Source organism: Gilliamella sp. B2785, assembly GCF_026537005.1.
Taxonomy (GTDB): Bacteria; Pseudomonadota; Gammaproteobacteria; order Enterobacterales; family Orbaceae; genus Gilliamella; species Gilliamella apicola_E.
This window is the reverse complement of sequence record NZ_JAFNNC010000004.1, coordinates 171256-226952: the sequence shown is the minus strand read 5'-3', so window position 1 is coordinate 226952 and position 55697 is coordinate 171256. Positions and strand designations below refer to the sequence as shown.

Below are 55697 nucleotides of genomic sequence, written 5' to 3'. Positions count from 1 at the left end.
AAGTTTATTTTACCAACTAAGAATCGATGCGCTAAGTGGCTTTGTTCCAATCGGGTTTGCATAGCATCATGTAAGACGGTTATCGAAATATTGTCGGTAAAATTGGCATTTAAACCACTGCTGATCAGTTTTTCCCACTCTTCTTGGATCATGAGTAAAATTGATTCACGCGATGTATTGCTAACAAAAAAGTCAGTGATAAGCTCAATACAGCAACTTTGCCATTCAGATAACGGTTTGTCCTCACTTAAAATATTTAGCCATTTACGTACAGATTTTATAAATTCTGCTAATTGGCCAATTAATTCAGCATCTAATCCTGTAGCCCCATCATAAGGTAATATCTGTTGCCAGCCACCTTGTTCACTATTCATGGTATAACCAAGTAGTAAGCGCTCAATACCAAATAGCCAACTGTGAGCATTTTCGAGACCAAAACGAATGCCAGACTCAATAATCCAAGTATGTAATAAAGTTAGTTGTGGCTCACTTATGGCAAATTTTTCAGCAATTGCTGGGATTTCTAGCAGGTTAAATAACTCTTCGGCAGTAAAGCGGCTTTCAGTAAAGTTTAAAATAGCAAAAAATCCTTGCACAATGGGATCGATGTTACGCGCTTTTTGATCGGAAATAGTGAATGGTAAATGACGTTGTCCTTCAGCATTACCAAATACCGATCGAATATAAGGTACATACTTATCAATATCTGAAACCATGACAATACAATCACGTAATTCCAGTGTAGGATCAGCATCAAATGCCGATAATAGATAATCATAAAGTACTTCGACTTCCCGCTGTTCGCTATGACAAGCATGAAATGTTATTGATCTATCTTGGTTATCGATTTCATCTACTGGTGCTTCACGGTAGAGCTCTAAAATATCTTGCTGAATAGCATGTAATAGACAATTACGTTCATTGTCGACAAAGAGATCAATATCCTGCTTATTTTGAAACTCTTGCAATAAAAATAGATTATCGCGTCCCAATTTTCCCCACGATGTCAGTAGTGGGTTTTGTGTATCCGATATTTCAACAATATCTCCCCAATACCATTTACAAGGGTTGTTAAACATGAGGTGAACGTCTATATGTTGTCCAAGTGCGGATAATAGTGATAGATAAATTGGGGGCAAAGAGGTGATGCCAAAAATATAAATCCGCTTAGGTAAATTGTTTAATCGGGTGCGATCAAAGTCACTATCTAACATAATCTCTAACATTTGTTGATAAATGTTAGCACGATGATAGGGTTGGCTAATCGAGATCAGTTGACGCCATAATTCCGCTTGCCACTTCTCATCCGGATGGTTGTTTAATTCAGTGACTGTTTGATTGGCTTCCCATTTGGCTAGCCAGTCTGGGCGATAAACTAAATACTGGTCAAATAATTTTGCTATGCGAGTTGCTAATTGGTACTGTTTTCGTTCTTCTTTATCAATATCAAGATAATATTTGATTGTTTCAAATTCTGGCCGCTCAATAATTTTTGGCAATAGATAATATAAACGCCAAGTCATTGATTCGACATTATAACTATTTTCAATTGGAGCCTCAGGCAGAAGGGCTTGGTATAACTGCCAAATAAATTGACTCGGAAAGGGAAAATCAACATTAGCCACAATACCAAGATCGTTAGCCAATTCAATTTGTAACCACTGCGCCATCCCTTGGCTTTGCACAATGACCATATCAGGTGTAAACACTTGCTCTAATGGGTCTCTGCGCATTAATTCACTGACTAATGATTTGAGTAAATCGACTTGATTTGAATGATAAATAGTAAACATGGTTACATTAGTTTTAATATAATTAAATTGATTATCGCCGATTGTTATTAATAAATCCAGTTACCTATAGGCGGTGTTTTTTATATCGTAATAATTCTTATAATATCCAACTCGCTTTTGTAAAAAAAGTTGAGGAGCGGGGTTTTTGAGGTTTTAAATTTCACTTAAAAAGTTTTAAATGATCAAACTTACTAAATTTCTAATTCTAAGCCCTAAAATAAAATTTCCGATGATCTTTAATCATATTTCCAAAGATTTGTAATGATAATATATCCAATTAAAACAATAGGTAACCAATTATAACTTAGATCATTTTTAGATCCTATTTACAAAAGTTAACGTAAGTGAGCGAAAAAAAGTGTTGCATCGTGTTTTTCCAATCACTATACTTTTTACACGGTTTTGGCTCAGAGGCTAAAATTTGATAAAAAAGTATAAAATTGTAAATTAATCAAAAAATTACTTGACAGGGTAGTCTAAAATGCATTATAATTTTCAACAGGCAACAGGCAACCTGGCCAACCTATCTTTTAAATTCGTCTAAGTCCAGCACCCAGTTTAAATTTTTCACTGAAACTTATTTTTCCACGCAATCAAGTGAAATTCTGCGAATTTTCGCGCGATCGCTTGCGCGATCCTCTTCTCGATCTTTTTTCCGGTCGTTTTTCGGATCCTCTTTCAGATCCTGTTTTCGATCCTTTTCCCAATTATCCCTTCAGATTGTTTTTTTCGTGGTTCTTTTCCTTCCTTTTTCGGGTCACGCATTGACATCACAGACAACTAGGAATGCGATACAGGGTAGTGCACCTTATCTGACTTTCGACGGTGGTCGTACACGTGCGGTCGATGCTAACGGTCTGCTTGGGATTACTTTATCTAACGGAACTAGGTACACGCCTTCAACCAATACTTCATCTTCTTCAGCACCAATCTCCTTGCCGGTTGAGGGTCAGAGTTTTGCTGATATTCGTATGTTCGTTCCTACTGATACTAATTCAGTCGATTTAAGTACTCTTATCGGTCCTCCTAATAATTATTGGGGTGATGATGATGGTGATTCTGGCGTTACTGCTACAGGTTCTTTAAGTTTATCTATCGTCGATAAAAACAATCAAGTTGTATCACGTAATACTGTGTTAACGACATGTAATGATTCTGCACCTTATAGGATTAAGTTATCCAGTACTAACGGTACATTATCTACTCGTTATGGTTTTCCTAATCGTAGTACTTTCAATGCTAGTAATGTGACTTATTACGTCAGTCCAAAGACTGGTACCTCAGTTTGTGCTAAAGTTAAATTTGCCAGACCTAATTTGAATTATGGTTCAGGTCAATATGCAGGTCCAGCTTCAATGTGGGACCGTGCTAATGGTTTTATCCCTCAGTCAACTGGCCCATCCTCTTACGGTAGAAACTTTCCTACTACTGGTGCTAACAACCTGTACTTTGATTTACTCATTACCGGTAGTAGTCAGCCATTGTATTGGTCTCCAGTTTCTCATGGTGGTATCACAGCTACTATGTCTAATTCTACTGCTACAAGCGTTCGTGTTACTTTAACTGGTCCTTACGCTACTCCATCCCAGATTAGTTCAGCCAATCCTGGTCCTCTTTCCACTATTTCTTTGCCTCAGAACTTCGAGTTGGTCGGTCGTGATAGTAATGGTACTCCAGTCGTCAGATATGGTTTTACTTTGAAGCAGTGGTTCGTCCACCGTGGTACTAAGTTTGACACTTATCCTAATACCTTATCTTGGTGTAATAGTCTTGGTTATCGAGTGCCTCGCGTAAAGGATTTAACCAATGCATCTTGTCGTGGTACTAATTCAAGTTCTTACTGTCGTGGTTCCGTCGGCGCCACTCCTTCTTCTCCTAATAATCTTTACATGCGTCATATAGGTTCTGGCTTTTTCACGGAGTGGGGCTCTATGGACGGTTACTCTGGCGTTGGCTCCTACAGTTGGTACTGGACTAGTGACCCGCATGGTAGTAACCAGTTTGTCGTGAACACCAGCAACGGGCGCGTGACTTGGTACTACAACGGCGACTACGGGCTTTGTGCCTATCCTTAGTTCTTATTCCTTCGTCCTTAATCCTTAGGGTGGGGGTGATAAAAAATAGTGTTGAGTCATTAAAAGTAAGCTGACTCAAGGAGTCAACGTCGTTTAGCCATAAAAAGCGATTTTGCGGCTAGGCGACGTTTGAATTACCCGCCTAGGCGGGTTTATTTTTGAGGTGTTTTATCGCAAAAAAAGTTGAGGAGTGGGGTTTTTGGGGTTCAAAATTTTGTTTTGAAATATTGTCTCAAATAAATAATTGCGCTCTAACTGTGTCGCTTTTTAGTAGCTGTATTTTTCCATTAAAAAAAAGTTGAGGAGCGGGGTTTTTGAGGTTTTAAATTTCACTTAAAAAGTTTTAAATGATCAAACTTACTAAATTTCTAATTCAAAGCCCTAAAATAAAATTTCGAGGATCTTTAATCATTTATTTAAAGATTTGTAATTGTGATATCTTTAATTAAAACAATAGCCAATCAATTATAATCTAGATCCTTTTTAGATCCTATTTACAAAAGTTAACGTAAATGAGCGAAAAAAAGTGTTGCATCGTGTTTTTCCAATCACTATACTTTTTACACGGTTTTAGCTACAAGGCTAAAATTTGATAAAAAAGTATAAAATTGTAAATAAATCAAAAAAATTACTTGACAAGGTAGTCTAAAATGCATTATAATTTTCAACAGGCAACAGGCAACCTGGCCAACCTATCTTTTAAATTCGTCTAAGTCCAACACCCAGTTTAAATTTTTCACTAAAACTTATTTTTCCACTCAATCAAGTGAAATTCTGCGAAATTTCACGCGATCGCTTCCGCGATCCTCTTCTCGATCTTTTTTCCGGTCGTTTTCCGGATCCTCTTTCAGATTTCGATCCTTTTCCCAATTATCCCGGCAGATTGTTTTTTTCGTGGCTCTTTTCCTTCCTTTTTCCAGTCATGCATTGACATCACAGACAACTAGGAATGCGATACAGGGTAGTGCACCTTATCTGACTTTCGACGGTGGTCGTACACGTGCGGTTGATACTAACGGTCTGCTTGGGATTACGCTATCTGATGGTACACATTATACGCCTTCTACCAATTTATCATCTACAACTCCAATCGTCTTGCCGGTTGAGGGTCAGAGTTTTGCTGATATAAGTATGTTCGTTCCTACTGATACAAATTCAGTCGCTTTGAGTTCTCTTATCGGTCCTCCTAATAATTATTGGGGGGATGATGATGGAGATTCTGGTGTTACTGCTACTGGTTCATTAAGTTTATCTATCGTCGATAAAAGAGGTCAATCAGTATCACGTAATTCCGTGTTAACGACTTGTAATTCTCCTTATCGTGTTACATTATCCAATAATAACGGTACATTAGCTACTCGTTACGGAGTTCCTCGTAGTAGTAGTTTCAGTGCCAGTAGAGTGACTTATTATGTTAATCCTAAGGCTGGGCCGGTGGTTTGTTTTGCCAAGCCAAATACGTATCACGAATATTCTGGTCAAAATGGTCCGTCTTGGATGTGGGACCCTGCCAAGGGTTTTCTCACTCAAGAAACAGACCCGTCACGTTACGGTCAAAACTTTCCTACTACAGGTCTTAATGGATTGTACTTTGATTTAGATATTAGTGGTAGTAGTCAGCCATTGTCTTGGTCTCCAGTTTCTCAGGGAGGTATCACAGTCACAATGTCTAATTCTACTGCTACAAGCGTTCGCGTTACTTTAACTGGTCCTTACGCTACTCAATCCCAGATTTATTCATTCAATCCTGGTCGTGTTTCCACTCCATCTTTGCCTCAGACCTTCGAGTTGGTCGGTCGTGATAGTAATGGTGCTCCAGTCGTCAAATATGGTTTTACTTTGAAGCAGTGGTTCGTCAACCGAGGTTCTAAGCAGGACTATTATCCTAATACATTATCTTGGTGTAATAGTCTTGGTTATCGTCTGCCTAGCGTAAGGGATTTAACTAACGCTGTTCGTACAGATGCAGTCGTACCTAGTGCCACCCCTTCCTCACCTGGTTATTATTACATGCGTCATATAGGTTCAGGTTTTTTCACGGAGTGGGGTCAAATGTTCAGTTACTATGGCGTTGGCTTCTACTACGGTTGGTACTGGACTAGTGACCCGTATGGTAGTGACCAGTTTGTCGTGACCACCACCAACGGTCACGTGATTTGGCACTACCCCTCCCACGACTACTACGGCCTTTGCTCCCATCCTTAGTTTTTATTTCTTCGTCCTTAATCCTTAGGGCGGGGGCGGGGGTGATAAAAAATAGTGTTGAGTGATTAAAAGCAAGCTGACTCAAGGAGTCAACGTCGTTTAGCAATAAAAAAAGCGATTTTGCGGCTAAGCGGCAAAAATGCTGGGCACCGAGGTGGTGGTTAAAAATATAGATATTAAAGGAGTAATATAAAATGAATATTGAAGATAAAATCGCATTAAGTAAAAGTCCGGTTCAGTTTATTGCCGAAGGTAATTTTTTAAAGCTTTATAATCAATCATTATATGTGGTTGAGCAATTATTGGGTTTTAACTTAAAGGTAATGGCAAAGTATATAAAAAAATTGATGAAATTATTATTTGCGGTGGATTTCCTACCCGTTCTATTACTAAACGCTACCCTAATGCCAGCCCTAATTTAACGGGTTATGAGTTATTGGGTGATTATGATTTAAGTGGCTATGAGCTATGGTATCAAAAGCATTGCCAAATACCGAAGCAGAAAACACCACAATCCCTTCTCACAACATCTCAAGAGGTAAACGAACAGTTAAACGAACTCCACGATATGAATAAACCCTTAACGGTTCAGCATCTATTATTTTTACAATCATGGCAGGCAAATAAATACCCTGCCATGGTAGATAGTGCGTTTATACAGACGTTGAAGAATTATTTTAGTGAATTGCATTAATAGCAGCGCACACTGTGCCTGATGGCGCTATCGGATAGGATTTATCAAATCCGCTGATAGAAAAAAGGCTATAAATAAGGTCAGCATTTTTCACGCAGAGCTTGATGTCGAAAATAAATCATCCGCCCAAACTAGGGTGGTTTTTTTTAAGTTTTTTATCGAAAAAAAGTTGAGGAGCGGGGTTTTTGGGTTCTAAATTCTACTTTGCAATGTTGTCTTAAATAAATAATTCTGCTTTAAACTGTAGCGCTTTTTAGTAGCTGTTTTTTTGCATCAAAAAAAGTTGAGGAACGGGGTTTTTGAAGGGAAAAGTTGTGTTTTTTAGTTATCAAATGATGCGATTAAGTCGCTAATAAAAAAGGCTACAATTTATTAATTTGTAACCTTTATTGCTTTGTTGATTGATCAACGTATATTTTATTGACCCATACGACGCGTTAATTCGATAACACGTATTTTTGCTAAGGCTTTTGACAGTTCAGCAGATGCTTGAGCAAAAGACATATCATCGCTTGGGTGATTAATGTGTTCTTGTGCTTGTCTTACTGCTTCTTGCGCCCTTGCTTCATCTAAGTCTTCACCACGAATAGCGGTATCAGCTAAGATTGTGACCAAAGTTGGTTGTACTTCTAAAATACCACCTGATAGATAGATAAACTCTTCTTCACCATTGGCTTTTACAATCCCGACCATTCCCGGCTTTATGGTGGTCAGTAACGGAGTGTGACCGGGATAAATTCCGAGTTCACCTTCTCGCCCTGTGACTCTGATTCGCTGAACATCACCTGAAAAAAGGTGAGATTCAGCACTAACAACTTCTAATTGATAGGAAGTTAGTGCCATAATGCTCTCTCCGTTCTATAAATCTCTTAGAGAGATTTTGCTTTCTCAATCGCTTCGTCGATTGAACCAACCATATAAAATGCCTGTTCAGGAATATGGTCATAATCACCGTTCATAATACCTTTAAATGCACTGATGGTGTCTTTTAATGGTACGTATTTACCTGGTGAACCAGTGAACACTTCCGCAACGAAGAATGGTTGAGATAAGAAACGTTGAATCTTACGTGCACGAGCAACAGTTAATTTATCATCTTCCGATAATTCATCCATACCAAGAATTGCAATGATATCTTTTAATTCTTGATAACGTTGAAGAATTGACTGTACGCCACGAGCACAATCGTAATGTTCTTGACCAACAACAAGTGGATCTAATTGGCGACTTGTTGAGTCAAGTGGGTCAACCGCTGGGTAAATACCTAATGATGCGATTTGACGACTTAATACGATTGTTGCATCCAAGTGAGCAAAGGTTGTTGCCGGTGATGGGTCAGTTAAGTCATCGGCTGGTACGTATACTGCTTGGATTGAGGTAATTGAACCGGTTTTCGTTGAGGTAATACGTTCTTGTAATAACCCCATCTCTTCTGCTAATGTCGGTTGGTAACCTACCGCAGATGGCATACGACCTAATAGTGCAGATACTTCGGTACCGGCTAAGGTATAACGGTAAATATTATCGATAAATAATAGTACGTCTTTACCTTCGTCACGGAATTTTTCCGCCATGGTTAAGCCAGTTAACGCTACGCGTAAACGGTTCCCTGGTGGCTCATTCATCTGACCATAAACTAACGATACTTTATCAAGTACGTTTGATTCTTTCATTTCATGATAGAAGTCGTTACCTTCACGAGTACGTTCACCCACACCAGTAAATACTGAGTAACCTGAGTGCTCGATCGCGATGTTACGAATTAATTCCATCATGTTAACGGTTTTACCCACACCCGCACCACCAAATAGACCAACTTTACCACCTTTTGCAAATGGACAAATTAAGTCGATAACTTTGATACCGGTTTCAAGTAATTCTGTTGAGTTAGCCAACTCTTCGTATGTTGGTGCTGCACGGTGAATCGCCCAACGCTCTTCTTCACCAATAGGACCTGCTTTATCAACAGGATCACCAAGTACGTTCATAATTCGGCCAAGTGTTTTTGTTCCTACAGGAACTTCTATGCCGTGACCTGTATTTACTACTTTAAGTCCACGTCTTAAACCATCAGATGAGCCCATTGCAATACAACATACAACGCCACCACCTAATTGTTGCTGAACTTCCAGAACTAATTTTTCAGTGCCAGTTTCCACTTCTAATGCATCATATACCTTTGGTACTGCATCTTCTGGGAATTCGACATCAACCACCGCACCGATGATCTGGACAATCTTTCCAGTAGCCATTTTTATTCCTCTACGTCTTTTTCTTAACTATAAGCCAATATTTAGCACTAACCTGAAACAGCAGCTGCACCCGATACAATATCAATTAATTCGTTGGTAATCGCACCTTGACGTGCTTTGTTATACACAATTTGTAATTCATTAATTAAATTTGCACCGTTATCGGTTGCTGCTTTCATGGCCACCATTCTTGCTGCTTGTTCACTCGCTAAATTGTCAACCACCGCTTGATAGACTTGTGATTCAATATAACGACGTAAAATCACATCTAATAATGATTTTGCATCTGGCTCATAAATATAATCCCATGATGAAGCTTTTAGCTCTTTATCTTCTGAATGTGGTAATGGTAATAATTGCTGTATTGTCGGCTTTTGGGACATGGTATTAATAAATTTATTGGTTACTATATATAATTTATCAATTTTACCGTTGTCATATGCCTCAAGCATTGTTTTTACCGGACCAATTAAATCAGATAAAGTGGGTTCGTCACCTAAATTCGTTACCTGGGTTAAAATATTCGTTTTTACTGAAGAGAAAAACGATACCCCACGTGAACCAATTAAAGCCACATCTGCTTCAACACCTTTCTCTTGCCATGCTGACATATCAGCAATGACAGTTTTGAAAAGATTGATATTTAATCCACCACATAAACCACGATCGGTTGATATGATAAGATAGCCAACTCGCTTTACATCTCTTTCTTCTAAATAGGGATGTTTGGCGCCTATTTGAGCTAACGCTAAATGTCCAATTACTTCGCGAATCATTTCAGCATATGGACGACTAGCAGCCATTCTGTCCTGCGTTTTACGCATTTTAGAGTTGGCTACCATTTCCATCGCTTTGGTGATCTTTTGCGTACTTTGGATACTGGCAATTTTCGTTCTAATCTCTTTTGCATTAGCCATTTGTTACCTCACCCTTACCAAGTTTGAGTTGATTTAAAGCTTTCAAGCAATGCTTTTAACTTACTTTCAATCTCATCGTTGTAATTGCCTGTCTCGTCGATCTGTTTTACAAAATCGGCATATTGACTATGGGCATAAGATAGAAGTGCTGTTTCAAATGATAATACTTTAGCAAGTTCAACATCTTCTAGATAACCACGCTCAGCGGCATAAAGTACAATTGATTGCTCTGCAACAGTCATTGGTGAATATTGCTTTTGTTTGAGTAATTCAGTTACTTTTTCACCGTGGCTTAATTGGTTTCTTGTTGCTTCGTCTAAGTCAGATGCAAATTGTGAGAAAGCGGCTAATTCACGATATTGTGCAAGTGCTGTACGAATACCGCCTGATAATTTTTTCATTATCTTAGTTTGAGCCGCACCACCTACACGAGAAACCGAGATCCCTGGGTTTACCGCAGGACGGATACCCGAGTTGAATAAGCTGGTTTCAAGGAAGATCTGACCATCTGTAATCGAAATTACGTTAGTTGGTACGAATGCAGAAACGTCACCCGCTTGAGTTTCGATAATTGGTAACGCAGTTAATGAACCGGTTTTACCTTTTACTTCGCCTTTAGTGAACTCTTCAACATAAGCTTCGTTAACACGAGCTGCACGTTCAAGTAAACGTGAGTGAAGATAGAACACGTCACCAGGATACGCTTCACGTCCAGGTGGGCGACGAAGTAGTAATGAAATTTGACGATAAGCAACGGCTTGTTTCGATAAATCATCATAAACAATTAGTGCATCTTGTCCGCGGTCACGGAAGTATTCTCCCATAGCACAACCCGCGTAAGGTGCTAAGTATTGTAATGCTGCTGATTCAGATGCTGATGCAACAACCACAATGGTATTTTTAAGTGCACCGTGCTCTTCAAGTTTACGCACTACGTTAGCAATAGTTGATTGTTTTTGACCGATTGCGACGTAAATACATTTAACACCAGAATCACGTTGATTAATAATGGCGTCGATGGCTAATGCGGTTTTACCGGTTTGACGGTCACCGATGATAAGTTCACGTTGACCACGACCAATTGGAATCATTGAGTCAACCGCTTTATAACCAGTTTGTAACGCTTGGTCAACAGATTGACGATCGATAACGCCTGGCGCAACAACTTCTACAGGTGAGAAGCCGTCATGTTGAATCGAACCTTTACCATCAATTGGTTCACCAAGTGTGTTAATAACACGGCCTAATAAACCATCACCTACTGGTACCTGTAAAATACGGCCAGTACATTGTACTTTCATCCCTTCAGATAAGTCTTCGTATGGTCCCATGACCACCGCACCAACAGAATCTCTTTCAAGGTTTAATGCCATTGCATATCGGTTGCCTGGTAATGCAATCATTTCGCCTTGCATGACATCAGTTAATCCGTGGATTCGAAGGATACCATCACTTACTGAGATGATCGTTCCTTCATTGTGAGCATCACTCACAATATTGAACTGAGCTATCCGCTCTTTAATTAGTTCACTTATTTCAGTTGAATTTAGCTGCATTATCAGTCCCCTTAAGACTGTAGAACGTCATTTAGTCGATTTAGACGTCCTCTGATACTACTATCAATAACCATATCGCCCGTACGAATAATAAAACCAGAAATGAGCGATTTATCAATATGACATTTTAGTTTTACTTTTCGTGATAAACGTTTTTCGACAGCGACAGAAATTTTATCAAGTTGTTCACTAGTAAGCTCATTGGCAGAAATTACATCAACGTCTGCTTGGGCTTCTCTTTCTAAACAGTATTGCTCAAACAATGTTAACACTTCAGGAAGAAGGGATAAGCGTTTGTTTTCAGCCATCACTTTAATAAAATTAGTGCTAAACTCATCAAGCACATCTTTACAGATGTTGATGAGTAAGTTAGCCACTGAATCGGTTTTCATGTCAGATGTTAAAATGCTTTTTATTTGAGCATCTTTGCTCACTTCAGCAGTTAACACTAACATTTTGTGCCATGATTCGATGCTATTTTTTTCAACAGCAAAGTCGAAAGCGGCTTTAGCATAAGGGCGAGCAATCGTAATTAAGTCAGCCATTGCTCTATTCTCCTTATAGTTCAGCTACGAGTTTATCAATGATGTCGCTGTTAGCGGCTTCATTAACAGAACGTTCAATAATTTTTTCTGCACCGGCAATAGCGAGTGTAGCGACTTGTTGTTTAAGCTCTTCACGAGCGCGTTTACGCTCAGCCTCAACTTCAGCAAGTCCTTGAGCAACAATCCTTTCTTTTTCACGAGTAGCTTCTTGTTTAGCTTCTTCTAGAATGGCTGCTTTGCGTTTATTCGCTTGCTCAATAATTGCATTAGCCTCAACCTTAGCCTGTTGCATTATGTCAGATGTATTTGCTTTGGCTAATTCCAAATCTTTTTTTGCTGTTTCTGCTGAAGCTAATCCTTCCGCTATCTCTTTTTGGCGTTTTTCAATCGCTCGGATAACCGGAGGCCAAACAAACTTCATACAGAACCAAACAAACAATACAAATGTAATTGCTTGGCCGAGGAGAGTTGCGTTCATATTCATGAGACAATTCCTCTTAAATTATTATTAACCAGCAACAGCAAAAATAACATATAGCGCAATACCCACACAAATCATAGGAATCGCATCAACTAAGCCCATAACGATAAAGAATTGTGTACGTAACATAGGCATTAATTCTGGTTGACGAGCAGCACCTTCTAAGAATTTACCACCTAATAGACCGATACCAACTGCACCACCGATTGCAGCTAATCCCATCATTATGCCAGCGGCTACAAATAACATACTCATACTATCCATTATATACTCCAGTTTATTATCTAAAAAAAGTTAAAATTAATGATCTTCTGTTGTTGAGGCCATCGCTAAATAGACGATAGTCAACACCATAAAAATAAATGCTTGTAAGGTGATTATCAAAATATGGAAGATAGCCCATGGTAGTGATAATACCCATTGTGACCACCAAGGTAATAATGCTGCTATTAAGATGAAGATAAGTTCACCAGCATACATGTTACCGAAGAGTCGTAATCCTAAAGAAACAGGTTTAGCCAATAAGCTAACAAGTTCAAGGACTAAATTGATTGGTGCAAATGCCCAATGATTAAATGGATGCAAGGTGTATTCTTTAATAAACCCTGAAATCCCTTTATATTTGATTGAATAAATGATGATAAGTGCAAAGACACCGAGTGACATTGACATTGTGATACTCACGTCAGCTGTCGGTACGACTCTTAAATGAGATAGACCTAAATATTGTCCCGCATAAGGTAGGAAATCAACAGGGATTAGATCCATTAAGTTCATTAAAAATACCCAGATAAACACAGTAAGTGCTAAAGGGGCAATGAGTTTATTTTGACCTGTGAACATGTCTTTGACAGTATTATTTACAAATTCAAAGATCATCTCTACCGCACATTGAAGTTTACCTGGTACGCCACTCGTCGCTTTCCTTGCTACACGATGGAAAATCCATAAGAAAAGCACACCAAGTACAATTGAGAAGAACAAGGAATCAAGATTAAAGGTCCAAAAACCAGAACCAACTTGTAAGTTCTCCAGATGGTGTTTTATATAAGCTTGCGGTGAAGCTGGAGAGGAAACTGCCATATAACCCTCTTACCTATTTTAAAAATAAAAACTACAGTTTGTTTTTGCCTTAAAAGGTATAAACAATCACTGCAATAACCGAAGCTATTATTTTAAACCTAATTCCCTATAATAAGTCAACAACTGATTAAAAAAATAAAGAATTTAGACACTTTTTACTAATTTTGTGTAAAGAATAACAGCTTTACCGCTCACTTTATTAGAAATATTGTTCATCAATAGCTTAATTAATGATGAAAAAACAGGCTAATTTGATGCTTTAACTGCATTGGCAATTTGTTCCGCTAATTTTTGTACTTGAGAGTGATTACTACCTTCTACCATTACGCGGATAAGCGGTTCGGTGCCTGATTTGCGTATCAATACCCGACCTTCATTGCCAAGTTGCGTTTCTGCCTGTTCAATTGCAGATTTGACCGCAGCATTGGCTAATGGGTTTCCTGTATAACGAACGTTAATTAATATTTGTGGTAGCATGGTCATGCCTTGACATAATTCAGCGAGTGACATGTTATTTCTTATCATTGCAGCTAGAACTTGTAAGCCTGCAACAATACCATCGCCTGTTGTGGTTTTATCAAGTAAAAGGACATGGCCTGAATTTTCTGCACCTAATCGCCAATTTTTTTCAACCAGCATTTCAAGCACATAACGGTCCCCCACTTTTGCTCGTACAAATGGGATGCCAAGATTTTTAAGAGCGATTTCAAGTCCCATGTTGCTCATCAAGGTCCCGACAACGCCACCTTTAAGTTGACCTTGCCTTAAGGCTTCACGAGCAATAATGTAAATAATTAAATCACCATCAATTCTATTGCCTTTATGATCGACCATAATGATGCGATCTCCATCACCATCAAGAGCAAAGCCCAAGTCAGCTTTTTCTTCAAGGACAGTTTTGGTTAATGCTTTTACATCAGTAGCACCACAGTTTTCATTAATATTGACTCCATCCGGTTCACAACCAATTTTTATTACTTTAGCACCAAGTTCCCGAAGTACTTTTGGGGCAATGTGGTAAGTGGCTCCATTGGCACAATCCACAACAACTTTTAGTCCTGATAGACTTAAGTCGTGATCAAAGGTGCTTTTACAAAATTCGATATATCGGCCAGCTGCATCGGTTATTCGGCTTGCTCGGCCAAGTTGTTTTGATTCAACACAGTCGATCTGTTTTTCAAGCTCGGCTTCGATTTCTAATTCAATGGCGTCATCGAGTTTTCGCCCTTCAGTTGAGAAAAATTTAATACCGTTATCATAAAATGGGTTATGAGAGGCCGATATGACTACACCCGCATCAGCCCGAAATGTGCGAGTTAGATAAGCAATGGCAGGTGTTGGCATTGGTCCAGTAAAAGCAGCAGCGACGCCCGCGGAGGCAAATCCTGCTTCTAAAGCCGATTCAAGCATATAACCTGAAATACGAGTATCTTTACCGATGAGGACTTTTTTAACACCATCTTTAGCCAGTACTCGTCCTGCTGCCCAGCCTAACTTGAGGGCGAAATCAGGCGTGATAGGATATTCTCCAACTTTTCCACGAATACCATCTGTCCCAAAATATTTCCGATTAGACATGTTATTTCCTCATACTAAAGTTTTTTATTTGACCAATTGCCTTTCTTATAAGTCGTTTTTTATCCTATAAAAGGAAGCGAAGTAAAATTATTCTCGATTGTCATTAGCAAATTTTAATAATACTTGGCTCTCTTTTATAAAACGTTCAGCATAACTGCCAAACCATTTAGTTACTTCATTAAAATTTTCAATGAATTTAGCTTTATCTCGTTGTTCAATTAATTTAACCATTTGCCCAAAACATTCATAATAGCGTTTGATTAACTCAATATTTTCATCTGACGCCATGATGATATCGGCATAAAGAACGGGATCTTGAGCAAATAAGCGACCAACCATCATTAACTCCAAGCGATAAATAGGTGATGATAAGGTAATTAATTGTTCTAAATCAGCATGTTCTCGTTGTAAATTTACACCATATGAGAACGAAGTAAAATGGCGTAATGCTTGAATAAACGACATACATTTGTCATGCTCTTTGGCATCAATCGCGCACAAATTGGCTCCCCAAATTCGCATCTGTTCAATTAACCATTGATATTGTTCAGGATATCGACCTTGGCAGTAGACAATGACTTGTTTGGCTAAATTTGGCACGTCCGGACCAAACATGGGATGCAATCCAACCACAGGCCCCGCGTGTTTGGCTAGCATGGCTTGTAAAGGTTTGACTTTGATTGATGTAAAATCGGTTAAAATGCAATCTTTAGGTAACGGTGGTAATTGTTCAATGATTTCGCATGTTTTGTTGATAGGTACTGTAACAATAACGGCAGCGGCATCAGCGACAACTTCGGCTGCTTGATGCATGGTTTTGGAACCTAAGGTTTTAACTTCATAACCTGATAGGGTAAATAGTTTGGCAAATAATCTACCCATTTGTCCATTACCACCAATGATGACAATTGAGCCTTTGCCGTTGTAAACTTTTTTAAAACCTTTGTCGTTTTCACTGATATAGGACTCACGCATTAATCGGCGTAAAATATCCTCAATTAAGGCGGGTGATATACCTAAATTTTCGGCTTCTTGTTTACGTTTAGCTAACATATCGGCTTCACGTTTAGGATCATAAATCGGAATTCCATGCTCGCTTTTTACCTCACCAACTTCAGCAACTAATGCTAGTCGTTGACTAATTAAAGCTAAAATTGATTTGTCGACTTCATCAATTTTATGACGCAATGAAAGTAATTCCTTAGACATATTGTTGATCCTTTAATCACTAGTTATAGCTTTCGCTGTAATTGCTTAACAGTATAACGTATTTTTGGTAGCATGGGTCAATTGCAAAATTAAATCAAATACAATAAATTTATGATTAAAGTTTTATCTTTTAATATTAATAGTATTCGTATTCGAATCCATCAATTAGCTGCGATTATTGAAAGACATCAGCCCGATATCATTGGTTTACAAGAGACTAAAGTTCATAATGACCAATTTCCAATCGAAGAACTTAAGCAATTTGGCTATCATTTATATTATCACGGTCAAAAAGGTTATTATGGTGTAGCCTTATTGACTAAGCAAAAACCGTTGTCGGTCGAGTGTGGGTTTCCGACCGATGAAGATGGTGCTCAATGTCGATTAATGGTAGCTGAGTTTCCTACTAGCAAAGGTAATTTAACCGTCATTAATGGTTATTTCCCGCAAGGTGAAAGTTTGCATAATGAAATTAAATATCCAGCTAAGCGTAAATTTTATCAAGATTTAATTGAATATATACAGGATCGACAGCTGAATAGCCAATTATCACTCATTATGGGTGATATGAATATTTGTCCAACTGATTTAGATATTGGGATTAATGAAAATAACCGCAAACGGTGGTTAAGTGCGGGTAAATGCTCTTTTTTACCTGAAGAGCGTGAATGGATAAATAATTTAATGGCAGCAGGTTATACTGATACTTACCGTCATGCCAATCCAGATACACAGAGATTTTCTTGGTTTGATTATCGTTCCAGAGGTTTTAGTGTAAAAACTGGATTAAGAATCGATCTTATTTTAGCTAGTGAAAAACTTATGCAATATTGCGGTGAAACCGGTATTGATTACGATATTCGTGGTATGGAAAAACCTTCCGATCATGCGCCAATTTGGGCCGACTTTGATTTAGATTAAACTTGTTAGGATAATAGTATGCACAATAGTTCGATTTTATCGGTAAAAGATCTTAATCAAATAGTTAGAGATTTGCTTTCTGATGCTATTGGGCAAGTTTGGTTAGTTGGTGAAATTTCCAATTTTTCTCGCCCAGCTTCAGGTCATTGGTATTTCACTTTGAAAGATGATATTGCGCAAGTGCGCTGTGCCATGTTTCGTAATAATAATTATCGTACGGGATTTACCCCTCAAAATGGTCAACAAGTTTTAGTTAATGCCTCGGTAACTCTTTATGAAGCACGTGGTGATTATCAATTGGTTATTAATCAATTGCAACCGGCTGGTGCTGGTTTGTTACAACAAAAATTTGAGCAACTAAAGCAAAAACTGTCAGAAGAAGGATTGTTTGATCCGATTTATAAAAAGTCGTTACCTGATAATATTCGTACGGTTGGGATTATTACTTCGTCAACAGGTGCAGCACTACATGATATTTGTCAGATATTAAACCGGCGCGATCCAAGTCTGAATTTGATTATTTACCCAACGTCGGTACAAGGTACCGAAGCTGCGGCACAAATTGCCAGAATGATTCAAATCGCAAATATTCGCCAAGAATGTGATGTTTTAATTGTTGGGCGAGGAGGGGGATCGCTTGAAGATCTTTGGTCATTTAATGAGGAGCTTTTAGCCAGAGCTATTTTTGCTAGTCAATTACCTATTATTAGTGCTGTTGGTCATGAAGTTGATTTCACCATTGCTGACTTTGTTGCTGATGTGCGCGCAGCTACCCCATCGGCAGCAGCTGAGTTGGTTAGCCGGGATAAGCTAGAGCAGATAAAAAGTTTACAAGTTCAAGAACAATACTTATGTATGGCGATTGATTACTATTTAGTACGTCGACGAGAATTATTAAATAAGCGTTATCAACGATTGCAATCACAACATCCTCAAACTAAATTATCTAAGCAATTAAATCGTTTATTAACCAGTCGTCATGCTTTATTTGAAAATATGCAGCACTATTTATCTAAACAATCCTATCGTCATAATGTGCTGGATAAATATTTGTTACGTGTTTCACCACAACATAAAGTGCTCTATTATGGTCAAAACCTAGAGAGAAAACAGCAACAACTGATTAATCTGGTTCAAAAAAGGTTAACGGATGCTAAGCATGAATTTGTATTAAAAACATCTCAGCTTAATAGTGTTAGTCCACTTGCTACTTTAGATCGTGGTTATTCTGTAACAACTAACCAGCAACAACAAGTGATAAGAACGGTTGAACAAGTGTCTATTGGTGACTTTATTTTAACCCAGCTTAAGACAGGTAAATTAATCAGCCAAATTGTTGAGATAGATAAAAAAAATAAGTAAAACTGCTCTTTTTTCAATAATGTTTAGCTCAACACATTGGATAAAATTGCACCTCAAATAGTATTAAGGATATAATATCTGACATGTTGGAAAATACTAAGAGAATAAAGTGGTTATACATCCTCCAATAGGTATTGATTTAGGTACTACCAATAGTTTAATTTGTGTTTGGCAAAACGGCCAGCCGACACTAATTCCCAATTCAATAGGTGAAGTTGTTACTCCTTCAGCTGTCAGCATTGATGAAGATAATACCATTTTGGTTGGTCATGCGGCTTTATCTCGTTTAACTACTCATCCTAGTCGTAGTGCAGCAGCATTCAAACGTTTTTTAGGTTCAAGTAAAGTTTTTGAGTTGGGTGATAAAAAATTTACCCCAACAGAACTTTCAGCACTAGTTTTAAAATCATTAAAAGCGGATGCTGAAGCTTTCTTGAAACAAGAAATTCGTGATGTCGTGATTTCCGTTCCCGCTTATTTTAATGACGAACAGCGTAAACAAACTCGCTTTGCTGCTGAGCTTGCAGGATTAAACGCAGTCCGTCTAATCAATGAGCCCACCGCTGCTTCAATGGCGTATGGATTACATGAAGAACAATCAGGAAATACGCTGGTTTTTGACTTAGGTGGTGGCACATTTGATGTGACAGTATTGGAATATGCAATGCCAATCATTGAGGTTCATGCATCAGCAGGCGATAACTACTTAGGCGGTGAAGATTTTACCCATGAAATAGTTAAAGCATGTTTGAGTGAATGGGAACTTAAGCAAGAAGATATTCCTGTCGATGATTATGCGCGTTTATTGGATTTAGCTGAACAATTAAAATGTAAGCTAAGTGGCGAGCAAATGCATAATTTGACATGGTTTTGGCAAGATAAGCAATGGCAATTTTCATTAAATGAAGTAAGAGCTAAGTCGATTTGGTTGCCATTACTCAATCGATTACGAGCGCCAGTTGAACAAGCATTAAGTGATGCTCGCTTAAAGGCCAATGAACTCGAACATATTGTTTTAGTTGGTGGTTCATCGCAATTAGGTGTGGTTCGTGAATTAGTGACAAAGTTATTTGGTAAACTGCCTTATCGTCATATCAATCCAACTACTATTGTTGCACAAGGTGCAGCTGTTCAGGCGGCATGTCGTTTGCGAAATGCCGATGTTGAAGAGGTTATTCTAACCGATGTTTGCCCATATACACTTGGTATTGAAATTTCTTCGGGTAATATTAAAGGGTTATTTTCGCCAATTATTGAGCGTAATACGATAGTTCCAACTTCAAAGGTAAAAACGTTTTACACTTCATACCCTCAACAAAAAAGTATTATGCTTTCTGTTTATCAAGGTGAGAATCCAAAGGTTGAAAATAACGTTTTAATTGATGAATTTGAAGTGCCCGTCACACCTATGGAAAAAATACAAGGTATTGATGTTCGCTTTAGTTATGATTTAAATGGTTTGCTTGAAGTCGACGTGGTATTACTTGAAACAGGGGCATTGCATGGTAAAGTGATTGATCACAGTCCGATTGGATTAACCGATAAACAAAAACAAGAAAGCCATGACCGATTAGCGGCACTTAAAATTCATCCTCGTGATGAAATGTTAAATCGTACATTATTAGCAAGGTTAGAGCGAGCATGGGCACAATCATTGGGTGATGAACGACTACTCATTGGTTCTTATATCGAAGCTTTTATGGAAGTCTTAAATCAGCAAAATCTTGAAGAGATAGAACAGGTTCGAAGCGAAATTGAATCGAATCTTAACGATCTTAATCGATAATCAGATAGATTTAAAAAATCCCCTTTGGTCATAATTAAATATCTTTTCAAAGGGGATAGTACACAACGGAAATAGTATAAGCCGTATCTTTGCTTAGCTATCTAATGGTGGTCCATAGCGATTAGTTTGATTAATTGAGGGAGAGAAAATAGATAGACGATATTTTCCGCTACTATATGCATCATTTGAACGTCGCCTAATTGCAAAAATAATATTAATTATAATTAATGCAAATAATATATAGTAAATCATATGATGAGATGATTTCACCCCACTTAACTTTATTATCAAAAAACTTAATATCGTGGTGACGCAACATATTTGATTATAAAAACCTTTGCCATTGGTTCGACCATTCCAACGCCATATTTGATGCGATTTATTTTTAGGCAGTGATTTTGCTTCAAGATTTTTTTGATTTTCAATATTTTTTGCTAGAAGCAGTGTAGAGCATAAACGTAATATTAGATCATTATCCGTATCACTTCTAATATTCTCCAATTTATTACTTTTATCATCATTAAAAATCATATTATCTTCAGATAAATTTTCATTAAGGGCTTTCAATTGGTTTAATAATTGATAAATATCACGATTTTCTTTCCTAAATGAGGAGGAGATTGATAGTTTGTTCTCAAATGCTTTAGCTAATTGTTGCAATGCTTCATCATCACCAGCTAATTTTTGTAAGACCTGATGTAACTCCTCTTTTTGATTCAGTTTATTTAAGATTATTGTATGGAGTAGCATTAAATATGCTGGTGAGTGGTTAGCTAATTTAGCTTGCCATAATTGATCTATATTTTGTTTGATATCGGTAAAATTAACATCCTCAGGTATATCAATAAAATATTCAATGGCATTAGGGTAATTACATAACATACTACTAGTTAACTTGTTATTACAATCGATCAGATTATATAACTCAACTTCATTTTGCCATTCATTAGACTTAAAAGTATTTAGTAGTGGTGTGAGTTGATCATCATCAGGCAAATGAAATAACTGATTATTTTTCCTAATGAAATTTGCAGCTTTAAACGGCGAATTACCAATAGTCACGACCAATAGACAATGACGATACCATTGCCAATATGCATCTTTATTATCAGTAATTAACTCGACTGGTAATTTGGGTAAATTATCTCGCCCTCTGAAATGAAAATATATTGGCCAGTCAAACATCTCCATATTGCGATAGTTAATATTTCTATATAAATTTAGTTTAGCTGTGTCTGGAATATCATCGAATCTATCTAGCCATAAACGACCAAATAAAACATATTCACCATTTTCATCTGGGTCAAACTTAGTTGGAATAATAGTATCATCATAATATAACCAAGCTTTAAATTCTTGGACTGGTGAAAGTTTTGTTAGCCATTCAAGGTGCTGTTTAGCCTGGCGTTGTAGATTTTGTAAGATAAATTGTTCAAATTGATCTTCAAAGTGATCATTTAAGATTGCATGTAATAATGTTTCATTACCGTGTCGTAACATAATTGCATGACGATATAAGCGATAAAAGCTACTGGTTCCATCATCATGTAATAATGTATATAACACTTGGCGATAATTCCAATTAATATCAGTTGCCCATCTAATAACATTAGCAATTTCTTCTGGGTAATCTTCTATTTTTAATTTAAACAATCGCGAGTTTGTAGATGTAGTAAGCTGGGGTATCGCATATAAATATTTATTATCAGTTTCAGCGGGTAGACAATGTGATTGATTAAGTGCAAGGAGCAGTAAAGGTAAATAATTTTGATGGTTTTTGGTACACCACTCAATTAACCAAATAGTAGCTTGCTCTTGATATTGTGGTAAATGATATAACTCTATCCAGAATTGAAAGGCATTTTCTTCATCTTCAAGTAAAGAGTATTGTATTGCTGCAACAACTTTCCATTGATTAGCTTCATCTTGATTGGAATTAGCGATGCGAGTTAAAGCATACTCTAATAAACTTTTATTTTTCACTTTAGCAAAGCTATGCCAATTAGCTAAATCTTCCATCAATTCCTGGTTATTGGGTAAGTAAATCACAGTATGAATAGAAAAATACTTATTTAATTCCTTATAAGGTTTATCCCAAAAAATCCATTGCGCATTACGCACATAATTGATAGTTTCATTTTGTACTGCTTTATTATTTTTAGGTAGGCAGTTATAGTCAAACAAATCACCTCGTTCAATGTGATCGAAAAAATTCTCGTACATTTCAATCTTATCAGGATAGTGATCCATCACTTGTTGGCGCCAACGTAAATTTTCTGCCAATATTTTTACGCAATTAAGTGATATGGTTAATGTATCATAACTGATATCTAACATTTTCCATTTGGCAATATCTAATACAGACATTGGGTAATCAAAAAAGGAGGCAATAAACTTTTGCCATTCATCAACATCATTGCAGCGAGCAGGATCATCTAGTAATGCTTGATAATTGTCACAGATCTCTTTAACTTGGCGTTCTTCTTCGGTAATGCTTACTTCCTCTTGCTCTTGATTGGACTGTTCATCTGTTTCTTCTGGTGACTTTGCGTATTGCATCGCCAATTCATAAGCTTCCCGTAAAGCTTTGAAGCCTACTGGATCTGTTTCGGGGTGATATTGCGGAAGTTTTGCTCGATAAGCATTACGAATTTCTGTTATATCAATGGTTTTATCAATACCCAATAATTGCCAAAAATTATTATTCATGACCAAGCATACTCCATTAAAGATTGTGGTTTTTCTATTTCTTCAAGTTCGATATACCAAGGTAAGTGATGATAGGGGGAGTCTTCATTGGAATATAACTTGGACATAGTCCAATTACGCGATGAGCGACATAATTCGCAACGTAGCTGCTCTAAATCTTCTTTATTGGATAATGATTCCCAATATTGATACCCAATAAACCATCCTGAAAAATAGCTTTGCCAAGATGAATAATAGTGCTGAGCTCGTAGCGCTATTCTATAAAAAATCCATAGTGCTTCATCTTCAGTAATGAACATATTGCTGGTGCCATTGCGTAATAGATAGCCCATTCTTGCATAATCAAAGCTACGTATGCCACCAACACCACACTCGGAATAGGTTTTTTCTACATATTCAATTAAGACTTTATCGTAATCGCAGTGTTTTTCAATATATTTAAGCCAATGAGGAGCGGTTAATCTTGGGTACATAAAATAGTGTTTAGATAAAGCCGGCGCATGACCATCATCAACCATATCAAAAATCATTGATAATAGGCTTTCTCGAGAGTCAATGCCCCAGTCTTTTTTCATATCAGTATAATTTCGTTCTGGATAAAAATAAGGTGAGGTATAACTTGCGCCTTCTTCTTTATTTAATGCAACCATTGGTGCAGATAATCCAAATAACCAATCGATACAATCTTGATGCATAGCTTAACTCTGTTAATGTTTATTATTAATCTGTGTAAAAAGATAGCAGATTTTATAGAAAAATAAATGTTTGTTTTAACAAGTAGAGTAATTGCTTTATTGAGATATGTTAATTAAAAATAATCAAATAACTTTTACATTTCAGAATAATAAAATTATTTTGCAAATCATTATCTACAAGGCATAATAAAAAGAATTTATCAGTATTTGAATTTTACTGAGCTGTAAATAAAAGGAGTAATAATGAAAAAAATTGTCTTAGTTGCTGTATTAGTATCGGGTGCTTTAATGCTACAAGGTTGTGTAGCGGCTGTTATTGGTGTCGGCGCTGGCGCTACAGCAAAAGTTGCAACCGATCCACGTACTACTGGAACGCAAGTTGATGATACAACGCTCAATACCAGAATGAATAATAAGCTAAGCGAAAATGGTCCTTTCTTTATAGGCTCTCGTATTTCCTCAAGTACCTATGATGGCAATATTATTTTAACTGGCCAAGCGAATGCAGAACAAATTGAAAAGGCTGAACGTCTTGCATATCAAGTTGAAGGTGTGAAGAAAGTTTATAACCAAATTCGCTCAGGTGAGCCTGTCGGTGCTGGAACTATCAGTAATGATATGTGGATAACAACAAAAGTTAAATCGCAACTTGTCATAAATTCCAAAACAAAAGCACGTAATATCAAAGTGGTGACTGAAAATGGTGAAGTGTTTTTAATTGGCATTGTTACCAGTGAAGAAGGGCAAGAAGCCGCTAATGTTGCAAGTAAAGTTGCTGGCGTGAAAAAAGTTATTACGTTATTTACCCAACGCTAATCATAAGTAATTAAAAAAAGGAGAATTTATTCTCCTTTTTTTACATCATTAGTTAACAATTTAATTCGTTCAATCATTTTATCTAATCCTTGCTGCCTGGATTGACTCAATTCATCAATAATTTTTAACTGATTTAATATCGCGTGAAAATCAAGAGCCTTAATTTGTTCTGCATTTTTATTATTGGCAATCATAATTAAAACAGCGAGCAATCCTTTAACAATTCGACCTTCGCTGTCACCTTGAAAAATAAATGAATCATCAGGTTGTTTTTTGACTGTTAACCATACTCGATTTTCACAGCCATCAATCTGATTAGCCTCAGTTTTTTGGTCATCAGGAAACGCTGGTAATTGCTTTGATAAAGCAATTAATTGCCGATAACGATCTTGCCAATTATGTTGCTTAGAAAATAGTTCAAATAGTGGTGATAACATAATAAAACCAGTTAGTAATTAGAGATAAAAGATAAGCGATTAGCGTAAAATCCTAAGTTAATACCTCAATAGCATTTTTCAGTGCTGTAACAAAACTATCAATGTCTTGCTGATTATTATATGGCATTATTGAAATGCGAATAACCCCATGACAGCCAAGTTTATCCATCAACGGCTTTGCACATAATCCACCTGTTCGAATTGCTATGTTTTGTTCACTTAATAAAATAGCGATATCATTATGATGAATGTTATGCATATTAAAGCTAATTATTGGACTATTTTTAACACTGTAGAATTGGATATGGTTCAATTTACTTAATTTTGATTCAGCGTAATTTGCCAATTGTGTTATATAACCATTTAATTGTGCTTCATCCCATTTTTTTAGCCAATCTAATGTTGCTTTAAAACCAAGTATTCCTGCAATATTTTGGGTACCAGCTTCGAATTTATAAGGCAAATCTTCGACTTCAAAATCTGAAAATGTTGTATTTTTCAACATTTTTCCGCCACCTTGCCAAACGTCCATCTGTTCTAATAAATGTTGTTTTCCATATAGAACGCCAAGCCCTGTTGGGCCATATAACTTATGGGCAGAAAAAGCGTAAAAATCGATATCTAGCTTTTCAACATCAATTGGCTGATGAACAACACCTTGTGCACCATCTATCACTAAAATGGCATTATGCTGATGGACTAATTGACTAATTTTAACTAAATCTGGGCAAAAGCCAGTAACATTAGACATCTGGGTTATAGCCACAATTTTAGTTTTGGGTGATAGTAATGATGAAAGTTCATTAACATCGGCAGTCCACTTAATTACCTTTGCACCAGTTTGTTTGGCTACGATTAGCCAAGGTAATAGGTTGCTATGGTGCTCTAATTCGCTGACAATTATTTCATCATCGGCCTGTAATAAAGGTCTAGCATAACTTTGCGCAATTATATTTATTGATTCGGTGGTTCCACGAGTCCAAACAATTTGATGGCTTGATTGACTATGAATAAACTTAGCCACACTTTGCCGAGCTTCACTAATCGCTGTGGTAACTTTTAGTGCATCTTGGTGTAAACTGCGCTGTGCGGTTGCGGTATTATGTGCATAATATTCAACCGTTGTATCAATCATAGTTTGCGGTTTTAACGCAGTAGCAGCCGAATCAAGATAAACAGAGTTACTTAGAGCGGGGAAATCTGCTCTAAATTTTTCAGGTAGTTTATTGTGTAAGTTCAAGTCCAGCAATCCCATTCCAATAACCATTACAGTCTCGTTTATGTTCAATATGTAATGGGTTTGTGCCGTCTTCATTGGCTTTAAATTGTTTAACTACATCAAGCGTTTCAATACCAAGTGGTGAAATACGCACAATATCGACTAACCCTTTCATATCTTTCAGATTATTACCTAAATTGTAACAATAACCACTTTGGGTTTGAATGCCATTTAGTACAAACACCTTTTGTTGTTCTTGAGAAAACACTTCTCGTCCTACAGGATATTTTATACAACAGGTTTCACATTTATCTTTTGGTCTATCTTCTGATCTGGCTGTAAAACAACGAGCAGAATAAGCTAATGGCAAATAACCATAACTAAACACTTCAACCTCAAATTTACGATCAATTTTTAAAGAATCAAATTGGTTGAGAACATTATTTAACCAATCACGAGACAGTTCAACAGGCATACACCACCGCACCATACCTTGTTTTTGTAATAATTTTAGCGTAAATGCGTTGTAACAGTTAATCGCTGGGCCAGCGACGAAAGGAACTTTATTATCGTGGGCAATATTAATGGCAGCCAAATCATTAGCTTCAACTAAAAAGTCACCATTATTTACTAATTGTCTTAAATCGTTCAGTTCTGATGGCGCTTCCAGTAACGCAAGGGTAGAGAGTACTACTTGTTTACCAGACTTAGCAATTTCTTTGGCTAAATCTAACCAATTAGGTACTTTCATTTCACGGCGTTTGGTGCATACCGTTTCGCCCATATAAATGATATCAGCTTCACTATCTTTAGCGGCTTGATAAAAAGATTCAGTTTCGATTTTAGGCCAATAATAAAGCACTGGTCCTAATGCATATTTCATAGTTTTGCTCACTATATTTAAATTCTTGAATAGTCAATTGGCTAGCACATTAATATTGAAAACTACTAAGATTATTATATGTTTATTTTATTTTAAAATTTCAATATCAATGCTGACCAATTATTGCCATTTACGGTGATAAGCACCTAAAGTTGTTTGAGTCCCTTCTGAAACAGAGCCCAAGGTATCCATCCAATTCTTTTCAGCTTGGAATGCTTGTGGATTCGCTTTATAGCGATCAATAGCTTGTCTCCATACTTTTGTGACTTGTTCTACATAAGCTGGACTGCGTTGCCTTCCTTCAATTTTAACGGAAGCGATATTTGCAGCAAAAAGCTCCGGTAATAGTTCAATTGTATTTAAACTGGTTGGCTCTTCAATTGGATGATAAAGTGTATTTCCAACAAAATAACGTCCCTTACAAAGTGTTGGATACCCAGCATTTTCACCTTGTTTATGACAATCAATTAAAACATTGTTGAGTCTTGATTCAAGCCCTTTATCGGTCTCTTCCCAACGGACAAATTTTGCAGGAGAGCAAGCGCCAACAGTATTTGGCGATTCACCTGTTAGGTATGAAGATAAATAACAGCGACCTTCCGCCATAATACATAAACTACCAAACGCAAAAACCTCTAAAGGCACGGGTGATACTTGTGATAACTGTTTAACTTGATGCATAGATAACACACGAGGTAAAACAATACGATGCACCTGAAAGTTATTATAATAAAACTTAATTGACTCCTCATTAGTTGATGAGGCTTGCACTGAGACATGACGTTCAAGGTTCGGATACTTCTCAGCAGCATAATCAAGCATCGCTAAATCAGCAATGATTAAAGCATCAGCACCAATGTTAGCTGCAGTATCAACAGCATATTGCCATCGCTCAAAGTTTTCAGGATGAGCAAAGGTATTAATAGCTATATGTAATTTTTTACCGCGCTTGTGAACATAATCTGATGCTTCAACAAGTCGCTTTTCATTAAAATTTAAACCAGCAAAATGGCGAGCATTGGTATCATCTTTTAAACCAATATAGACAGCATCAGCTCCATTATCAATCGCCACTTTTAGGGATGGTAATGAGCCAGCGGGGCAAAGAAGTTCCATAATTATTCCTAACTTAAGTTCGGTATTTTATACGCCATATATTATGCAATAATTCCTAATTTAATGCGAATAATAAGCCGTAAAATGCTAAATTGTGGCAGGTCATAAATTCTTTTTAGAAAAAAGAAGCACACCTTAATTATATAACTTTTGATAGCAAAATAATCAAGGTGGTTATATCACTTAAGATGCAAATTATTGTAATTGGCAAGCATCTTCATCACCAATATTTTGGCAAGATAACTTAAAGTAATGTTTAGCCGTGTTTATATCTTTTTCTACCCCTAGCCCCAGTTGATATATAAGACCTAAATAATATTGTGCTTCACCACTATTTTGCTCTGCAGCAAGCTCAAACCACTTTTTTGCTTCTTGATAATCTTGTTTAACGCCATTACCGTTAAAATAGAGCCAACCTAAATTAAATTGCGAATAAACGTACCCTTGCTTAGCCGCATCTTCATCTAATTTTCTACCTTTTATATAATCTTGTTTTAAACCACCTTTTCCCAGATAATACAAGTTGGCTAAATTATTTTTAGACACAATTGCATTTCCCTTTGCGCCTTGTTCATAATATTTTCTGGCTTTGACTTCGTCTGGTTTAACACCTTTTCCATCTTGATAGAAAACGCCCAAATTTCCGGCTGCTGCAGGCTCACCATGTTTCAAGGCTTTCTCATACCACTTTCGAGCCATAACATAATTCTTATTTATTTCGTCATTATTTAAATTTGCTTCTATGCCTTTTACTTGGGAATTTCGAGCCATTATTTCATAAAAAAGCCCCATATAAAACTCGCCACTGCTGTTACCGTTCAATGCACCTTTTTCAATCAGTTTTTTGGCTTTATTTAAATCTTGATCTACCCCTAAACCATTTAAATACAATGAACCTAAGTATACTGAGGCATTTTCATTATTTTGTTTTACGGCTTTTTCATACCATTGAACAGCTTTGGTATAACTTTGCTCAACCTCAATGCCTTTTTCATACATATAACCTATACGAAATTGCGCCTCTGCATCATTTTGGGTTGTAGCTTTTTTGTACTCTTTCTGATAATCCAACTCTTGATTTCCATAAGCGAAGAAAGGCATATTAACAGAAAGAAATAAGCACATAATAAATATTAATTTCTTCATCCGTTTTTCCTCCTAAAAAACATAAAGTAATTGCATTGTAGCAAATTTCACTAATAATTGAGCATAATCGTTAAAAGTAAGAGTCTTGCGGTTGGTGGCTTGAGCGGATAAGGTTTTATGAAAGTTAACTATGGTTAGGATTCCATTCTAAGCTAAAATCAACCAGAGACCACATCTGACCATTAAAGGTAACTAGCTAAATGAACTCGGATTCACCATAAGACAACTCGTCACTATTACCGCTAAAAAAGCAAGTTGATTGTCGAGCTTGCGAGGTAGATCGTATAATTGATAAATAATCAGCTCGGTTCTACGATCTAAATAGCAGAACTGATAAAATCACAAGAAAAATTAATTATTCTGGTCCTTTCCAAATCAATTTATCTTGTAATTCAATCGGTACTATTTTAAACAATTCTTTAATATAAAAAACCTGCTTTGGATAATTTATTGAAATTTTTGCATTACAATTATCATAATAAAATTTAGCTTGATGATTTAAAAACCATAAATCATGTTCTGTAAAATTCTTATCTAAAATACTAATCATAATATTATGAACTAATTCAGACTCATAAAGACATGATTTATCTTTAGCTTTTATAAAAGCATTTTGTGATTGAACATTTCTAATATACGTTAGTGCAAACTCTAACATTTCTTTATATATATGACTCTTATTCGTATTACTTATTCCTTTTTTTGTAAAGGTTTTGCATCAATTTGCGGTTTATAGGTTGAAGTCCAACGTCCATTTTTTATTAATTTATTAATAAAAGTAGCATCCCATTAACGGCAGGTAGCTAGAACTGGGCAAGTTGATAGTAGGACTTGCTTTATAGGCTGAATCAATAAAAATAATGGCTCGATTTAAAGGATAAATTGATGACAAAATAACTGTTCATTTTTTAACAAATAAACAACCTAAATTCTGGGTAACCTTTAGAATCAACCTATTTCAAACTCTATTGATATATTAATTGCTTTTATAACTTCGTTAATCTTTTCCAAAAAGCATATACATTCATCTGGTATTTGGTACTTAAAATATATTTTTATTAAAAAATTATCTCTTCCTTTAGCATCAGGGAAATATTTATATATATTTTTACTTTCAATAACATTGATATAAACATTTAGTTTTTCTTGTAATTGAAATAGATGTTCATTGATATCTGATTCCCAATTCAAGTGATCTGTTATAATCAATATCACTTTTTGAGGATATATACCTTCCTTTGTCATTGTTATCATATCAATCTTATTTTTATCTTCGATAGTCATAAAATGTATTAATCTCCATTGGGCTTGGGTCTAACTACTTCTACTTTTATCTGAGGTATTTTGGCCTCCCCTTCAAATCCAGGTTTACCAGCACCAATAATTGTACCGCCATTTTTCCAAGATAATTATTTTAACTAAGGTCTATTCTAAACCCCATATTAGTCACAAATACAAGTAAATTCAAAGCCCAAAACAGATCTATTAAAGATGAACCACACTATTACGCCATTTGCTATCGCCGTAACGTTGGTAAAGGTACACCCTCACTTTAGCTTACGATTAAAGGCAACAGGCTAAATGAACTCGGATTCACCACAAAACAACGCGTCACCATTACCGCTAAAAAGGATAAGTTAATTCGCAAACTTGCGAAGTAGATAGCATAACTAATAAATAATTTCCTTAGTTTTGCTATAGAGATCTCAGAATCGAGTAAAACAAAAAGATATAACTTTACTTGCCAAAGATCTTTATTCCGTATCGTCGACATTCAGCAAACCAGATGACAATCCCAGCCGGGATACCTAAGGGGATTAACTTAAATCCTGAATATAAATCATTTATATCAAATATAACATTACCATTTTTAATATAAAAAAATATATATACTATTAAAGCATATATAATAATAGTACAAAATAATATTAAAGGTGTTGCTATTACTAAAAATAATAATGCCATATATTTTCTATTTGCTTTCATTTTTATTTTTCTTCCGCATATTATCAAAGAAATCACTTGCAGACTTATTTAGTATTGAATCAGTGAGACTTCCACCCCAAGCTGGAGGCGAACTCTTAGAAACCGGTTTAGTTATCGTCAATTTTCCTATTGGGATCCATTCATATTGTTTGGATACAGGATTAAAGTATTTACCTAATGAACTTTGAACAAATTTTTCACAAAAATAACCTGGAACAGTCGTTATTGCAGAACTTAGGCACCATCTAATGGATCTTCACCTTCTACAGCGTTTTGAGGCGACTCCACCGACTGAATTCCCAGCAATAGTTCCCAAAAGACCTGTTCCAGTTTGAATTGTGACCCTATTCCAATTAATACTTCCATCTAGGATTTTTATATATTGTGACCATGCATCGAAAGTTCCATTTATTAAGCCACTAATAACTGCTCCTTCAGGCACTAACCATCCGACTGTTAAACCACTACCAACAACAGCTGCCTGAACTTTTGCTCCCTTATCAATAATTTCATTATAACCTTTAATCATTTCATTAAAAGCTTTAGATTGACACTCCAAATTTTCTTTATCACATTGTGCTTCTGCAGCCTTACTAAAGGCTAAACCTAAATAATTATTCTCAAGCGAATTTTTACCACCGGCGACGGCGGAATTGATGTCATAGGTATCAAGCTTATGTCATTAGTCTTGATTTCTATATTACAGTTATCAAGATTGTGTTCTAATTTGGGATAACTTAAATTGAAGTTTTAGGTGGTTAAGATGTTGCTTGGTTAAAACTGGTAGAAAAAGAAGAAAATTATAAAATAATCATTAATTAAAGAAATTACAGTCTGATATCCACGAAAAGTAGTTAGAAGCTAATTATTACTAAATGACTAAGATACATTCTAAAATAAAATCAACCCCAGACCACATCTGACCATTAAAGGTAACTGGCTAAATGAACTCGGATTCACCATAAGACAACTCGTCACTATTACCGCTAAAAAAGCAAGTTGATTGTCGAGCTTGCGAGGTAGATCGTATTATTGATAAATAATTAGCTCGGTTCTGCGACCTAAATAGCAGAACTGATAAAATCACAAGAAAAATTAATTATTCTGGTCCTTTCCAAATCAATTTATCTTGTAATTCAATCGGTACTATTTTAAATAATTCTTTAATATAAAAAACCTGCTTTGGATAATTTATTGAAATTTCTTCATTACAATTATCATAATAAAATTTAGCTTGATAATTTAAAAAATGTATATCACTGTCTGTAAAGTTTGGTGTTAATAATTTTCTTGGTAAATTATGAACTAATTCTGCTTCATAATAACAAGATTTATCATTAGCTTTCCTAAACGAATTTTGTGACTGAACATTTCTTATATAAGGTAATGCCCATTCCAAAATTTCAATATATATTTCATTTTTTAACATAATTACCTTCTTTTTGGTGGAGGTTTAGCATCGATCGGAGGTTTTTGTGTTTCTGTCCATTTCCCATTTGATAATAATTTATTGATATAATAGGCATCTCCAGTTTTTTTATAAATTTCCATTACAGCAGCCATTCTATGATGGCCTTCCGTAATATAATAGTTTCCTTTAGCATCAACATATCCGGCTATGATATTTTCAGGTTTTTTAAAATCATATTTTCCGTTAATCATATCATATTTCATTGAATCTATTTTTTAAGTCGGTGTTGTTACCAACCTTGATGTCAAATCCGCCTTTGCCAGCATATATTCCCGATTGGTCGGTCACGCTTGCCCAATCACTGTTCATTTTTGTTGAGCTTGTTGAGGCATTCACAATGCTGGTGCCATCCCAAGAAAAACTGCCTCTTGCTTTTTTTGTGATAATGGTCAGTATCTTGTTTAGACTCGATATTTAAGTCATGGCCAATATCGGCAACCACTTTGTCACCTTTTACTTGTCCTGCAATGATATTGGCATCATTACCTGTTTTGATATTTAGTTCTAAGGTTAAAAGTTTTTGAAGTTGTTTTAGGAGATTGATAAATTACTGAAAGAAAAAAATATGATATAAAATATCTTGGGATACCTTTTTAACTAAAAGTAGATTAAGTTGTGATAAAATAACTTATTAAAATTAAATTAGTTATTGAAATTTATTTTAGGCTAAATTGCTTTTAAAAATTTTCAATATTATGAATTATTCGATTGATTATTATTTCATTTGAAATAACCACTATTTCCGAAGATTTATTATCTTCATCTCCTAATAATATAAATACACATCCATGTTTGTTTACAACAAAGTCAATGTAATCAGAGTAATCATATTTTTTAATAATTTCTTCAAATTCGTCTAAAAAATTTTTTTGTATTATAAAAAAGAAACCTCTGTCAACATTATATGAAACACTTTTTATTAGTTCTTCTATTTCATTAGTATTTTTTAGATTTAAAAAAACAATGCCACTCATTTTCAATTTGTCCTGTTTTTCTAATAAGAACTCTTTTTTATGAGTCAAAAATGAATAACGTTTCCCCCATAAATTTGCGTATTTTTCATTTTGTGAATCTTTGACAAACCAATAACCTTTATATTTTAATATTTTGCTATTGTCCTGTAATGGTACAAATTCACTATAATATCCAAGATAATAATTTTTCATATCTAAATGACATGCATCAATTAATTTCAACAAAATATCAGTATAACCATGTTCGCGATCTTGATATTTTTTTTCTAAACTCATAGCAGGAAAATCTTTAGATAATTTTTTTACATAATCAAAATTTAAAACATCATTATCACTTCTAATATTTTTCGTTTTTCTAAGTTTAAAATCAATAATCATAATGATTTCCTTAAGAGATAGTTATCATGATTAACCCACATTCTATGGTAAAACTCTGCGAGAAGCTTCGCAACGTCATTGCACCTTTGGCTACATCAACATACGCCACAAACTCGAATCCACACAGGCTCGCACCAACTACACCCTCACACTTAAAAGATAATTGGCTGGAGGCGATGGGATTTAAAACCGGACAAGCGATAACTATCACCGTTAAAACGGCAAATTAATTGTCCAACTTGACAAGTAGATTACCTAATAAAAAGGTAATTTATTGTGAACTCACTACCTAAGTCCATTCTAAAGAACCATCATCCAAAACCCAGACGGCTTCTGCCGGACAAGTATCATCAAAAAACCAATAATCATCCATTAATTTTTGTTTATCAAACATTCCATCCGCCGTTTTTGGAAAAGCGTCATAAAATAATTTTATTTGATCGTCTATTGAACCCGATAGAAGATGTCCATATTTTGCTAACTTAAGACGACCTTCTTTTAGTAATCTATGAACAAAATAAAAAAATAACGCTTTTCTTTTTGGGAATGGAATCTCGTTTCCAGTAACTTTTAAGGACGGCAACATATTTGGTGCAATATACGCCCATAACCCATTTAATGATTGTTGTTCTGCACAATCAACCACATAGTTATACTCAGCTTCTTTAATCATATTTATAATTTTCTCACTTAAATTTTATTTCAGCTTTATTAAGCCCATTATATAATCTTAATAACGTTGGGTTATTTTTAATATCAATAGTCCAACGAGCGCCCGTATTTGAATTGGATACATTTCTTAATGTAATATTAGTTCCATCTTGAAGACGTGCAGTATAAATACCATCTTTAACCTTTGTCAAAGGTTGTCCAGCTAATTCCTCTGCATAATTATATATTTGTTTATCTGACAAATTTTGGCTTTCATAAATTCGAGTAGTGTAACGATTCCCACCATTTTGTATCTTTATTATAAATGTCTTTTAACTCATCAAATCCTTTTTGTTGCTTTTCATTTTGATATTTTTCGTTATCTTTTGTAAAAATTATTGAGGAGTCTATACTGTTTAATATTATATGAGTTATTGAGATTTAACAGTCTTCATTGTTGTTATTCATTGGTAATAAGGCTATGTGATTAGTCTTGATTTCTGTGCTATAGCTACCAACGCTGTGGTCTACTTTGGGATAACTTAAATTGATGTTTGAGGTGGTTAAGAAATTGGTTGATTAAAGAAATTGTAGTCTGCTATCTACAACTAATTAATTAGAAGTTAACTATGGCTAAGAGATATTCTACGTTAAAATCAACCACAGACAAAGCACCGGCATCTCAATCCAATGAGCAATTTTATACTGACGTATCACAAGGCATAAAACCCAACCCCAGACCTTAACTTACTATTAAAGGTCGGTGGCTTAAACAGATAGACTTTTATGTAGGCTGCCTTGTTATCATTAAGATTGAACAGGGCAAGTTGATTATTGAACTTGCGAAATAGATCGCAGATATAAAAATCCCAGTTTTTAGGCTGGGATTATTAATTTTAGCTAATATAAAGATCTATATCGATCGTAGCTTTAATATAATTAATAAATTCCAATGTATTTTCATCAAAATACATTGCTGGTGTTTCATTATTTCTTACCTTTACTAGAATTAAAAAAGAAATTTTTACATTGAAATTCTTTCTTATTATCAATAACTCAGATTTTTTATTATCAAGTAAATTGATCAGCGTACTTAGTTGTTCATTGATATCATATGATATTGTTTCTTCAGTACCTATAGACCAACTTGTTTCAACACTGGCACGAGTTTTGTTTTCAGGAATATTACCTTTAATAGTTGTTTCTGTTGGATTTATCTCTAATACTTTTGTAACATAATTTAAATCAAAACTATCACCATAAATAGAAAAAAATACCGCTACCGTTGTTTTATCCATTATTCATGCCCTATTTTATAAAATAACCAGTTCTGACCCCATCACCCAATCCACCCTTTCTAAATAATAGAAGTTCTCCACTTTTCTTATCGATGAAAATATCGTATTTAGAATTACTTCCCCTACCAAAAAATTCTTCCTTAATTTTATGAGCATCAAATCCTTTCTTTTTCAAATAATCGGTGTTTGCCATTTTTATATCTGGTTTCTTGTCAGAATCATTCTTATTACCGTCATCATCAGGCGGTAATCCTGGAGCCCCACCTGCCGCAATAGTCCCATCACCTTCCGATACATCATTGTTATTTTGATGACCTTGTTTTTTATTAAGGTAATCATCATAATATAAGTCATAAACTTTTAATACGTTTTCTTCAAGGAATTCATTTCCCATTGGATCCGTATAAGCGAGGCTAATAAGATGTCTCTCATTAAATGTTAAGCTATTTAAAAAAGCTTCAGCGTCTTCAACACTTAACCCTCTTGGAACAAGAACATCTACAGGGTTAATAGTTACTTTTTCACCAATGTAAGATAGTTTAACTAAATCCCATAAATCAGGGAAATTAGTGTATTCCAGATATTTATTAATAGTGTTAAGGTCTATTTCGGATGCAGTTAATGTTACTCCAGCCAATGTGGCTAATTATATAGTCGGTGAGTTACTTTTTACATGTTGGTGAGTGAAAACATTGCTCTATACCTTGTTTTGCTGCAAATGTCGCCATATTATTATTCTAAATGGCATTTTTACCACCAGCAGCAAGAGCGGTAGGGGCGAGGGAGCTGATTTGTTGTTTTTCATCATTATTATGTAAAAAATATTGAGGAGTCTATGCTGTTTAACATTATGTGAGTTGATGAGATTTAACTGTCTTTATTGTTGTGATTCCTTGATAATAAGCTTATGTCACTAGCCTTGATTTCTGTGCCATAGCTACACCACGTTGTGGTCTACTTTTGGATAAATCAAGTTGATGTTTGAGGTGGTTAAAAAATTGATTGATTAAAGAAATTGTAGTCTGATATCTACAACTAATTAATTAGAAGTTAATTATGGTTAGGACCTATTCTAAGCTAAAATTAATCTCAGACGTACCTCTAGTATCACAAACTAATAAGCGATTTAATGTCGTAAGTAAAACCCACCCCCAGACCACAACTTACTATTAAAGGCAGGGGGCTTGAACAGCTCGGTTTTTATGCAGGACTTCCGGTTATTATTAAAGTTGAGCAGAACAAGCAGATTATTGAACTTGCAATGCAGAACTAAAATATAATAAGTAAGATCTACACAGGTTAGGTGGGATTCTAAGTCCAATTAAATAGGTACTGCTTGCTTATTTCTCAACCAAAAATCTTGTAACTCATTACATAAATAATCATCAACAATTTTTTCTATCTTCTGTAAATACTGAATCTGTTCGGGAGCTTCCCTTTTTACAAGAGGAACCAATTGATACCAAGCATATGCTATCCAGTCAGGATTTGTTTCAGCGACTTTTTTCATATGGTGAAGTAATTTTTTATAACCTAATCCCGATACTGTTGCTTTAATCCAAAGCTTAATTCCTGAAACATTTCTTTTTTCTAACCCCATATCTAAAAACATTATTAACAGACTATGATCTCTAATAACACGGGGTAGCAACCTCAATAAGGATCCTCTAACTAAATCAGAATCATGTTTTAGCAGGGTTGCTATCAGAGTTGAACTTTCATATTCTGGTAGTTTTTTTAAATAATGAACTAACTCATTCTCGGCCCTTCCATCAGGAAGCTTATTTATAATATCATTTAGCATTATGCTCCTTAAATTTATCTAATGGTAATCCTGATTGATGTGCATTCTCAGCCTTAGGCTTATAATGACCAGAAGAATTATCAAACTCTTTTAATACCCCTCTTGTACCATCACTCCAGCCAAATTTAACTGAACCTGCATAATCAACTTGTTGTGCACCTCTTGATATATCAAAATGGCCTGCATTTTCTTTTGAGGATGTTCTAGAGACATATGTTTTTCCATTTATAGTTACAAAATCATATGTTCCTTTTGCCCTATACATTGATCCATTTTCACCTACGGTATACCAAATACCATTTTTCTCTACAAGCTGATAACGTTTAATTGGATACCAAGTATCGTTAGCAAATATTGGATCGAGTTTTTGTGGTTGTATTTGAGTTGTTGCACTATTCGTCCCCTTTCCAGCTTTTACTTCATTCTTATTTAGAGGTATCCATTTTTCTCCCGTCCATTGCATAAGTTTACCGCCGATATAAGCGGTACCCCATGTTATGCTGGTGTCAACTAAACTACCACCGACATCTTCTGGCGTCATCGTTACTATATTATGTAATGATTTTTCCAAGGATTGTGCGGGTATATCCTGAGAATACCAATCAACTGGTTTTTTTATAATACCTTCTGTGGTGTCTACTATACCATCCCAAAGATTTCCTGCAACCTCACCCAATGAATGGCTGTCAATATATTCTATTAATGATTTACCTGATTCTATAAGCTCATCTTTACGTTTATTTGCACCATACTTTATCATATCAAGCCAAGCGTTATATTTTCCCTCTGGATAATATTCAAATACCAATTTATCTTTCGGTGTTCCATCAAGTATGGCATCCATGTATGCTGCTTCTTTTGCTTTAATATAACGATTTACTTTATTCAGTTCATCCATTACACAAAGAGAATCGTTTTGACATGCTATCATAACCTCTTGTGACAACTCTAAAGCTTCACGTTGTAACTGTTGCTTAAAATCAAACAATTCGTTTTCTTTATCTTTTTCAAGAGCATTAGTTTCGAGAAGAACTTGTAACTTACACATTTCATCATTTTGACAAGCTGCATATTTTTTGTTTGCCTTCTCAATATCTTTTTCGGTCAAATAGTTATTCTCAACAGCATTTTTCCCCCCAGCAACAGCGGTGTTGACATCCTGAATATCACCACCACCGGCTGCGACAGCAAGGGCGGTAGCCAGTTGGGCGAGGGCGCTGATTTGTTGTTTTTCATCCTGACTTAATTTATCTATAGATTTGCCCGGATAAAGCATACCGGCAATTATTTCAGCACCACGTTCAGAGGCTGCGGCGCCTAGTCCTCCAGCAAGGGCGGAATTCCCTTGTAGCTCAGCAACAACAGCCCCCAGTATTGCATGGCAGACTGTGTTGGATATGTAATCGATTTTTCTCTCCCCGGTTATCGGGTCGTAATGCTCTGTTTGCCCTTTAATAATTGAGGCAATTTTAGGTGCTAATGCACCCGCAGCAGCACCGGTCATATCGCCGGAGATTAAACCATTAATGATATTGACCGCCATATCGATACCTTGACGAGTATTGCTACCCATAGCGGACATACCATTGTTCATCGCATTATTATAGGCGTCTTCATAAATTTTTTGTTCTTGTTGCTCTGTTAACGGTTTTTTGGATTTTTCTGCCTCTACCGCTTTTTTTGCCTCTTCGGTCGCTTTAATGCGGTCGATGTTGTTAAGCATGGTTAATGTTTCACCACCAATCTCACTCACTAATCGCGTTTGGTCTATGATGCTTTGTTCTTTCTCTTTATCGAAGATGTGTTTGAGTTCATTATTGGCATGCTCGGTATCACGACTTAATCCCGCGATATCTTGCTTTTGTTCACTTTCATTGCGGATAATAATGGTGCCGTCTGACACAGCGGAGTGAGTTATTGAGCTTTCACTCTCTTTCTTATTACGACTTGTTGGTAGTGATGGCATGCCGCTGCTACTAATCCCAGCGCTGCTGCTTTTAACATCGTACTTGGCTTTGTTTTCAATATCACTAAAGCTAATACTGCCTGTATCAAGACGGTTTTGGCTGCTGTTTGGTGCATCTGATGCTATTACACCACCTTTTAAGTCGGTGTTGTTACCAACCTTGATGTCAAATCCGCCTTTGCCAGCATATATTCCCGATTGGTCGGTCACGCTTGCCCAATCACTGTTCATTTTTGTTGAGCTTGTTGAGGCATTCACACTGCTGGTACCGCCCCAAGAAAAACTGCCTCCCACCGATGTTGAACTGCTTTTTTGGTGATAATGGTCAGTATCTTGTTTAGACTCGATATTTAAGTCATGACCAATATCGGCAACCACTTTGTCGCCTTTTACTTGTCCTGCAATGATATTGGCATCATTACCTGTTTTGATATTTAGTTCTAAGGTTAAAAGTTTTTGAAGTTGTTTTAGGAGATTGATAAGTTACTGAAAGAAAAAAATATGATATAAAATATCTTGGGATGTCTTTTTAACTAAAAGTAGATTAGTTACTGGTTAAATAGGGTGGATAAAATAACAAGTAATGCAACATTAATAGGTAGTAGCTTAGTACCTTGGTCAACTATCAAAGAGTTAATTATAGCTAGGGCATATTCTAATTTCAAATCAACCCCAGACCACAACTGATCATTAAAGGCAGGTGGCTGGAGCAGGTAGGGTTTTATGTGGGCTGCCCTGTTATCATTCAGATTGAACAGGGCAAGTTGATTATTGAGCTTGCATGTCAGATCTAAAAAATAATAAAAGCTTGATTTCTTAACCAAAGAGGAGCTTTTATTTATGCAGTAACAAGCTCCTGTCTTGCTTCAGTTAAAATATTAATAAATTCATCAAGTGGGAATTTTAGTGTTACCTGTTCTACTAGTATTCTGGAATCAAAGAAAAACTCTATTTCTATTTTAGAAATACCTTTGTCTTTATTTAATTGGCAAAGTATTTGTCCTTTGTAGGATATTTCAATAGTTATTTTTTCATACTTATTATCACTAAAAAAGTCAATTTCAAAATCAGTACTCATAATTAATTATTCCCTTGTTAGTTATTTCTTTTTTGGATCTAAAAAACCAGAAAAAGAACCATCAGCGTTATAGCGGATTCCTTGCCTGTTGGGTAATCTAAATTCAACGCCACCACGAGATAATTCTGTTCTAATAGTATTAGGGTTTTCTAATACTCTCTTAACAAATTCACTAGCTGATGCATTCTTTTGAGTAATATTACCTTTCAATGGATCAAATGTTCCTCCTTGTCTACCTGCATGTTTTTCCCAAGCTCTAGCCGCCTCAGATAATCCTTCGCATTTACTGGCTTATTGGCAGAATTAATTAATTCATCAATAGTTAAAACATTATTTATCCAAGCAGGATCTATTAGTTCATAATCTGGGAGCGAAGGTAGCGCTTCGGGGATTTGATTATCTTCCGTATTATGCGGAATATCTATATTATCTAAACATCACCGTGCACTGTATTATAAGGCATAAAACCCAAATGCAGACCACAACTGACCATTAAAAACAAGTAGCTTGAACAGATAGGGTTTTATGCAGGCTGCCCTGTTATTATTAAGATTGAACAGAGCCAAGTAGCGGATAGGGATTGATTTGCCAACTATTATATGGGGGTTAATGTCTTATTTTGAATAACGTTATCTTAATTTATTCATATAAAATTCAATATAATGATCACGCTAATAATAAAACATTTCCCCAAAAAATATCAATTTACTCATCATTGACAAAATATATGTCAAAACTACATTCCAAATTAAGTCTACTCATTATTTTCATTTGTTCTGGCCATAATACAGGTCCACCATGACCAGCCAATGAGCGCCATACACAATCAATCCCCATAGTCACGTTTTCATATGATTGTAATTTTTCTAACGCCTCTTTACATGGTGCTATTTTATTTAGTAACCAATCTAAATGTTCTCTTAAGTCTTTAGATATAACATAATCTTTTGATGATAAAAACCATCCAGAAGTTTTAATCTCTCTAATTCTTCCGATACGATTAATACTCTTAGTTCCAATAATATTTTTTTGTGTTGGTTCAATTTTCAAAAGTTCAGTTATCTTATCAGGGTGAATATCATTGGGATATATTAACAATGCTACATAACATTCATCACAACTTGGGTATTCTGGATATATGGGGGTTCGCCTAGAATTTATTGAAATCATTTTAAATAGTCTCCAATATTACCTATAACATTTCCATTCGAATTAATATAATCACCATTATCTAAAATTCTTCCATGATGATTATTTCGTATATTATTATCTTTTTTAAGCGATACAAGTGCTCTATCCCATTCACGTAAATAAATATTTTGATCAAAATATTTATTCAGAGCATTTGCTGTACTTTGATTTAATGTATTACCACCACTTTGTAAAACTCTAGGAACTCTACCACTTGTACCAATACTAGGAGGAACGGGTAATGGTAATCCTTCTGCATCAACCCACGTTCCGTTTGGTAGTTGGGTTGCTCCATTAGTCGTCCCCTTTCCGGCATTTACTTCATTCTTATTTAGAGGTATCCATTTTTCTCCCGTCCATTGCATAAGTTTACCGCCGATATAAGCGGTACCCCATGTTATGCTGGTGTCAACTAAACTACCACCGACATCTTCTGGCGTCATCGTTATTATATTATGTAATGATTTTTATTACCTCCGTCAACTTTCAAGGCGTTAACTATAGCTAAGGCACATTCTAATCTCAAATCAACCCCAGACAAAGCACCGGCATCTCAATCCAATGAGCAATTTTATACTGACGTACCACAAGGCATAAAATCCAACCCCAGAACACAACTTACTATTAAAGGCAGGTGGCTTGAACAGATAGGCTTTTATGAGGGCAGTCCAGTCATCATTAAGATTGAACAGGGAAAGTTGATTATTGAGCTTACCTGTTAATTCTAATAATCAACCGGTTAATAATATTTGAAATATGAGGTTAATCTTCTTTTCTTCTGTAAACACAATAGCCATGTTCAATTACTATTGGATATGGATAATCAATTCTTTTTATATTAGTTTTAATATCAAAATCATCTTCAAAATCAGCTATTACTTCCGTTTCAATACATGAAATGTTTTCTTGATCATCTTCTGTTACTTTTCCATCAATAAAAAAGGATAACTCGATTTTCTTATTGATAATATTTATTGTCACACATCTAATGTTCGGAGTAATCTCTCCAAGTAAAGCTCTTTGTATTGATAACTTTAAATCTAAAATATAATCATTCATGTAATATTCTCAAATATATTAATTATGGTCTTGATGGGACAATATTTATGACATTTTTCCCATAATGTACTATTCCTTTCGTTGTCGGGGTAGATACACCTGTTTTAGGATCAACATAATAACCAATAAATTATCCAAAATTAATACGTCCTTTTGAACTAGGTAAACCAACTTTAACGTTCCCGATTTGTTTACCTTTTCCTACATTTGGAAGTAAAGATTCAGGAGATACTTTTAAAATACTTCGTTGCCCGCTGTTTTAAATTCATTGGTTCCTTCTATGTGCTTGTTTTGTTGGCCCTTATTTATCTTGACTGAAGAAGTATTATTTGTTCCCTTTCCCTTTCCAGCTCCCACAATCTCAGCAGAAATCATTAAACCTATTTCATTAACTTTATCAACTGTTTCTTTATCAGACAAATAAGTCGTATCAATACCAATATGACTTAATATATATCATCTTTTGCTCTTTCTGCTATGAGGATTGGATTATGTAAATTGCAATCCGCATCTTGCTGATTCTTCCTGTCTTGATTATTTAAAATTAAACTACAGCTATCTGGTAGTCCTTTGCATAATTCAGCTACAGAATAAATTCCTGCTTCACCAACTGGACTGTTTAAATCAGTTTCAGTAAATAATACTATGCCACCGTCTACTGCATTTTTAATGTGATTAAAACAAACAGAAGAGTAGGGGGGGAGCAAGCATCGACAAGATCTTGGTGCTGTTATTCATCATCATTATTATTTTATAAGAATAATTTAGAAGTCTATGCCGTTTAGTGCTAAATGAGTTATTGATTTTTGACTTATTGAGACCAAGGGTTATGTCACTAGTCTTGATTTCTGTGCTATAGCTACCAACGTTGTTGTCTACTTTGGGATAACTTAAGTTGAAGTTTTAGGTGGTTAAGACGTTGTTTGGTTAAAACTGGTTAGATAAAAAAGAAAAGTAAAAATAATCATTGATTAAAGAAATTGCAGTCTGATATCTACAACTAATTAATTAGAAGTTAACTATGGCTAAGATATATTCTACGCTAAAATCAACCACAGGCAAAACATCAGCTCCACAACTCAATGAGCGGTTTTATACCGACGTGCCACAAGGCACAAAGCCCAACTCCAAACTGCAACTGACCATTGAAGACAGGTGGCTGGAGCAGATAAGGTTTTATACAGGCAGCCTTGTTATTATTAAGATTGAACAGCATAAGTTGTAGAAAGAGATTTTTATACTATACTAAAAAATCAGCTCCTATCTTAAAATGAGAATTAATTTTATTTAAATGTCATCTAATTTACTTATACTGTAATTGTTCGTGGCAATTATAGTTAATAATGCTCTATCAGACCATGCACCATAAAAATTATAACAAAAATAATTAATTGAATTTTCATCAGAAAAATATTCTAAAGTATATGTTTTAAAATTATTTTCTTTAAGAATCTCCACATGAGAAAGTTCTTCACATTCAACACTCATAGATTGAATTGATAGAACATCTTTAAAAGTGATCAACCATCTTTGTTCTTGCCAATCTTGTAATAAGATCTTAAGTTCAAGTAAACTTGAATTAAAATTTATTATCTTTCCATCTGATATATTTAGTTCATTTAATAACATATTTTATTGTCCTGGATGTTTTTCGCATGGAAGAAAACCTGTACCATAGCCCACTTGATAATCCTCAGGTTTAACTTTCTGAATCGCATTTTGTCTCTTAGCTTGATTCCAAGTTAAATTATCAGGCTTAATTTCTATATGATAATACTCTCCATGATGGCGAGGATTGAAAGTTCCACTATCACCAGGATGGCTTTCATAACGAATTCTTGTATTACTATTTGGTTCCCAAACCATTCGAGTGGTTCCATGTTGTGTAGTTGTAACTTTAGGCTCTACCCCTAATATTTTACTTAAATCATTTGGATTTTCAGGAAAATGAGTCAATGCTGAATGTCCACTCGCCCCCTTTTCAGCTTTTGTTTAATTAAAGGTTATTTGCAATATATTTTGTTAGATTATTTAGGTCATCAAATGCTAGAGAACCAAATTCTGGTTCATATTCGGATAAGTATTCTTCAGGCAATAGTCCCTTATCTCGTGCTACTGATGCTATTTCTGTTATTCGAAATGGTCTAATAACCCAGTTTGTTCCTGGTAAATTTTCCCGTTTATGTTCATGAAGTTCCCACTTAATAAAACCTGAATACTTCCTTATAAGAAGTCTTAATTTATTAATAATTTCTTCTGACTCATTTTCAAACCGAAATGCTACAAATGGAGGAACATTTGAACAGTCTTTTATTTCTAATTGATTATTGACTCTTACTTGTGGATATCGCTGATTATAACGTCTCCATTCAAGAGGGCTAACTTTTTCAATGATATTTAATAGATTTCCCTCACGGTCAGGTATTTTATATGTAGACATTTTATTTCTTTCCTTTTAAACCATATAATTTATCAGAAATCATAACCCCATCAGGATTGATCGCTTTAATATGCTTCTCCCAATCACCTTTTAGTATTGGTTGCGATGACAAACGAGAGTCATAAATGTATTTACCATCAGTATAAATTTGGTGATAATATTGACCAGATTCAGTTATTCCATTTTCAAAAACATTTAATTGACCTTTGTTTTTAGGGCTTACTTCAATAATCTTTCCTTTCCCACCGACAACATTTAAAAGTTTTTCTGCAATTTCAGAACAATACATTCCTGAACATTTAGCCATATTCTTAAATTCATCACGTTTAAGAGCATCGGCTACGGTTTGGTTAGGTGGAAATTCAGCATTTGGCTGCCTAACTGGTTTATTCATTCCTTCTAAAATTTCGGTTGGGGTACCACTCGTTCCTTTTCCAGCCAGACTTTCATTTTTAGCTTGATTAGCAGCTAATCCGTTCTTAATTTGCTCAATTTTTTTTCTGTTAATTTATTGGCAGAAGAGGTAAGTTTATTAATTTGTATATCAGTTAAAAAATTTCAATTTACCTTTTTTATTTTCATATTCTTGAATATATACATCTAAAGGGTATGCAGTTCCCAACTCATATATTTTTCCACTATCTTTATCTATTATAAATGGACAATTACCGATTAATTGTGTTGAAAAGTCGCCTGTTTCTAAAAACTCTCTGGATTGGAAACAAAAAATCCATCCTTCAGAAAATCTGTCTATTACAGTAATTTCTACAGGAATATCGTATTGAGCTAAATAATTTTTAGCTTTATTTAACGCTTCAATAAAAGTAATCATCAATTAGTCCTTAAAAATTAGAAAGATCTAAATTTGCTTATATCTGCAGCTTTACCTGTTTGACCATCTAAAAAACGTATTTTCCCATTTTGATTTACAACATTAAAAACATGCCCTGTTTACCCCGGCCCGTAGGAACTGAATACAATACCCCTTACACCAGTTCCTGCATTTGACATTTGCTCAATAATATTATTAGAACCACTGACATTTTGAAATTTTGTTCCATATGTTTTTCTAATACGGATATTGGGACTCCATACTACTAAAAAAAGACAAGTTAATTGTCCAACTTGCGAAGTAGATCGCAGCGTTGATAAAAAGTTAATCCAATTCTGCGACAAAATCGCAGAACTACGGGATCATTGTATCTTAACTATAAATGTAATAATCAACTTCTATTTCAGCACTTATTCCATTAATAAAATCTAAACTTATTGTATCGAAATATATTGCTGGTTTTTCATTATTTTCTATTTTTATTAAAATCATAAAAACGAAATTAACTTGAAAATTATCCTTTATTTTTAGCAATACATCTTTTTTAGGTTTTAATAAGGCAATTATCTGATTTAGTTGTTCATTAATGTCAAATGAGTTTTCCTCTTTAGTACTTACTGTCCAGCTTGTTTCAATACTTTCTCGTTTTCCATCTTTTGGAATTATTCCTTTAATTCTGGTTTCTGTTGGTTCTATATTCATCAGTTTGATTACATCATCTAAAACAAAATCATCACCATAGATAGAAAATGATGCAGATACTGTTGTTTTTTCCATTTTTATATCCTATTTAATAAAATAGCCAGTTCTGACCCCATCACCTAAACCTCCTTTTCTGAACAACATTAGCTCTCCACTTTTTTATCAACATAAATGTCATATCTAGCATTACTTCTTTTACCAAAAAACTCCTCCTTAATCTTATGAGGATCAAATCCCTTTCTTTTAAGGTAACTATCATTTGCCATTTTTATATCTGGTTTCTTGTCAGAATCATTCTTATTACCGTCATCATCAGGCGGTAATCCTGAAGTCCCACCTGCCGCGATAGTCCCAGCACCTTCCGATACATCATTGTTATTTTGATGACCTTGTTTTTTATTAAGGTAATTATCATAATCTAAGTTATAAACTCTTAATACGTTTTCTTCAAGGAATTCATTTTCCATCGGATCCGCATAAGCGAGGCTAATAAGTTGTCTCTCATTTAATGTTAAGCTATTTAAAAAAGCTTCAGCGTCTTCAACACTTAACCCTCTTCGAACAAAAACATCTACAGGGTTAATAGTTACTTTTTCACCTATGTAAGATGGTTTAACTAAATCCCATAAATCAAGGAAATTAGTGTATTCCAGATATTTATTAATAGTGTTAAGGTCTATTTCGGATGCAGTTAATGTAAATTCAGCCAATGCGGCTGTTGTAATTATACTGTCGATAAGTTGCTTTTTACACGTTGGTGAGTGAAAACATTGCTCTATACCTTGTTTTGCTGCAAATGTCGCCATATTGTTATTCTCAACGGCATTTTTACCACCAGCAGCAAGAGCAGTAGCAGTAGGGGCGAGGGCACTGATTTGTTGTTTTTCATCATTATTATGTAAAAAATATTGAGGAGTCTATGCTGTTTAACATTATGTGAGTTGATGAGATTTAACTGTCTTTATTGTTGTGATTCCTTGGTAATAAGCTTATGTCACTAGCCTTGATTTCTGTGCCATCGCTACACCACGTTGTGGTCTACTTTTGGATAAATCAAGTTGATGTTTGAGGCGGTTAAAAAATTGATTGATTAAAGAAATTGTAGTCTGATATCTACAACTAATAAATTAGAAGTTAATTATGGTTAGGACCTATTCTAAGCTAAAATCAACCGTACACAAAACACACCCAGCCCATCACTAAGCGATTTTATACCGAGGGTTATATGCCACAAAGTCCAACCCCAGACCACAACTGACCATTAAAGGCAGGTGGCTGGAGCAGATAGGGTTTTATGTAGGCTGCCCTGTTATCATTAATATTGAGCAAGGCAAGTTAATTATTGAACTTGCGATGCAGATCTAAAAATAGATAAGAAGAGCCCCGTTGGTTAGGTGGGAGATTTACTATCTACCACCACTTAGGATAATTAATAAATTCATTTTTGATGACAGAGTAAACATCATCAGTAATTTTACTGCTATAATCTGCAGTCATAACATTTCCTTCAGGATCTCGTCTCTTAATTGACCATGCAAACTCTATGAACTCATTACTTTTTATTATCTTTATGATAAAAGTATCATCCATATCATTTAATATAGTGTTTTTTCCCTCATTAAGCCCTTTAGAGAATCGATCCCAGACGCTACATTCAATCCAAATTTCTCCACTATATGCTAAAAGATGAGTGAACTGATTTATATTAATATCAATTTTGAATTTAATTGACGGTAAATAATCATCTATTTCTATCTCATTAAAAATAATCTTGATAGGATCACTTAAATTAATACTCATTAATAGTTTCTACCATTTCCCTCATATTTTTCCATTCAATACTTTTTTCTTCTTATTTATTCTGTTTAAAGATAATTTCTTCAGTTCTGCAAGATAGTTTGCTAAGCTAAAGTGATTTAAATAAAGATTAATACTATGATAGAAATTGTAATGATGAACTATATCTTTTCACTTCATTAATAATAATAGCCAATTCCTTTTTAGAAATAATTATCTGTCTAATATTTGGTTTTTCTATATATTGCCAATATCGATCACCTTTATTATCCTCTTTAAGTTCATTATATTTAGCACCAAGAATTTTTATCATATCATCATTTGAAACAGCAAAGATAATGAAGCCTGAATCATTAATATTTTCTGTTGAAGCTTGATAACAATAGTTTTGATTAAAATTACTAGCTTCTTCCAAACCGATAGCTTCTGGTGAAATCATTCCTAACATTACTCTAAAAGCATCAGAAATATTCATATTAAATAATTCTTTATTTTCAGGATATGAAATTAGAGCATTAGATCTATCAATTAAAGAAGATATATCGACCCAAAGGCTCGATGTTTTTAATTCATCTGGAAAAAAGTAGCCATCAATACAAAAATGAAAAAGACCGTTTTTAAAACTGTCATTACTCCATTCTGGAATATACTCTATAATAACTGCAAAACGATACGGGTCACCAAAAATCATCCTATTTTCCCTTTACTCCTAATTGTTTCTTGATACCATATTGGAATATCATTTTTATTTAGTGGATTTTTTTTATCTCCAGTGCTACCAGACCAGTGATACACACCATTATTACTCGGTGAATATCTATGAATATTTCCTTCTGAGTCTATCCCATAACGATGTTTATTGCCATCTATAGATATAGAGCCTTCAAAAATTTCAAGTGAATTTTTCGGTTCAACTCCTGCATTAGGTCTAAATCCTTGAGCTCCCGGAGTATGCTTAGTATTTGATTCAATATTAAGCCCATTACTTGCGGTTGTTTTTTGCGGAATAGGTAATCTATTATCCGCAGTTAAAGCGTTATTTATCCAATCAGGATCTATTGGTTCATAACCCGGCAACGGAGGTAACGCTTCGGGGATTTGATTACCTCCTGTATGATTTGGAAACTCTATATTATCTAAACCACCACCGTGCCCTGTATGATTCGGACCTAATTCTTCTGGATCTAACGGTTCATAACCAGGTAATGGTGGTAATGGTTCTGGAATTGGATATCCTTCATTAAACGGCAAATTAGAAATACCTCCTGAAATAATACTATCTAAATCATTTGGTTGTCCAATAGGATTTTTAAAGCCTTTTTTTACTTCAATTAAGAGTATATCCGAAACGTCCCATACATACTTTTCGATAAGCTCGTTAATATTATCAATATTTATTTGTGATGCAGTTAATACAACGCCAGTGGCAGCTGCACCATTAATGATTAATTTAGTCGCTACATCTTTGCATTCAGGGTTTTGAAAACATAATTTAACTACCTGTTTGCTAGCCATTGAGGCAGCTCCATTATTTTCAACGGCATTTTTACCACCAGCAACGGCGGTGTTGATATCCTGAATATCACCACCACCGGCTGCCACAGCAAGGGCGGTAGCCAGTTGGGCGAGGGCGCTGATTTGTTGTTTTTCATCCTGGCTTAATTTATCTATAGATTTGCCCGGATAAAGTATACCGGCAATTATTTCAGCACCACGTTCAGAGGCTACAGCGCCTAGTCCTCCAGCAAGGGCTGAATTCCCTTGTAGCTCAGCAACAACAGCCCCCAGTATTGCATGGCAGACTGTGTTGGATATGTAATCGGTTTTTTTCTCTCCGGTTATCGGGTCGTAATGCTCTGTTTGCGATTTAATAATTGAGGCAATTTTAGGTGCTAATGCACCTGCAGCAGCACCGGTCATATCGCCAGAGATTAAACCATTAATGATATTGACCGCCATGTCGATACCTTGACGAGTATTGCTACCCATAGCGGACATACCATTGTCCATCGCCTTTTTATAGGCGTCTTCATAAATTTTTTGTTCTTGTTTCTCTGTTAACGGTGTTTGGGATTTTTGTTTTTCTTCCTCTACAGCTTTTTTCGCCTCTTCGGTCGCTTTAATGCGGTCGATGTTGTTAAGCATGGTTAATGTTTCACCACCAATCTCACTCACTAATCGGGTCTAGTCTATGATGCTTTGTTCTTTCTCTTTATCGAAGATGTGTTTGAGTTCATTATTGGCATGCTCAGTATCACGACTTAATCCCGCGATATCTTGCTTTTGTTCATTCTCATTGCGGATAATAATGGTGCCGTCTGACACAGCGGAGTGAGTTATCGACTGTTCATCGCTTTTTTATTATAACTAGCTTTATTTTCGATATGATTTTGATTAGTGGATAGTTGAAAAAGTGAGGAACTAAAGCCACAAGATGAGCTTAAGTTTGAGGCGGTCAAGCAGATGACTGCTGACGAGCAGAAGTCAGTTAAAGAGATTTTAGACGCCATGATTTTAAAGCATCAGGCTAAGCAGTTGATTGGTTGATTAAAACCGGGCGACTAAAGAAGAGAAGTTACACAAGACAGTAAATAACAGCGCAGGTTAACGGTGTACCACCACCGCTAACCTGCTAACCACAACTAACTATACTGGAGTTAACTATGGCTAAGACACATTCTAAGCTAAAATCAGCTACAGGCAAAGAGCCTGCATCGCAACCCAACGAACGGTTTTATACCATCGGCTACGTGCCACAAGGCACAAATCGCAACTCCAGACCACAACTGACCATTAAAGGTAAGTGGCTTGAACAGATAGGGTTTTGTGTGGGCTGCCCTGTTATCATTAAGATTGAACAGGGCAAGTTAGTGTTGGAAATTGAAAAGTAAATCTTATAGTTAATTTAAATTTAGTTAGTTCTATGAAGTAGATCACAGAACTATAAAAAATTTATAAATAATCACCAATTTTCTTTAGCATTTAAAATTGTTTCTTTAAAAAAAATACCAAAATCATCAGCTATTTTGTGCAACTTATCACTTTTCTTAGATGCCCCAGGTTCCCAATAAACAATAGGTGCATTATGGGGATCACGGCAATCAATAGCATAATAATCACCATCTCCACCAAAATAGACAATTACCAAATATTCAGGTAAATCTGATTCTTTTCTTTCTTTTAATGTCAACCATATAGCATTAGGTATACCAGAATTTATGAAATCAGCTTTTGTTATCCCAAAAAATTCTTGACCATATATATCCCCACATCCAAGATTTTCTAAAAAATAACAATAACTATCTGGGAATTTAATATTTAAAGCAGTTTCAGCAGCTAAAATTAAACTAAGATCCTTATGCCCATCAAAATCTGCGTTTTCTGTATCTTGTTCAATCAAAGCTATTGTATCTTTCACATCATTTACACTCATGAAATCACCTATTGTTTAAAATCATTTGCTCTATTTTTCCAATAATTAGAGCGCCATTTGTTAAACTGGTTACGATTTATTCCCGAAGGAATAGTATTTGGATTAATATGAATTCTATCACTATATTGTTGATGGAATGATTGTGTAACTTCCGCTATAGCCCCATCTTGCCTTTGAATCATATGATGCAAATTGACTGATCTACCATCACTTCCTATAGGAGCTAATCCATTTGCCATACGTTCTAAATTTGTTCCTGTCACTGTTTTACCGTTTACCTTCCATGAACTCTAGACCACATCTGACCATTAAAGGCAGGTGGCTGGAGCAATTTGGTTTTTATGTTCGTCCGCTGCCCTGTTATCATTAAGATTGAACAGGGCAAGTATTTTACTCAGAAATTAAATCATACATATGTTTAATGCTAATATCATTAGTATCCATTTTTAATTCGTTACAAATACTAATTGCAATATCATATTCTTTCTTTGTAATAGGAACTTCGTATTCACTAATATGATCACAAATTGTCTCAAAAGCTAACCCTCTTTCATTGCAATCAACATAATAAATAGCATCTTGTAAAAGATCGTTATTTAAGCGATTTTTAAATAATTCACCAAATTCTCTAATTTTATTATCTAAATATTGCATTTTTTACCTTTATTTTATTGGTTTATAAGTATTTTGGACAGGAGCTTTGTCAGGAAATGCTGTTATTATTTTTCCATTTGCTGGCTGATAGACAACTCTAATTCTTACACCATCGCGAACCTCATAAGAAACCCACTTTGCAGGTTTACCTTTTCCCGTGTAAATACCGCCAGTACTTGTTTGTGCATACCATTGTGTATTAGGTGATATCGCAATATCGCCTATTTCATGGACAATTTTATCAGCAGACCAATCTTTAGGAAAAGTTGATTTACCAAGATTTCCTGAGTAAATGTGCTCCTAACAGGTTAGAAGTTAATTATTATTGAATGACTAAAATATAATCTTAACTAAAATCAACCAAAGACAAAGTACTAGCATCACAACCTAACGAACGATTTAAACCGATGAGCCACAAGGCACAAAGCCCAACCCCAACCCCAACCCCAACCCCAAACGCAAACCCAAACCATAACTGGCCATTAAAGGCAAGTTGCTGGAACAGATAAGGTTTTATGTAGGCTGCCCAGTTATCATTAAGATTGAGCAGAACAAGTTGATTGTTGAACTTGCTATATAGTTCTAAAAAATAATAAAAGATCCCCCTACTGGTTAGGCGGGGGTTATTCATTAGTAGATGGTTTCACACTGTATGCTAGATAGTTTTATATTTCTTAAAAAACCACTCATTTTATCTAGATACCAATTAAAATCTGGAATATCTTGCCCAGATAAATACTGACGATTTATTGACAATGACATAGATAAATAATTAGGGTAAATTAATAAATTACCTCCTGATTCATTATCATAAACCATCACTATACCGATTTTATTCATAATATTATGAGAGTTTATAAACTCATCTAAATTGAACAGGTTCACGTCCATATTCAGCCAGTCATAATCATCAATATCATTTGACGATAGATAAGTAACTATATTTTGATAATAAATATTCCAGCCATTATTTATTAGGCACTTTAATATCTCTTTAGGAGAATATTCTTGTGCAAAATTTATATCTATACTGACTTGCATTCCCATATTAATACTCCTTAAACGGTATGTTTTTCGATGTTAACCAATCTTTAACATGCTGAGGGATAGGTGTGTTAGAATGCACTTCAAAAGAAGCACCGTTTTGCTTGGCAATACTCGCATTAGATACCACATCGGATTTGAATTTCTCAAATCCTTTACTACCTGCCTGAGCATGGTCTTGCCAATAGCGTCCTGATTTAGCCTCATACCAGATTGAATTATTTGGACCATAAGCGCCATCAAACTCTCGCCCTTTATATGTAAAGCTACCTTTACCACCTAAAGTTTGATTCAAATAATTTTCAAAATCCTTATCGACAAGTCCTTGAGCACTATTCGTCCCCTGTCCACCCAGACTTTCATTTTTAGCTTGACTAGCTGCTAATCCGTTCTTAATTTGTTCAATTTCTTTTTGTATTAATTTATTGGCAGAAGAAGCAAGTTTATTAGTTAGATTTATCCGACCTTTGGCAGAGGCAAGCCAAGATGCAGCATTAAATAGTAAATCGCCATCAGCTTCTGATATATTCAATAATTTAGCAAGTCCCTTGCCGGTTTGGGTTGTATAACTTTTACCGTCAATAAAAAAACTTATAAGAGTAGTTATTATGGCTGACGCACATTCTAAGCTAAAATCATCCACAGGCAAAACATCAGCGTCCACTACGAACACAAAGCCGCACAGGCTCGCACCCACTACAGCAACCCCCCTGCGCTGCACCTTAAAGGCGATTGGTTAGAAGCGGTAGGATTTGCAACAGGGCAAACGGTTACCATTACTGCTAAAAAGGCAAGTTAATTGTCCAACTTGCGAAGTAGATCGCATTGTTGGTAAATAATTAGTTCAGTTCTGCGATAGGAATCACAGAACTGGAATGATAGATATTAGTCTTCTAAAATAACATCTTTATCTTCCGGAAAAGGAGTTATGATCTGATATAAATTAGATGTTAAATTAATATTCATTTCATCAATTAAATAATTATATAGATTGAATTCATAAGTTGAGATTTTGGTTAAAAGCATATTCTTAATTTCTAACAAAGATTCATTCAATTTTTCAGGAATTAAACTATAAACATCCTCTAATTCAGTACCTAACCATATTGATTTAATAATAGAATAATCTATCCCTACCTTTTCTAAGTTAGATGCAACTCCTGGTGAGAAGAAAATTTTCTCAGCTTCATCAATACTAATTTTTTTATTTAAAATAGCTTCAATCACCCCTAAAAGGGTAATTGATAAAAAATACTCTATCTCATCTATTTTACTCGTAGTCAATTCTAGCTTCATTACTTTAGACTCCACCCTGGTTTTACTTTAACATTAAATACTCGACCACTTTGACTTTGAAAATAATGGATTGAAACTCTATTTCCCGATGAATCATATCCATTTTGGTACACTTTTTTCCATTGTCCTTGTTCAATTTTTCTTAGATTTTCTAAAGCTTGCCCG

The 55697-nt window shown here is 35.2% G+C and carries 74 protein-coding genes and 4 pseudogenes (2 of these 78 only partly in view); 19 read left to right on the top strand and 59 right to left on the bottom strand.

Annotated features, from left to right (window positions below):
- Positions 1-1793 carry the 5' portion of an exodeoxyribonuclease V subunit gamma gene (recC, locus tag J3U24_RS06605; RefSeq protein ID WP_267337815.1) on the bottom strand. It extends 1369 nt beyond the left edge of the window, so only the first 1793 of its 3162 coding nucleotides appear in the window; its start codon is at positions 1791-1793; its stop codon lies off the left edge, out of view.
- Positions 1794-2524: 731 nt separating this feature from the next.
- Between recC and J3U24_RS06600 the strand changes: the two genes are divergently transcribed.
- The 3 genes from J3U24_RS06600 (at position 2525) to J3U24_RS06590 (ending at position 6495) form a co-directional block, all read left to right on the top strand.
- Entirely contained in the window at positions 2525-3868 is a 1344-nt protein-coding gene (locus J3U24_RS06600; RefSeq protein ID WP_267337816.1) for a hypothetical protein, read from the top strand.
- An 894-nt stretch (positions 3869-4762) separates the two neighbouring features.
- Positions 4763-6073, top strand: coding sequence for a hypothetical protein (locus J3U24_RS06595; RefSeq protein ID WP_267346982.1), 1311 nt, complete (start codon positions 4763-4765; stop codon positions 6071-6073).
- 194 nt (positions 6074-6267) lie between these two features.
- Positions 6268-6495 (top strand): hypothetical protein, encoded by a 228-nt coding sequence (locus J3U24_RS06590; RefSeq protein ID WP_267337256.1) that lies wholly within the window; start codon positions 6268-6270, stop codon positions 6493-6495.
- Positions 6496-7184: 689 nt separating this feature from the next.
- Here the strand turns inward: J3U24_RS06590 and J3U24_RS06585 are convergent.
- The 10 genes from J3U24_RS06585 to tyrA form a co-directional block, all read right to left on the bottom strand.
- Positions 7185-7610: a F0F1 ATP synthase subunit epsilon gene (locus J3U24_RS06585; RefSeq protein WP_065734998.1), complete on the bottom strand. Its 426-nt coding sequence runs from the start codon at positions 7608-7610 to the stop codon at positions 7185-7187.
- Positions 7611-7636: 26 nt separating this feature from the next.
- The gene (gene atpD / locus J3U24_RS06580) at positions 7637-9019 is read right to left on the bottom strand and encodes a F0F1 ATP synthase subunit beta (RefSeq protein WP_025314341.1); all 1383 of its coding nucleotides are present in this window, start codon (positions 9017-9019) and stop codon (positions 7637-7639) included.
- 47 nt (positions 9020-9066) lie between these two features.
- The gene (gene atpG / locus J3U24_RS06575) at positions 9067-9936 is read right to left on the bottom strand and encodes a F0F1 ATP synthase subunit gamma (protein WP_065563776.1); all 870 of its coding nucleotides are present in this window, start codon (positions 9934-9936) and stop codon (positions 9067-9069) included.
- Between the two features lie 14 nt (positions 9937-9950).
- The gene (gene atpA / locus J3U24_RS06570) at positions 9951-11492 is read right to left on the bottom strand and encodes a F0F1 ATP synthase subunit alpha (protein WP_065563775.1); all 1542 of its coding nucleotides are present in this window, start codon (positions 11490-11492) and stop codon (positions 9951-9953) included.
- Positions 11493-11503: 11 nt separating this feature from the next.
- A complete protein-coding gene (gene atpH, locus J3U24_RS06565) occupies positions 11504-12037 on the bottom strand; it encodes a F0F1 ATP synthase subunit delta (protein WP_065563774.1) in 534 nt (177 codons plus the stop codon).
- A 13-nt stretch (positions 12038-12050) separates the two neighbouring features.
- Complete coding sequence (gene atpF / locus J3U24_RS06560) at positions 12051-12521, bottom strand: F0F1 ATP synthase subunit B (RefSeq protein ID WP_065563773.1); 471 nt, start codon at positions 12519-12521, stop codon at positions 12051-12053.
- A 24-nt stretch (positions 12522-12545) separates the two neighbouring features.
- On the bottom strand, positions 12546-12782 hold the full coding sequence (gene atpE / locus J3U24_RS06555; RefSeq protein WP_065563772.1) for a F0F1 ATP synthase subunit C: 237 nt from the start codon (positions 12780-12782) through the stop codon (positions 12546-12548).
- A 36-nt stretch (positions 12783-12818) separates the two neighbouring features.
- Complete coding sequence (gene atpB / locus J3U24_RS06550; RefSeq protein WP_065734997.1) at positions 12819-13601, bottom strand: F0F1 ATP synthase subunit A; 783 nt, start codon at positions 13599-13601, stop codon at positions 12819-12821.
- Between the two features lie 246 nt (positions 13602-13847).
- On the bottom strand, positions 13848-15179 hold the full coding sequence (gene glmM, locus J3U24_RS06545; protein ID WP_065563770.1) for a phosphoglucosamine mutase: 1332 nt from the start codon (positions 15177-15179) through the stop codon (positions 13848-13850).
- 87 nt (positions 15180-15266) lie between these two features.
- Positions 15267-16388 carry a bifunctional chorismate mutase/prephenate dehydrogenase gene (gene tyrA, locus J3U24_RS06540; RefSeq protein ID WP_267337257.1) on the bottom strand — a complete coding sequence of 374 codons (1122 nt, stop codon included), beginning with the start codon at positions 16386-16388 and terminating at the stop codon, positions 15267-15269.
- A gap of 114 nt (positions 16389-16502) precedes the next feature.
- Here tyrA and xthA point away from each other — a divergent pair, with 114 nt between their 5' ends.
- The 3 genes from xthA (at position 16503) to J3U24_RS06525 (ending at position 20457) form a co-directional block, all read left to right on the top strand.
- Positions 16503-17309, top strand: coding sequence for an exodeoxyribonuclease III (gene xthA / locus J3U24_RS06535; RefSeq protein WP_065563846.1), 807 nt, complete (start codon positions 16503-16505; stop codon positions 17307-17309).
- 18 nt (positions 17310-17327) lie between these two features.
- Positions 17328-18671 carry an exodeoxyribonuclease VII large subunit gene (gene xseA / locus J3U24_RS06530; protein ID WP_267337258.1) on the top strand — a complete coding sequence of 448 codons (1344 nt, stop codon included), beginning with the start codon at positions 17328-17330 and terminating at the stop codon, positions 18669-18671.
- Between the two features lie 109 nt (positions 18672-18780).
- Entirely contained in the window at positions 18781-20457 is a 1677-nt protein-coding gene (locus J3U24_RS06525; protein WP_267337259.1) for a molecular chaperone HscC, read from the top strand.
- Between the two features lie 93 nt (positions 20458-20550).
- Here the strand turns inward: J3U24_RS06525 and J3U24_RS06520 are convergent, their stop codons facing one another.
- Positions 20551-23166 carry a J domain-containing protein gene (locus tag J3U24_RS06520; protein ID WP_267337261.1) on the bottom strand — a complete coding sequence of 872 codons (2616 nt, stop codon included), beginning with the start codon at positions 23164-23166 and terminating at the stop codon, positions 20551-20553.
- On the bottom strand, positions 23163-23861 hold the full coding sequence (locus J3U24_RS06515) for a DUF1266 domain-containing protein (RefSeq protein WP_065563765.1): 699 nt from the start codon (positions 23859-23861) through the stop codon (positions 23163-23165). Before J3U24_RS06515 ends, J3U24_RS06520 begins: the two co-directional genes overlap by 4 nt.
- A gap of 243 nt (positions 23862-24104) precedes the next feature.
- Between J3U24_RS06515 and dolP the strand changes: the two genes are divergently transcribed.
- On the top strand, positions 24105-24677 hold the full coding sequence (gene dolP, locus J3U24_RS06510; RefSeq protein WP_267337263.1) for a division/outer membrane stress-associated lipid-binding lipoprotein: 573 nt from the start codon (positions 24105-24107) through the stop codon (positions 24675-24677).
- Positions 24678-24703: 26 nt separating this feature from the next.
- Here dolP and csdE read toward each other — a convergent pair whose 3' ends face one another.
- The 8 genes from csdE to J3U24_RS06470 form a co-directional block, all read right to left on the bottom strand.
- On the bottom strand, positions 24704-25114 hold the full coding sequence (gene csdE / locus J3U24_RS06505) for a cysteine desulfurase sulfur acceptor subunit CsdE (RefSeq protein ID WP_267337265.1): 411 nt from the start codon (positions 25112-25114) through the stop codon (positions 24704-24706).
- Between the two features lie 52 nt (positions 25115-25166).
- The gene (gene csdA, locus J3U24_RS06500) at positions 25167-26381 is read right to left on the bottom strand and encodes a cysteine desulfurase CsdA (protein ID WP_267337267.1); all 1215 of its coding nucleotides are present in this window, start codon (positions 26379-26381) and stop codon (positions 25167-25169) included.
- Positions 26338-27216 carry a U32 family peptidase gene (locus J3U24_RS06495; RefSeq protein WP_220225322.1) on the bottom strand — a complete coding sequence of 293 codons (879 nt, stop codon included), beginning with the start codon at positions 27214-27216 and terminating at the stop codon, positions 26338-26340. The genes csdA and J3U24_RS06495 overlap by 44 nt, the downstream gene beginning before the upstream one ends.
- 120 nt (positions 27217-27336) lie before the next feature.
- Positions 27337-28332: a ubiquinone anaerobic biosynthesis protein UbiU gene (gene ubiU / locus J3U24_RS06490; RefSeq protein WP_065563761.1), complete on the bottom strand. Its 996-nt coding sequence runs from the start codon at positions 28330-28332 to the stop codon at positions 27337-27339.
- A gap of 195 nt (positions 28333-28527) precedes the next feature.
- A complete protein-coding gene (locus J3U24_RS06485) occupies positions 28528-29478 on the bottom strand; it encodes a tetratricopeptide repeat protein (RefSeq protein WP_267337268.1) in 951 nt (316 codons plus the stop codon).
- 355 nt (positions 29479-29833) lie between these two features.
- Positions 29834-30136, bottom strand: coding sequence for a hypothetical protein (locus J3U24_RS06480; protein WP_267337269.1), 303 nt, complete (start codon positions 30134-30136; stop codon positions 29834-29836).
- 290 nt (positions 30137-30426) lie between these two features.
- Positions 30427-30762, bottom strand: a complete 336-nt coding sequence (locus J3U24_RS06475; protein WP_267337270.1) for a DUF6572 domain-containing protein — start codon at positions 30760-30762, stop codon at positions 30427-30429.
- A 958-nt stretch (positions 30763-31720) separates the two neighbouring features.
- Positions 31721-31993 (bottom strand): hypothetical protein, encoded by a 273-nt coding sequence (locus J3U24_RS06470; RefSeq protein WP_267337273.1) that lies wholly within the window; start codon positions 31991-31993, stop codon positions 31721-31723.
- Between the two features lie 372 nt (positions 31994-32365).
- On the opposite strand from J3U24_RS06470, the gene J3U24_RS11650 reads away from it, so the two are divergent.
- Entirely contained in the window at positions 32366-32467 is a 102-nt protein-coding gene (locus J3U24_RS11650) for a SymE family type I addiction module toxin (protein WP_416380482.1), read from the top strand.
- 96 nt (positions 32468-32563) lie between these two features.
- On the opposite strand, the gene J3U24_RS06465 is transcribed toward J3U24_RS11650, so the two are convergent.
- Both J3U24_RS06465 and J3U24_RS06460 read right to left on the bottom strand, forming a co-directional pair.
- Positions 32564-32893, bottom strand: a complete 330-nt coding sequence (locus tag J3U24_RS06465) for a hypothetical protein (protein WP_267337274.1) — start codon at positions 32891-32893, stop codon at positions 32564-32566.
- A 2-nt stretch (positions 32894-32895) separates the two neighbouring features.
- Positions 32896-33126 (bottom strand): hypothetical protein, encoded by a 231-nt coding sequence (locus J3U24_RS06460; protein WP_267346981.1) that lies wholly within the window; start codon positions 33124-33126, stop codon positions 32896-32898.
- 50 nt (positions 33127-33176) lie between these two features.
- Here J3U24_RS06460 and J3U24_RS06455 point away from each other — a divergent pair, with 50 nt between their 5' ends.
- Positions 33177-33353 (top strand): hypothetical protein, encoded by a 177-nt coding sequence (locus J3U24_RS06455; RefSeq protein WP_267346980.1) that lies wholly within the window; start codon positions 33177-33179, stop codon positions 33351-33353.
- 259 nt (positions 33354-33612) lie between these two features.
- Here the strand turns inward: J3U24_RS06455 and J3U24_RS06450 are convergent, their stop codons facing one another.
- Positions 33613-34287, bottom strand: coding sequence for a hypothetical protein (locus tag J3U24_RS06450; protein WP_267337278.1), 675 nt, complete (start codon positions 34285-34287; stop codon positions 33613-33615).
- Between the two features lie 26 nt (positions 34288-34313).
- Here J3U24_RS06450 and J3U24_RS11645 point away from each other — a divergent pair, with 26 nt between their 5' ends.
- Positions 34314-34517 carry a SymE family type I addiction module toxin gene (locus tag J3U24_RS11645; protein WP_416380720.1) on the top strand — a complete coding sequence of 68 codons (204 nt, stop codon included), beginning with the start codon at positions 34314-34316 and terminating at the stop codon, positions 34515-34517.
- A gap of 59 nt (positions 34518-34576) precedes the next feature.
- On the opposite strand, the gene J3U24_RS06445 is transcribed toward J3U24_RS11645, so the two are convergent.
- Both J3U24_RS06445 and J3U24_RS06440 read right to left on the bottom strand, forming a co-directional pair.
- Positions 34577-34960 carry a DUF596 domain-containing protein gene (locus tag J3U24_RS06445; RefSeq protein WP_267337279.1) on the bottom strand — a complete coding sequence of 128 codons (384 nt, stop codon included), beginning with the start codon at positions 34958-34960 and terminating at the stop codon, positions 34577-34579.
- Positions 34961-34973: 13 nt separating this feature from the next.
- Positions 34974-35201 (bottom strand): hypothetical protein, encoded by a 228-nt coding sequence (locus J3U24_RS06440; protein WP_267337280.1) that lies wholly within the window; start codon positions 35199-35201, stop codon positions 34974-34976.
- A 489-nt stretch (positions 35202-35690) separates the two neighbouring features.
- Between J3U24_RS06440 and J3U24_RS11640 the strand changes: the two genes are divergently transcribed.
- Positions 35691-35789 carry a SymE family type I addiction module toxin gene (locus tag J3U24_RS11640; RefSeq protein WP_416380485.1) on the top strand — a complete coding sequence of 33 codons (99 nt, stop codon included), beginning with the start codon at positions 35691-35693 and terminating at the stop codon, positions 35787-35789.
- A gap of 45 nt (positions 35790-35834) precedes the next feature.
- Here the strand turns inward: J3U24_RS11640 and J3U24_RS06435 are convergent, their stop codons facing one another.
- Entirely contained in the window at positions 35835-36236 is a 402-nt protein-coding gene (locus tag J3U24_RS06435) for a DUF4279 domain-containing protein (RefSeq protein ID WP_267337281.1), read from the bottom strand.
- A 10-nt stretch (positions 36237-36246) separates the two neighbouring features.
- Positions 36247-36873 carry a polymorphic toxin type 33 domain-containing protein gene (locus J3U24_RS06430; protein ID WP_267337282.1) on the bottom strand — a complete coding sequence of 209 codons (627 nt, stop codon included), beginning with the start codon at positions 36871-36873 and terminating at the stop codon, positions 36247-36249.
- Between the two features lie 525 nt (positions 36874-37398).
- Between J3U24_RS06430 and J3U24_RS11635 the strand changes: the two are divergent.
- A pseudogene (locus J3U24_RS11635) lies at positions 37399-37509 on the top strand (type I toxin-antitoxin system SymE family toxin); the annotation flags it as partial.
- A gap of 48 nt (positions 37510-37557) precedes the next feature.
- Here the strand turns inward: J3U24_RS11635 and J3U24_RS06425 are convergent.
- Positions 37558-38040, bottom strand: coding sequence for a hypothetical protein (locus J3U24_RS06425; protein WP_267337283.1), 483 nt, complete (start codon positions 38038-38040; stop codon positions 37558-37560).
- Positions 38030-40438, bottom strand: coding sequence for a VENN motif pre-toxin domain-containing protein (locus J3U24_RS06420; RefSeq protein WP_267337375.1), 2409 nt, complete (start codon positions 40436-40438; stop codon positions 38030-38032). Before J3U24_RS06420 ends, J3U24_RS06425 begins: the two co-directional genes overlap by 11 nt.
- A 233-nt stretch (positions 40439-40671) precedes the next feature.
- On the opposite strand from J3U24_RS06420, the gene J3U24_RS11630 reads away from it, so the two are divergent.
- On the top strand, positions 40672-40800 hold the full coding sequence (locus J3U24_RS11630) for a SymE family type I addiction module toxin (RefSeq protein ID WP_416380486.1): 129 nt from the start codon (positions 40672-40674) through the stop codon (positions 40798-40800).
- 44 nt (positions 40801-40844) lie between these two features.
- On the opposite strand, the gene J3U24_RS06415 is transcribed toward J3U24_RS11630, so the two are convergent.
- From J3U24_RS06415 to J3U24_RS06400, 4 genes are all read right to left on the bottom strand, one after another.
- Positions 40845-41084, bottom strand: a complete 240-nt coding sequence (locus J3U24_RS06415; protein ID WP_267337284.1) for a hypothetical protein — start codon at positions 41082-41084, stop codon at positions 40845-40847.
- Positions 41085-41105: 21 nt separating this feature from the next.
- Positions 41106-41294, bottom strand: a complete 189-nt coding sequence (locus J3U24_RS06410; protein WP_267337285.1) for a hypothetical protein — start codon at positions 41292-41294, stop codon at positions 41106-41108.
- A 495-nt stretch (positions 41295-41789) separates the two neighbouring features.
- Positions 41790-42254 (bottom strand): DUF4279 domain-containing protein, encoded by a 465-nt coding sequence (locus tag J3U24_RS06405; protein WP_267337286.1) that lies wholly within the window; start codon positions 42252-42254, stop codon positions 41790-41792.
- Positions 42251-42718, bottom strand: coding sequence for a hypothetical protein (locus J3U24_RS06400; protein WP_267337287.1), 468 nt, complete (start codon positions 42716-42718; stop codon positions 42251-42253). Before J3U24_RS06400 ends, J3U24_RS06405 begins: the two co-directional genes overlap by 4 nt.
- Before the next feature lie 57 nt (positions 42719-42775).
- On the opposite strand from J3U24_RS06400, the gene J3U24_RS11625 reads away from it, so the two are divergent.
- Positions 42776-42997: a SymE family type I addiction module toxin gene (locus tag J3U24_RS11625; protein ID WP_416380726.1), complete on the top strand. Its 222-nt coding sequence runs from the start codon at positions 42776-42778 to the stop codon at positions 42995-42997.
- 40 nt (positions 42998-43037) lie between these two features.
- Here J3U24_RS11625 and J3U24_RS06395 read toward each other — a convergent pair whose 3' ends face one another.
- The 4 genes from J3U24_RS06395 to J3U24_RS06385 form a co-directional block, all read right to left on the bottom strand.
- Positions 43038-43334, bottom strand: a complete 297-nt coding sequence (locus tag J3U24_RS06395; protein ID WP_267337288.1) for a hypothetical protein — start codon at positions 43332-43334, stop codon at positions 43038-43040.
- A 22-nt stretch (positions 43335-43356) separates the two neighbouring features.
- Positions 43357-43461 carry a polymorphic toxin type 50 domain-containing protein gene (locus tag J3U24_RS11620; protein WP_416380488.1) on the bottom strand — a complete coding sequence of 35 codons (105 nt, stop codon included), beginning with the start codon at positions 43459-43461 and terminating at the stop codon, positions 43357-43359.
- Positions 43462-43568: 107 nt separating this feature from the next.
- Positions 43569-43754, bottom strand: coding sequence for a hypothetical protein (locus tag J3U24_RS06390; protein ID WP_267337289.1), 186 nt, complete (start codon positions 43752-43754; stop codon positions 43569-43571).
- A 26-nt stretch (positions 43755-43780) separates the two neighbouring features.
- Entirely contained in the window at positions 43781-44041 is a 261-nt protein-coding gene (locus J3U24_RS06385) for a hypothetical protein (RefSeq protein WP_267337290.1), read from the bottom strand.
- 314 nt (positions 44042-44355) lie between these two features.
- Here J3U24_RS06385 and J3U24_RS06380 point away from each other — a divergent pair, with 314 nt between their 5' ends.
- A complete protein-coding gene (locus tag J3U24_RS06380) occupies positions 44356-44559 on the top strand; it encodes a hypothetical protein (protein ID WP_267337291.1) in 204 nt (67 codons plus the stop codon).
- 62 nt (positions 44560-44621) lie between these two features.
- On the opposite strand, the gene J3U24_RS06375 is transcribed toward J3U24_RS06380, so the two are convergent.
- From J3U24_RS06375 to J3U24_RS06345, 8 genes and pseudogenes are all read right to left on the bottom strand, one after another.
- Positions 44622-44963: a hypothetical protein gene (locus J3U24_RS06375; RefSeq protein ID WP_267337293.1), complete on the bottom strand. Its 342-nt coding sequence runs from the start codon at positions 44961-44963 to the stop codon at positions 44622-44624.
- A 3-nt stretch (positions 44964-44966) separates the two neighbouring features.
- Positions 44967-45290: a hypothetical protein gene (locus tag J3U24_RS06370; RefSeq protein ID WP_267337294.1), complete on the bottom strand. Its 324-nt coding sequence runs from the start codon at positions 45288-45290 to the stop codon at positions 44967-44969.
- A gap of 40 nt (positions 45291-45330) precedes the next feature.
- Positions 45331-45774 carry a hypothetical protein gene (locus tag J3U24_RS06365; RefSeq protein ID WP_267337295.1) on the bottom strand — a complete coding sequence of 148 codons (444 nt, stop codon included), beginning with the start codon at positions 45772-45774 and terminating at the stop codon, positions 45331-45333.
- A gap of 1 nt (position 45775) precedes the next feature.
- Entirely contained in the window at positions 45776-46168 is a 393-nt protein-coding gene (locus tag J3U24_RS06360; RefSeq protein WP_267337297.1) for a hypothetical protein, read from the bottom strand.
- Between the two features lie 150 nt (positions 46169-46318).
- Positions 46319-46606, bottom strand: a complete 288-nt coding sequence (locus tag J3U24_RS06355) for a YrhB domain-containing protein (protein WP_267337298.1) — start codon at positions 46604-46606, stop codon at positions 46319-46321.
- 17 nt (positions 46607-46623) lie between these two features.
- Positions 46624-46695, bottom strand: a pseudogene (locus tag J3U24_RS11615) (hypothetical protein); the annotation flags it as partial.
- A 283-nt stretch (positions 46696-46978) separates the two neighbouring features.
- Entirely contained in the window at positions 46979-47383 is a 405-nt protein-coding gene (locus J3U24_RS06350) for a DUF4279 domain-containing protein (protein WP_267337300.1), read from the bottom strand.
- A 68-nt stretch (positions 47384-47451) separates the two neighbouring features.
- Positions 47452-48114 (bottom strand): hypothetical protein, encoded by a 663-nt coding sequence (locus tag J3U24_RS06345; protein WP_267337301.1) that lies wholly within the window; start codon positions 48112-48114, stop codon positions 47452-47454.
- A 400-nt stretch (positions 48115-48514) separates the two neighbouring features.
- Between J3U24_RS06345 and J3U24_RS11610 the strand changes: the two genes are divergently transcribed.
- Entirely contained in the window at positions 48515-48673 is a 159-nt protein-coding gene (locus J3U24_RS11610; RefSeq protein ID WP_416380725.1) for a SymE family type I addiction module toxin, read from the top strand.
- Between the two features lie 45 nt (positions 48674-48718).
- On the opposite strand, the gene J3U24_RS06340 is transcribed toward J3U24_RS11610, so the two are convergent.
- The 4 genes from J3U24_RS06340 to J3U24_RS06325 all read right to left on the bottom strand — a co-directional run bounded on the left by J3U24_RS06340 (position 48719) and on the right by J3U24_RS06325 (position 51430).
- A complete protein-coding gene (locus J3U24_RS06340; protein WP_086361260.1) occupies positions 48719-49108 on the bottom strand; it encodes a hypothetical protein in 390 nt (129 codons plus the stop codon).
- A gap of 133 nt (positions 49109-49241) precedes the next feature.
- Positions 49242-49796 carry an immunity 42 family protein gene (locus J3U24_RS06335; RefSeq protein WP_267337303.1) on the bottom strand — a complete coding sequence of 185 codons (555 nt, stop codon included), beginning with the start codon at positions 49794-49796 and terminating at the stop codon, positions 49242-49244.
- Positions 49793-51280 (bottom strand): VENN motif pre-toxin domain-containing protein, encoded by a 1488-nt coding sequence (locus J3U24_RS06330; RefSeq protein WP_267337304.1) that lies wholly within the window; start codon positions 51278-51280, stop codon positions 49793-49795. Before J3U24_RS06330 ends, J3U24_RS06335 begins: the two co-directional genes overlap by 4 nt.
- A 9-nt stretch (positions 51281-51289) precedes the next feature.
- Positions 51290-51430: a hypothetical protein gene (locus J3U24_RS06325; RefSeq protein WP_267337306.1), complete on the bottom strand. Its 141-nt coding sequence runs from the start codon at positions 51428-51430 to the stop codon at positions 51290-51292.
- Positions 51431-51523: 93 nt separating this feature from the next.
- On the opposite strand from J3U24_RS06325, the pseudogene J3U24_RS11605 reads away from it, so the two are divergent.
- Together J3U24_RS11605 and J3U24_RS06320 are read left to right on the top strand one after the other, a co-directional pair.
- Positions 51524-51652: pseudogene (locus J3U24_RS11605) on the top strand (transcriptional regulator); the annotation flags it as partial.
- A 116-nt stretch (positions 51653-51768) separates the two neighbouring features.
- A complete protein-coding gene (locus tag J3U24_RS06320; RefSeq protein ID WP_267337308.1) occupies positions 51769-51996 on the top strand; it encodes a SymE family type I addiction module toxin in 228 nt (75 codons plus the stop codon).
- Positions 51997-52067: 71 nt separating this feature from the next.
- Here J3U24_RS06320 and J3U24_RS06315 read toward each other — a convergent pair whose 3' ends face one another.
- From J3U24_RS06315 to J3U24_RS06285, 7 genes and pseudogenes are all read right to left on the bottom strand, one after another.
- Complete coding sequence (locus J3U24_RS06315) at positions 52068-52538, bottom strand: SMI1/KNR4 family protein (protein ID WP_267337310.1); 471 nt, start codon at positions 52536-52538, stop codon at positions 52068-52070.
- A gap of 8 nt (positions 52539-52546) precedes the next feature.
- Positions 52547-52801, bottom strand: a complete 255-nt coding sequence (locus J3U24_RS06310; RefSeq protein WP_267337311.1) for an HNH/ENDO VII family nuclease — start codon at positions 52799-52801, stop codon at positions 52547-52549.
- 127 nt (positions 52802-52928) lie between these two features.
- A complete protein-coding gene (locus J3U24_RS06305) occupies positions 52929-53192 on the bottom strand; it encodes a MafI family immunity protein (RefSeq protein ID WP_267337312.1) in 264 nt (87 codons plus the stop codon).
- 9 nt (positions 53193-53201) lie between these two features.
- A pseudogene (locus J3U24_RS11600) lies at positions 53202-53477 on the bottom strand (EndoU domain-containing protein); the annotation flags it as partial.
- A 61-nt stretch (positions 53478-53538) separates the two neighbouring features.
- Positions 53539-53823 carry a hypothetical protein gene (locus J3U24_RS06295; RefSeq protein WP_267337314.1) on the bottom strand — a complete coding sequence of 95 codons (285 nt, stop codon included), beginning with the start codon at positions 53821-53823 and terminating at the stop codon, positions 53539-53541.
- Positions 53823-54239, bottom strand: a complete 417-nt coding sequence (locus J3U24_RS06290) for a hypothetical protein (RefSeq protein WP_267337315.1) — start codon at positions 54237-54239, stop codon at positions 53823-53825. Before J3U24_RS06290 ends, J3U24_RS06295 begins: the two co-directional genes overlap by 1 nt.
- 1 nt (position 54240) lies before the next feature.
- Entirely contained in the window at positions 54241-54900 is a 660-nt protein-coding gene (locus J3U24_RS06285) for a hypothetical protein (protein ID WP_267346979.1), read from the bottom strand.
- Between J3U24_RS06285 and J3U24_RS11535 the strand changes: the two genes are divergently transcribed.
- A complete protein-coding gene (locus J3U24_RS11535) occupies positions 54871-55035 on the top strand; it encodes a SymE family type I addiction module toxin (RefSeq protein ID WP_324123770.1) in 165 nt (54 codons plus the stop codon). The two genes, J3U24_RS06285 and J3U24_RS11535, sit on opposite strands and share 30 nt — an antisense overlap.
- Before the next feature lie 86 nt (positions 55036-55121).
- On the opposite strand, the gene J3U24_RS06280 is transcribed toward J3U24_RS11535, so the two are convergent.
- Both J3U24_RS06280 and J3U24_RS06275 read right to left on the bottom strand, forming a co-directional pair.
- Entirely contained in the window at positions 55122-55532 is a 411-nt protein-coding gene (locus tag J3U24_RS06280) for a DUF3969 family protein (RefSeq protein WP_267337317.1), read from the bottom strand.
- A protein-coding gene (locus J3U24_RS06275) for a hypothetical protein (protein WP_267337318.1) crosses the window boundary here: on the bottom strand, positions 55532-55697 show its 3' portion. The gene runs 569 nt beyond the window's last position; 166 of the gene's 735 nt are visible here — the last part of the coding sequence; its start codon lies beyond the right edge, outside the window; its stop codon occupies positions 55532-55534. Before J3U24_RS06275 ends, J3U24_RS06280 begins: the two co-directional genes overlap by 1 nt.

Coding starts and splice junctions, on each gene's coding strand:
- J3U24_RS06590 (WP_267337256.1), top strand. CDS start 6,268: ATGAATATTGAAGATAAAATCGCATTAAGTAAAAGTCCGGTTCAGTTT.
- J3U24_RS06585 (WP_065734998.1), bottom strand. CDS start 7,610: ATGGCACTAACTTCCTATCAATTAGAAGTTGTTAGTGCTGAATCTCAC.
- atpD (WP_025314341.1), bottom strand. CDS start 9,019: ATGGCTACTGGAAAGATTGTCCAGATCATCGGTGCGGTGGTTGATGTC.
- atpG (WP_065563776.1), bottom strand. CDS start 9,936: ATGGCTAATGCAAAAGAGATTAGAACGAAAATTGCCAGTATCCAAAGT.
- atpA (WP_065563775.1), bottom strand. CDS start 11,492: ATGCAGCTAAATTCAACTGAAATAAGTGAACTAATTAAAGAGCGGATA.
- atpH (WP_065563774.1), bottom strand. CDS start 12,037: ATGGCTGACTTAATTACGATTGCTCGCCCTTATGCTAAAGCCGCTTTC.
- atpF (WP_065563773.1), bottom strand. CDS start 12,521: ATGAATATGAACGCAACTCTCCTCGGCCAAGCAATTACATTTGTATTG.
- atpE (WP_065563772.1), bottom strand. CDS start 12,782: ATGGATAGTATGAGTATGTTATTTGTAGCCGCTGGCATAATGATGGGA.
- atpB (WP_065734997.1), bottom strand. CDS start 13,601: ATGGCAGTTTCCTCTCCAGCTTCACCGCAAGCTTATATAAAACACCAT.
- glmM (WP_065563770.1), bottom strand. CDS start 15,179: ATGTCTAATCGGAAATATTTTGGGACAGATGGTATTCGTGGAAAAGTT.
- tyrA (WP_267337257.1), bottom strand. CDS start 16,388: ATGTCTAAGGAATTACTTTCATTGCGTCATAAAATTGATGAAGTCGAC.
- xseA (WP_267337258.1), top strand. CDS start 17,328: ATGCACAATAGTTCGATTTTATCGGTAAAAGATCTTAATCAAATAGTT.
- J3U24_RS06520 (WP_267337261.1), bottom strand. CDS start 23,166: ATGAATAATAATTTTTGGCAATTATTGGGTATTGATAAAACCATTGAT.
- J3U24_RS06515 (WP_065563765.1), bottom strand. CDS start 23,861: ATGCATCAAGATTGTATCGATTGGTTATTTGGATTATCTGCACCAATG.
- dolP (WP_267337263.1), top strand. CDS start 24,105: ATGAAAAAAATTGTCTTAGTTGCTGTATTAGTATCGGGTGCTTTAATG.
- csdE (WP_267337265.1), bottom strand. CDS start 25,114: ATGTTATCACCACTATTTGAACTATTTTCTAAGCAACATAATTGGCAA.
- csdA (WP_267337267.1), bottom strand. CDS start 26,381: ATGGTTATTGGAATGGGATTGCTGGACTTGAACTTACACAATAAACTA.
- J3U24_RS06495 (WP_220225322.1), bottom strand. CDS start 27,216: ATGAAATATGCATTAGGACCAGTGCTTTATTATTGGCCTAAAATCGAA.
- ubiU (WP_065563761.1), bottom strand. CDS start 28,332: ATGGAACTTCTTTGCCCCGCTGGCTCATTACCATCCCTAAAAGTGGCG.
- J3U24_RS06485 (WP_267337268.1), bottom strand. CDS start 29,478: ATGAAGAAATTAATATTTATTATGTGCTTATTTCTTTCTGTTAATATG.
- J3U24_RS06480 (WP_267337269.1), bottom strand. CDS start 30,136: ATGTTAGAGTTTGCACTAACGTATATTAGAAATGTTCAATCACAAAAT.
- J3U24_RS06475 (WP_267337270.1), bottom strand. CDS start 30,762: ATGACTATCGAAGATAAAAATAAGATTGATATGATAACAATGACAAAG.
- J3U24_RS06470 (WP_267337273.1), bottom strand. CDS start 31,993: ATGATTAAAGGTTATAATGAAATTATTGATAAGGGAGCAAAAGTTCAG.
- J3U24_RS06465 (WP_267337274.1), bottom strand. CDS start 32,893: ATGTTAAAAAATGAAATATATATTGAAATTTTGGAATGGGCATTACCT.
- J3U24_RS06460 (WP_267346981.1), bottom strand. CDS start 33,126: ATGATTAACGGAAAATATGATTTTAAAAAACCTGAAAATATCATAGCC.
- J3U24_RS06455 (WP_267346980.1), top strand. CDS start 33,177: ATGTCAAATCCGCCTTTGCCAGCATATATTCCCGATTGGTCGGTCACG.
- J3U24_RS06450 (WP_267337278.1), bottom strand. CDS start 34,287: ATGATTATTGATTTTAAACTTAGAAAAACGAAAAATATTAGAAGTGAT.
- J3U24_RS11645 (WP_416380720.1), top strand. CDS start 34,314: ATGATTAACCCACATTCTATGGTAAAACTCTGCGAGAAGCTTCGCAAC.
- J3U24_RS06445 (WP_267337279.1), bottom strand. CDS start 34,960: ATGATTAAAGAAGCTGAGTATAACTATGTGGTTGATTGTGCAGAACAA.
- J3U24_RS06435 (WP_267337281.1), bottom strand. CDS start 36,236: ATGGATAAAACAACGGTAGCGGTATTTTTTTCTATTTATGGTGATAGT.
- J3U24_RS06425 (WP_267337283.1), bottom strand. CDS start 38,040: ATGCTAAATGATATTATAAATAAGCTTCCTGATGGAAGGGCCGAGAAT.
- J3U24_RS06415 (WP_267337284.1), bottom strand. CDS start 41,084: ATGAGTACTGATTTTGAAATTGACTTTTTTAGTGATAATAAGTATGAA.
- J3U24_RS06405 (WP_267337286.1), bottom strand. CDS start 42,254: ATGATTTCAATAAATTCTAGGCGAACCCCCATATATCCAGAATACCCA.
- J3U24_RS06400 (WP_267337287.1), bottom strand. CDS start 42,718: ATGACGCCAGAAGATGTCGGTGGTAGTTTAGTTGACACCAGCATAACA.
- J3U24_RS06395 (WP_267337288.1), bottom strand. CDS start 43,334: ATGAATGATTATATTTTAGATTTAAAGTTATCAATACAAAGAGCTTTA.
- J3U24_RS06380 (WP_267337291.1), top strand. CDS start 44,356: ATGGCTAAGATATATTCTACGCTAAAATCAACCACAGGCAAAACATCA.
- J3U24_RS06375 (WP_267337293.1), bottom strand. CDS start 44,963: ATGTTATTAAATGAACTAAATATATCAGATGGAAAGATAATAAATTTT.
- J3U24_RS06365 (WP_267337295.1), bottom strand. CDS start 45,774: ATGTCTACATATAAAATACCTGACCGTGAGGGAAATCTATTAAATATC.
- J3U24_RS06360 (WP_267337297.1), bottom strand. CDS start 46,168: ATGAATAAACCAGTTAGGCAGCCAAATGCTGAATTTCCACCTAACCAA.
- J3U24_RS06355 (WP_267337298.1), bottom strand. CDS start 46,606: ATGATTACTTTTATTGAAGCGTTAAATAAAGCTAAAAATTATTTAGCT.
- J3U24_RS06350 (WP_267337300.1), bottom strand. CDS start 47,383: ATGGAAAAAACAACAGTATCTGCATCATTTTCTATCTATGGTGATGAT.
- J3U24_RS06345 (WP_267337301.1), bottom strand. CDS start 48,114: ATGGCGACATTTGCAGCAAAACAAGGTATAGAGCAATGTTTTCACTCA.
- J3U24_RS06340 (WP_086361260.1), bottom strand. CDS start 49,108: ATGAGTATTAATTTAAGTGATCCTATCAAGATTATTTTTAATGAGATA.
- J3U24_RS06335 (WP_267337303.1), bottom strand. CDS start 49,796: ATGATTTTTGGTGACCCGTATCGTTTTGCAGTTATTATAGAGTATATT.
- J3U24_RS06320 (WP_267337308.1), top strand. CDS start 51,769: ATGGCTAAGACACATTCTAAGCTAAAATCAGCTACAGGCAAAGAGCCT.
- J3U24_RS06315 (WP_267337310.1), bottom strand. CDS start 52,538: ATGAGTGTAAATGATGTGAAAGATACAATAGCTTTGATTGAACAAGAT.
- J3U24_RS06305 (WP_267337312.1), bottom strand. CDS start 53,192: ATGCAATATTTAGATAATAAAATTAGAGAATTTGGTGAATTATTTAAA.
- J3U24_RS06295 (WP_267337314.1), bottom strand. CDS start 53,823: ATGAATAACCCCCGCCTAACCAGTAGGGGGATCTTTTATTATTTTTTA.
- J3U24_RS06290 (WP_267337315.1), bottom strand. CDS start 54,239: ATGGGAATGCAAGTCAGTATAGATATAAATTTTGCACAAGAATATTCT.
- J3U24_RS06280 (WP_267337317.1), bottom strand. CDS start 55,532: ATGAAGCTAGAATTGACTACGAGTAAAATAGATGAGATAGAGTATTTT.